We start from the raw sequence: 57,671 nt of genomic DNA, 5'->3' as shown, positions 1-57,671 counted from the left end.
CACGGATATTTTTTTGCTGATCTGATGAGTTTTTATTTTTTTGGATAATATTTATATACAGGGAGGAGGGAAAGGAGTATCTATTGAAGTGGATAAAAACTAACAAAGCGATTGCAGCTGTATTCCTGTCTGCTTTGATTATGCTGCTGGTCGTAGTGTTTGTCAGGGCAAAGGAAAATGTCTCTGTCGAGATTGAAAAAGAGTGGACGCTAGAACAACTGCTTGAAGAAACTGCTGAAGAAGAAAGTGTGACAGGTGGAAGCGGGGTTGCATCAGAAGGGCGTCCTTTTGAAGAAACTGTATTTGTAGACATCAAAGGAGCCGTCAGTTTTCCAGGAGTATATCAGATGCAACAGGGTCAGCGGGTTATCGATGTACTTCAGAAAGCAGGTGGCCTGCTCGAAGAAGCAGACAGTGTCACAGTCAACTTTGCTGAAACGCTTCGTGACGAAATGCTTATTTATATACCTTTTGAAGGTGAAGAACTGCTGATCTATACTCTCGAAGAAAGCGGGTCAAGCGCCGTTGCCTTAATTGATCTGAATTCAGCTACGATGGATGAACTGACTCAGCTCAGCGGAATCGGACCGGCAAAAGCTCAGGCAATCATCGCTTACCGGGAGGAAAATGGACAGTTTATGACAACTGAGGAAATCAAGCAAGTGTCAGGGATTGGGGACAAAACTTTTGAAAACATTCAGGAACAGATAACGGTTTATTGAGAAGCACGATATTGATTCGGCATTCAGGCTCTTGTATACTAAGGAAATAAGCATCACGTGTAGAAGACTGCGATTGGAGTGAATAGAATGAATGAAAGAATACCGTGGAACCAGTATTTCATGTCACAGAGTATGCTACTGTCCATGCGGAGCACTTGCTCGCGTCTGGCTGTCGGGGCAACAATCGTTCGTGACAAGCGAGTCATTTCCGGAGGATATAATGGCTCTGTGAGTGGAGATGTCCACTGCATAGATGAAGGCTGCTATCTAGTGGACGGACACTGTGTTCGAACGGTTCATGCAGAAGCGAACGCCCTGCTTCAGTGTGCTAAATTTGGTGTCAATACTGAAGGGGCCGATGTATATGTAACCCATTTCCCTTGCCTCCAGTGCACAAAACAACTCATTCAAAGTGGTATAAATAAAATCTACTATCTCAATGATTACCGCAATCATAATTATGCCGTAGAACTGCTGGATCGTGCCGGTGTTCAGACGGAAAAAATCACTGTTCCTACTGAGTTTTTCAAAAGTATCGAAGTGCTCTACGATCAGCCACTCTAATGCCAGCTGATTGTTGAAAGGCCAACTGATGTTTCCCGCCTTGCTGATGTTCTTCTATTGCCTTTTCATCCATACAGGGCAAGTGGTATATCTAATTATCGTTGGCATTGGCCTGCTCCGTCTGGTTCTAACTGGAGCCTACAGTCTGGCAGCTGCTGTAGTCGTTTTGCTGCTGCTTTTATTCACAGTTGATGCGGCTAGCACGAGTGACTATAAAAACACGGATACAACATACCATCTGATTGAAGTAAAGCAGACCAGCTGGACAGTTGACGGCAATCAGCTGAAATTTCACGGGCGTCTCTGGGAAGAGGAAGAATATGTTCAGTTGGCTGTAAGCTACCGGTTTGATACTGAAGCAGAGAAGGCAGCCAGCCTGACCCCGCCGCTTCATCTGATAGCAAAAGGTCAGCTGACTTTTCCTGAAGGCCCAAGAAACATTAATCAGTTTGATTACCCGGCTTATCTGTCTAGGAAAAATATAGTTTGGATTCTCAGAGCTGATCAGCTCAATTTTCTGAAAGATACCAGTCTGCCCCAAAGCTTGTTATACCGGTTAGACAGTAAAAGGCAGCAACTTTTATCTTATTGTGATCAAGCTTTTAAGCCAGTGACTGCCCGGTATGTAAAAGCGCTGCTTTTTGCTGACAGAAGAGAGTTGTCAAAAGACGTGACCGCTTCTTTTCGCCAGCTTGGTCTGCTTCATTTACTTAGTATATCTGGCCTGCATATCTCCTTGTTTCTGGCTGTTGCTGAGCTTGGGATGAAAAAATTACGTATAACAGTAGAGTCGAGTGGATTGGTTCTCTTGCTTTTGCTGCCAGTCATTCTAGCTGCTGCCGGCATGGGGGTCAGTGTGATGAGAGCTGTGACACAAGCGTGGACAAAATACCTGTCAGATGTATGTAAATGGGAACTGACAGCAGGAGATTGCTGGAGCGCTGCTTTAATGCTAACCTTGCTGCTGAATTCTTCAGCTTTTTATTTTGTAGGCTTTCAGCTTAGCTTCTCATTGAGTTTGTTAATTCTGCTGATTTCAGCTCAAACTTTTTACCAGCAGGCTACTCATCTTGTCCGGTTTATAACATTGAATATCCTGCTGTTCATAGCCAGTATTCCTGTGTTGAGCTATCATTTTTATGAGTTTTCCTGGGGGGTGCTGCTGCTCAACAGTCTCTATATCCCTATATTGTCATTTATCATTATGCCGGGTTTGCTGTTCTTTTTCTTTATCTCACCGTTGCTGTTTTATAGCAATGTGTTTATGACTGCCGAGCATCTGTTTGCCGAGCTGCTGATATTGATGGAGAGATTGACGCTTTTCATTGACTCTTCTGTATCGCTGATGTACGTGAGTGGAAGGCTGCTTCCTGTCGTGACACTGTTGTGGATAAGTCTGATGATTTCTGGGCTTGTTTATCTTGAAAAAAAAGGATACGGACGGCTGCTCTTAGTTTTCTTAGCTGGATTCTGGATCCTGCTTCAAGTCAATCGCTATTCCCCTCTAGGAAGGATAGTCATGATTGATGTAGGCCAAGGAGATGCTGTTCTGATCAAAGAGCCGTTTAATAGGGGGAATCACCTGATCGATACTGGAGGCATTATGATTTGGCAGACAGAAGAAGACTGGCAAGAAAGAGCTGACCCCTTTACACTGGGAGGAAACGTTCTGGTTCCTGTCATAAAAAGTATGGGAGTACCGGAGCTTGATCATGTGATTATTACGCATCCCCATTGGGACCATTATGGTGCTCTTAAAGAGCTGACTGAAGGAATCAAAGTAAAAAAGGTTCTAACTAATCATTACACTTTGAAACATCCGGATTTTATCAAGATGCTGACTGGACTCAAAGATCAGTCCATCAAGATTGAAAGTACCGACGAGGCAGGCAATGGCCTTGTACCAGCACCAGCGGGAATGAAGGTTCTGACAGATGATTTGCCAGCAAGTGCTGGTAGCAATGATCGGTCTCTGGTTTTAGCGGGTAGCTTCGGCAGGAATCGTTGGCTGTTTACAGGCGATATTGAGTCGGACAGGGAAGATGCCTTAATGCGTCTCTATCCAGACTTGAGGGCGGATGTTCTTAAAGTTGCCCACCATGGCTCTCACACTTCCAGTAAGGACAGCTTTATCAGACAAGTGCAGCCCACTTATTCGCTGATCTCAGTGGGAGCAAACAACCGCTATGCACACCCCCAGCAAGAGGTACTGGAACGGCTGAATCATTACGGCAGTGTAATTTACCGTACAGACAACCAAGGTGGTGTGATATATACTTATGCTGATCACCCGCTTTTCGACTGGTGGATCAGGCAAAGAGAACCATTTCAAACGATTATTCAATAATAGGAGATATCTAAATGAAAAAAGCAGCAGCACAAATCAAGTCTATCACCAGTCAAGAGCTTAAAACCTGTTATTTAGTTTGGGGCACAGAAGACCTGCTGATTACGCAGACGATTCAGGCGTTTGAGCAGCGAATGAAAGCAGACAAGGAAGACGCTCTTAACACCTACCATTTTAATCTGAAAGAGGCATCGATAGAAGATATTGTTCATGAAGCAAAAAGCCTGCCCTTTTTTGGTGAAAAAAAACTGATCATCGTTCATGACAGCTATATTTTGACAGGAAAGAAAATCACAGGGAGCCTTTCACATAATCTTGAGCAGCTGGAAGATTATTTGTCTGACCCGTCAGATTTTACTGTGATCGTCTTTGTAGCTCCTTATGACAAACTTGACAAGAGAAAAAAAATAACCAAGCATCTGCTTAAGCAAGCAGAGGTCATTGAAGCTGAAGCATCTAAGCAGGGAGAAGTGGAAGCATTCCTGACAGAATTTTTTCAGAGCCGAGATTTACGAATAGAGAGAGAAACTCTACAGCATCTGTTGCAGCTGACAGACTGGAATTTGACCAGAGCAGCAGGCGAAGCCGAGAAGCTTGCACTGTATCACGGAAATCAGGCTGACATCACAGTGGACGCGGTAGACCGCCTCGTATCCAAATCTCTCGAGCAAAATATTTTTGAGTTGAATGACCGAGTATTGAATCGGCAGGTAAGAGCATCAATCGAACTATATCAGGACTTGCTGACGCAAAAGGAAGATCCAATCAAAATATTAGCCCTTATGATAAGCCAGTTCCGCTTGCTTCTTCAGGTCAAAATTCTTAAGAGCAAAGGATATCAGCAGTCGGATATTGCCGCTATCCTTAAGGTGCACCCTTACAGGGTAAAGCTGGCCCTTCAGAAAGAACAGAAATTTGCGCAAAGTATTTTGTCCGAGGCCCATCATATGCTGATAACGGCTGATTATGAAGTGAAAACGGGGCGCTCCAATCCGGAAATGGCTGTTGAGCTGTTTATCATGCAGTTTGCAGGCTTAAATCCCACACCAACAAACAGGCACCTCTAATGGGGACCCTGAATGGATTAAAGAAAAGTTTTCATTGAAATAAACGCCTGTGTGTTGTAAAATGGGGAATGTTGAATAAATCAACTTATATGGTCGATAAATATTGTGTACAAGTAAGCGTGCAATAGACTTGGACCCATACATTACAGATAAAAAATAAGGAGTGTTTTACCCATGCCAAACATGATCCAGACGATCAAGAGACAAAGACAAGACGTTAAAAAAAGAGCGAACAACATGAGCCAGAGAACATCTATGCGTTCAGCTAAAAAGAAATTTCTTTTAGCTGTAGAAAAAAATGAAGGCAATGCACAGGACCTGTATGTTCAGGCAGTTAGAGCTATCGATAAGGCTGCAGGCAAAGGTCTGATTCACCCGAACAAAGCTGCTAGAGACAAATCTCGTCTAAGCAAAAAGTTAGCATAATGACTAAAAAGTATTCTCACAGGACTTGGAGTCCTTGAGAATACTTTTTTTATGATAAAATAGACAGGAAACGTCAAGAAAGGGGCATATGCATGGCCGAGCAATCATTTACACTCAAATCACTCTATCAGCCGAGCGGAGACCAACCGGAGGCAATCAAGAAGCTGGTTAAAGGAATCAACAGCGGTCAGAAAGAACAGGTGCTGCTGGGAGCTACGGGCACGGGTAAAACCTTCACGATGTCCAATGTCATTCAGCAGGTAAATAAGCCGACACTGGTTATGGCACACAATAAAACACTGGCTGGACAACTGTACACTGAATTGAAGGAGTTTTTCCCTGACAATGCCGTTGAATATTTTGTCAGCTACTATGATTACTATCAGCCGGAAGCTTACGTTCCATCCACCGATACGTTTATCGAAAAAGATGCCAGTATCAATGATGAAATAGACAAGCTGAGGCACTCAGCTACTAGTGCATTACTGGAACGTCGAGATGTCATTGTGGTTGCCTCGGTTTCCTGCATTTATGGACTGGTCAATCCGAAAGATTACGAAGAGCATGTTCTATCACTGCGTTCAGGCATGGAAATCAGCCGGGATGCTCTGCTTAGAAGGCTGGTCGAGATGCAGTTTGAACGAAACGATATTGACTTTCAGCGTGGCCGTTTTCGGGTCCGGGGAGATATCGTGGAAATTTTTCTGGCTTCGAAAGAAAGTGAAGCAGTCCGAATTGAAATGTTTGGTGACGAAATAGACCGGATAAGAGAAGTAGATGTACTGACAGGAGAAGTGAAAGCTGACTTGTCACACGTCGCTGTCTTTCCAGCGACTCACTTTGTATCCAATGACGAGCAGACCCGCTCGGCAATCGAATCGATTCAGGTAGAACTTAAAAACAGGCTGGAAGAACTGAATCGAGACAATAAGTTACTTGAAGCGCAAAGACTGGAACAGCGAACAAATTACGATATTGAAATGCTGATGGAAATGGGCTATTGTTCCGGTATAGAAAACTACTCCAGACATATGGATGGCAGACAACCGGGCGAAGCACCATACACATTGTTAGACTTTTTTCCAAAAGACTCGCTCTTCATCATCGACGAATCGCATATCACCATGCCCCAGATTAGAGGTATGTACAATGGGGACCGGGCTAGAAAGCAGCAGCTGATTGATCACGGTTTCCGGTTGCCCAGTGCCCTAGATAACCGTCCACTGCGGCTTGAAGAATTTGAAGCTCGTGTACCTCAGATTAACTATATTTCGGCTACACCTGCTGATTATGAGATGGACCGTTCAAGTCAAATTGTTGAGCAAATTATCCGACCGACCGGCTTACTCGATCCAATCATTGAAGTACGCCCGATAAAAGGTCAGATTGATGATCTCATTGATGAAATTAATGACCGAATCGAAAAAGAGGAAAGAGTCTTTATTACGACGCTCACCAAAAAAATGGCTGAGGATCTGACTGACTACTTGAAGGAAGTCGGGATAAAAGTTGAATACTTGCACTCCGACGTCAAGACCCTCGAACGGACTCAGATTATAAGGGACTTACGTATAGGGAAATTTGATGTGCTGATTGGAATCAACCTCTTACGTGAAGGTCTGGACGTTCCCGAAGTGTCAATGGTCGCTATTTTGGATGCAGACAAGGAAGGTTTCCTCAGAAGTACGCGTTCGCTGATTCAGACCATTGGTCGGGCTGCCCGTAATGAAAATGGACGGGTCATCATGTATGCTGACCGGATTACGGATTCAATGAAACAGGCTATGGAAGAAACAGAAAGACGCCGGCAGATTCAGGAAGAATACAATACAGAGCATGGAATCACGCCGAGAACAATTAAAAAAGAAGTCAAAGATCTTATCCGAATCTCCACCGTTGTTGACGATGAAGAAAAAGATTTGTCAGAAGAGATGGTCAAACAGTTGTCACGTGAAGAAAGACGTCAGCTGATCGAAACAATGGAACTGGAAATGAAAGAGGCAGCCAAGGAGCTCGACTTTGAAAAGGCGGCCGAGCTGAGAGACGTTGTTATGGAACTAAAAACTAAGTATGCATAAACATTCAAGGAACAGGTTGACATTTAAGACATAAAGCTTTAGAGTTAATTTAAATTAAATAAAAGTCCTTTAAAAGATAGTCCAGAGAGGCTAAGAAGGAGCAGCAGTTTACCGGAACTTACCAGAGAGTAACAGACCGGTAACATATGAACAGTACCGATGGTTATGACCAGCAGGCCTGTTTGTATCCTATTTGACCTGGTTGAAGCGGAAGCACTCTTATTCTTTTAAGGATAAGAGTGCTTTTTTCATGCAACGGGAACAATGCCGTTCTTTGGATACTTTTGTTTGATTGAACTGACTGCTAGCTATGCTGACAGTCAGTAACCATTTCACGGTGAGGAGAGAGTTCATGCAAAACAAGCAGTCAATAGAGGTAGTCAACGAGGATGCAATCCGCCGGACGCTGACACGGATGACTTATGAAATCATTGAGCGCAATAAGGGGATAGAAAAACTGGTCCTTGCCGGGATCCAGACCAGGGGGGCAGTCCTTGCCCGCCGAATCGCCCGTCGAATCACTGAGCTGGAGGGAGTCAGCGTTGAGGTGGTAGATCTCGATACCCGCCCTTACAGAGACGATAGTGATGGAGAATTTACACTGGAGCCGGCTGAAGCAGCAAAGATCAATACGGTTGATCAAAAAAGGGTCGTGATTGTGGACGATGTTCTCTACACAGGCCGTACGATTCGGGCGGCACTAGATGCGCTGACGGATCAGGGACGTCCCGAAAAAATAATTCTGGCTGTCCTCATTGACCGGGGAAATCGGGAGTTGCCCATTCGTGCAGATGTCGTTGGAAAGAATCTTCCCACTTCACAGGAAGAGCGAATCCAGGTCTGCCTGAGTGAAACCGATGGCAAAGAATGTGTAAACATAGTCAAATAGTAATGAATGCAAGTAAGTGAACTTTAACTGAAGTCCCGAGAGGCGCAGAAGGTCACAGGAAAAGGAATACAGATTATGTCAGGGAACAGAAGAATCAGCTGCCGTTATAGGTAGATTTCTTTCTGAGCCGGCAGTTTTTACTGGTATCCGCTAATTTCCCAAAGACCCGACGCCCATACTAGGCGCCGGGTTTTTCTATACTGTTGATCTTTCAGGAATGATTCGATAAACCAGGAGGGCTTAAATGAAGATGTTGAAAAACAAAACAGACCGCCACTTTGTATCATTAAGTAATTTTAGTGAAGGGGAAATCATGCAGCTGATTGAAACAGCGTTGCGCTACAAGAACCAGTCGGAGAGAGAGCCCTTTTCTGACCGATACGCTGTGAACTGTTTTTTTGAAGATAGCACTCGAACGCATAAAAGTTTTGAAATGGCTCAGAGAAAGCTGGGGATGCAGGTGATTGACTTTCAACCATCGACTTCTAGTGTGAAAAAGGGAGAAAGTCTCTATGATACCGTTCTGACACTTCAGGCTATCGGAATCGATGTGGTCGTGATCCGGCACAGTGAAGAAGCTTATTATGAAAAGCTGATTAGCAGTCCTTCGATACACTGCTCTATCATCAACGGAGGAGACGGTGCCGGCCAACACCCCAGCCAGTCTCTCCTTGATTTGATGACAATCTATGAAGAATTCGGAACATTCAGAGATCTTGAGATTGCTATATCAGGTGATATCAAACATTCAAGAGTAGCACGCAGCAACATGCAGATTTTAAATACGCTTGGCGCCAAGGTTTTCTTTACTGGACCGAAAAAGTGGATGGCGGACGACTGCGACACATTTGGAAGCTATCTATCCATCGATGAGCTGATTCCGAGAGCAGATGTCATGATGTTTTTAAGAGTTCAAAAGGAACGGCATTTGCCGGACATTTCCCAGACAGATGCAAAAACGTATCTCCAGACATACGGCCTCACTCCACAGCGTGAAAAGCAGATGAAAAAGCAAGCGATTGTGATGCATCCGGCTCCGGTCAACCGGGGTGTTGAAATTGCTGATGAGCTGGTTGAATGCAGCCGGTCCAGAATCATCAGACAAATGGAGAATGGTGTATTTGCAAGAATGGCCATTATTGAGTCAGTTCTAAAAAAATAGAGAAGAGGAGTGGACAGGTGTGTCGATTTTAATTAAAAACGCAAAAGTAATCAAATCAGATGGAGAATTGATCATGACCGATATTTTTATAAAAGAAGGAATTATTCAGTCAATTGGTCATTCATCTGACGCTTCAGTTCAAAAAGTGGTAGATGCTAAAGGTAGACTGGTTACCCCCGGACTCATTGATGTTCATGTCCATCTGAGAGAGCCAGGATATGAGTACAAGGAAACGATTACCAGTGGATCCCACGCGGCGGCTCGAGGCGGTTTTACGACCATCTGTGCGATGCCTAATGTCGACCCTGTTCCCGATACTGCAGAACATATGAAAGCTATACTGGATAAAATAAAGCAGGATGCTTGTGTCAAAGTCAGGCAGTATGCACCCATTACCAGCAGACTAACCTCAGATGAGCAAACCGATATGGCTGAGCTTCAGAAGGCTGGAGCCTTTGCTTATACAAATGACGGTGTGGGTGTTCAGTCGGCCCAGACAATGTACTTGGCGATGCAGGAAGCAGCCAGGTTGAATGCATCGATTGTAGCTCATACAGAAGATAACAGTCTTTTATTTGAAGGCGTCATGCATGAAGGCAAGAAAAATAAAGAACTCGGTCTACCAGGTATGTCTCAGTTGACTGAATCCACTCAGATTGCAAGGGATGTTCTGCTGGCAGAGGCAACCGGTGTCCACTATCATGTCTGTCATGTCTCTGCCAAAGAGAGTGTCAGAGTAATCCGTGAGGCAAAAAAAGTCGGTATCAGAGTGACAGCTGAAGTCACTCCACACCATTTGCTGCTGTGTGAAGAAGACATCCCTTTTGACACGAGTCTGTATAAAATGAATCCGCCACTGCGTGGACGAGAGGATCAGGCTGCTCTGCTTGAGGCCCTGAAGGATGGGACCATTGATCTGATTGCCACTGACCATGCACCGCATAGCGACGAAGAAAAATCCGGTTCTATGATTGGCTCACCTTTCGGCATCGTCGGCAGTGAAACAGCCTTTTCTCTGCTGTATACGTATCTGGTTCAGCCAGGTCACTTAAGCCTTCAGGAGCTGATTGAAAAACTGACAACAGAACCGGCCCGAGTATTCCAGTTGACGGGGGGGCATTTAAGTGTTGGAGAACCAGCCGACTTGGCTTGTTTTGATCTGGAAGAAGAGACAGTAATAAAAAAAGACGGTCTGCTGTCAAAATCATCCAATACTCCTTTCCTAAACTGGAGAGTCAAGGGCCGCACTGTGTTTACAATGGTCGAGGGTGAGATTGTATATGAGGAGGACAAGCATGAATAAACGAATACTTGTGTTGGAAAACGGAGAGGTTTTTAAAGGCAGAGGTTTTGGATCTACAAAGGAAACGATAGGTGAGGTAGTCTTCAATACTGGCATGACAGGGTATCAGGAGTCGATCACAGATCAGTCTTACAATGGCCAGTTGCTCACCTTTACTTATCCGCTTATAGGCAATGCAGGTATCAACCGCGATGATCACGAATCTATTTTTCCGACAACAAGAGCAGTGATTGTAAAAGAGTATGCCCGACGGCCTTCCAACTGGAGAAGTCAGATGAACCTGGATGAATTTTTAAAAGAAAAAGATATACCCGGACTGGCAGGCGTTGACACAAGAAAATTGACACGAATCATCCGTGAATATGGGGCGATGAAAGCGATATTGACAGATGCGCATAAGAATATCCCCGATCTCCTCAAACAGCTCAAAGAGGTCAGACTGCCCTCTAATCAGGTAGCTCAAGTGTCGACGACAACGCCCTATGTCAGTCCGCAGAAAGGACGACGTGTCATTGTGGTCGATTACGGACTCAAACACAGTATTTTGCATGAACTCAATAAACGTGACTGCCACGTCACCGTCTTGCCTCATGACACTCAAGCAGAAACGATTCTTAACCTGAAGCCGGATGGAGTAATGCTGACGAACGGCCCAGGGGATCCCAAAGACTTGCCTGAAGCACATGACATGATCCGCCAAATTCAACCTCATATTCCGATATTTGGTATCTGCCTTGGCCATCAGCTGATAGCGCTGGCTAATGGAGCAGATACATTCAAAATGGCTTTCGGCCACCGTGGATTCAACCATCCGGTCAGGGAAATTGCAACCGGACGGATTGACTTTACTTCTCAAAATCACGGTTACGCAGTGGACGAGCTGTCTTTGAACAAGGAAAATCTGAGAGTAACCCACGTAGAAATCAATGACGGAACAGTAGAAGGACTGAGACACCGGCGTTATCCGGTATTCAGCGTGCAGTATCACCCGGATGCTGCACCGGGACCACATGACGGTGCAGAGCTCTTTGATCAGTTTGTTGAATCAATGGATGCGTGGAAGGAGAATAGAAACAATGCCTAAAAGAGAAGACATCAAAAAAATCGCTGTGATCGGATCGGGACCAATTATTATCGGGCAGGCTGCAGAATTTGACTATGCCGGGACACAGGCATGTGTGGCTTTGAAAGAGGAAGGATATGAGGTGATCCTCATCAACTCAAATCCAGCTACAATCATGACAGATAAGGAAGTGGCGGACAAAGTGTATATTGAACCACTGACCCTGGACTTTGTTTCGCGCATCCTCAGAAAGGAACGTCCTGACGCCTTACTTCCTACGCTTGGGGGACAAATGGGGCTGAATATGGCAATACAACTGGACAAGAGCGGATTACTGGAAGAACTTTCTGTAGAGCTGCTAGGAACCAGACTGGAAGCTATTCATCAGGCAGAAGACCGTGATCTTTTCCGTGAACTGATGCGGGAGTTGAATGAACCGGTGCCAGAAAGCGATATTGTGCATACTACTGAACAGGCTTTGAACTTTGCCGAAGAGATCGGTTATCCTGTTATAGTCCGGCCGGCCTTTACGATGGGAGGGACCGGTGGAGGCCTGTGTGACCATGCTGACGAGCTTAGAGAAATCGTATCAAATGGACTGAAGCTCTCGCCTGTCGGCCAGTGTCTGATAGAAAGAAGCATTGCTGGTTACAAAGAAATCGAATACGAAGTGATGCGGGATGCAGCAGATAATGCAATGGTCGTCTGCAATATGGAGAACTTTGACCCGGTAGGGATTCATACAGGAGATTCAATCGTTTTTGCACCGAGTCAGACACTGACCGATAAAGAGTACCAGCTGCTGAGAGACGCTTCGCTTAAGATCATACGGGCGCTAGGCATCGAAGGCGGCTGCAATGTCCAGCTGGCTCTTGACCCTGAGAGTTTTAATTACTTTATTATTGAAGTCAATCCGAGAGTGAGCCGTTCGTCAGCTTTGGCCAGTAAAGCTACAGGTTATCCGATTGCAAAGCTGGCCGCAAAAATTGCTATCGGTCTGACACTAGATGAAATAAAAAATCCGGTCACTGAAACCACGTATGCCCAGTTCGAACCCGCTCTTGACTACGTGGTTGCTAAAATCCCCCGCTGGCCTTTCGACAAGTTTGAAGCCGGGGACCGGACGCTTACCACACAGATGAAAGCAACAGGTGAAGTCATGGCCATTGGACGCACCCTTGAGGAAAGTCTGCTCAAGGCTGTAAGATCTCTGGAAATTGGAGTCCACCATGTCGAGCTTCTGGGGCTAGAAAAGCTTTCTGATGACAAGCTGATCAAAAAAACTGTCAAAGCTCAGGACGACCGGCTATTTTATCTAGCTGAAGCCATTAGACGGGGGTATCCCATCGAAGAACTGTCGGCACTGACCGGCATTGACCTGTATTTTCTGGATAAACTGCTGCACATCGTGGAAATTGAAAAAGAACTGTTAAAACATCCGTGGGATACAGATATGCTTTCCCAGGCCAAACGTTACGGCTTTTGTGATATCAAAATTGCTGAAGCCTGGAAGAGTAAGGAACAGGCGGTTCGTACCTACAGGAAGGATAAGAAAATAGGACCTGTGTACAAGACAGTCGACACGTGTGCAGCGGAATTCGAGTCATCGACTCCATACTTTTACAGCACGTATGAGGAGGAACAGGAAAGTCAGGTAAGTGATACCGACTCAATCTTGGTCGTTGGATCGGGACCAATCCGTATCGGTCAGGGGGTCGAATTTGACTATGCGACCGTGCATTCAGTTAAGGCTATTCAGGAAGCGGGCTACGAGGCTATCATAATGAACAACAATCCCGAGACGGTGTCAACGGACTTTTCGATATCCGACAAGCTTTACTTTGAACCTTTGACTGTTGAAGACGTCATGAACGTTATCGAACTGGAAAAGCCAGTCGGGGTTATTGTACAGTTTGGTGGGCAGACAGCTATTAACTTGGCAGAACCACTAAGTAGACGAGGAGTAAATATTTTAGGCACTACAGTGGAGGATTTGGACCGGGCGGAGAACAGGGATAAATTTGAAAAAACTCTAAAGGAACTGAAAGTCAGACAACCTGAGGGCGGAACAGCCTTTACTGAAAAAGAAGCCTTGGCTGTAGCCGAATCAATCGGTTATCCGGTCCTAATCCGGCCCAGCTATGTTCTCGGTGGTAGAGGGATGCAGATTGTGGATAATGCCGTTGACCTGTCCGCTTACATGAATGAGGCGGTCAAGCTGTCTGCTGAGCATCCTGTTCTGATTGACCGCTATCTTATCGGCGAGGAAGTGGAAGTAGACGCCATCTGTGACGGAGAACAGGTTCTGATCCCAGGTATCATGGAACATATCGAGCGGTCAGGTGTCCATTCTGGAGACTCAATGGCCGTCTATCCGCCTCAGCACCTGTCAAAGGAAGTGACTGAAACAATCATCGACTATACACAGAAGTTGAGTCTGGGTCTCAATTGTCTGGGGTTGATGAATATTCAATTCGTTGTGTGTGAAGGAATGGTCTATGTCATAGAGGTCAATCCGAGAGCCAGTCGTACGCTTCCTTTTTTAAGTAAAGTAACCGGCATACCGATGGCTCAAGTAGCAACACAGGCCATTTTAGGCCGAACAATTAAAGAACAGGGATATGAGCCGGGGCTGTTTACACCTTCGGACATGGTTCATGTCAAGGCGCCTGTCTTTAGTTTCTCTAAGCTGCACAAAGTCGATGCATCCCTTGGGCCAGAAATGAAGTCGACGGGCGAAGTTATGGGCAGTGATGCAAACTTGGAAAAAGCACTTTACAAAGCATTTGAAGCTAGTGATATGCGCTTGCCAGATCATGGCAACGTTCTGTTCACTGTTTCGGATGAGGATAAGCAGGAAGCAGCAGCGCTGGCCTGTCGTTTAACAGAAATCGGGTATTCAATTACAGCGACAAGCGGGACTGCCGCCGCCTTCAAAAAAGCTGGAGTTTTCTGTCAGGTGATTCAAAAAGTAGAAGAAGACAAGGACAAAGAAGACAACATTGTGGATCTGATTATGGCCGGGGGAGCTGATCTGGTCGTCAACACGATGGGACGAAACGTCAATGCTATGCAAAACGGTTTTGCTATTAGAAAGTCAGCGATTGAACGCGGGGTTCCACTGATGACCTCGCTGGATACTGTTTCAGCCATTATCAGTGTACTGGAGTCTCAGACATTCATGACAGCAGCACTATAATACGACTTGGAGGACAATCAATATGACGACACGATTATCTGTAACACTGCCCGGACTAAAAATGAAAAATCCGGTTATGCCTGCTAGCGGGACCTTTGGATTTGGAGACATGTACCATGACCTTTATGACTACAATCATCTAGGTGCCATCGTCGTAAAGTCGACCACCCTTGAGGCAAGAAAAGGAAATGAAGACCCTAAATATCACCCGCTACCCAGTGGGGCGCTGAATGCTGTGGGTCTTAAAAACCCTGGAGTTGATGCTGTGGTCAAAGATAAACTTCCTCGCCTGCAAACTTTTGATACACCAGTTATCGGCAGTGCGGCAGGTTCATCGGAAGATGAGTATGTACAAGTAGCAGTTCGGCTTGCAGAGTCCGGTCTGATCAATGCACTGGAATTGAATTTATCCTGTCCGAATGTTAAGGAAGGTGGCTTGACGTTTGGAGCAGATCCGCAAGTTGTCCAGAAGATAATCAGACAAGTTAAACAGGCTGTGAATCTGCCTGTTTATGTCAAGCTGACCCCTAACGTGACGGATGTTACTGCTATTGCTCTAGCGGCAGAAGCAGGTGGGGCAGATGGGATTAGCCTGATCAATACAGTCCTGGGAATGAATTTTGACGTCAAGACCAGGCGCCCGGTCCTGGGCAATGTTATGGGCGGTTTATCAGGGGAGAGTGTCTTCCCCATTGCGATTAGAATGGTTTATCAAGTTTCTCGAGCAGTATCGATTCCAGTTATCGGCATGGGCGGAATACAATCTGTTGATGATGCTATACAGATGTTTCTGGCAGGGGCTTCGGCAGTTGCCATCGGGACAGCTACCTATAAAAATCCGGTTGTTATGAACGAAATTATTAGGGAGCTTCCAGGTCGGTTGTCAGAACTGGGGATTGATTCCTTAGAAGAGCTGATCAGAGAAGTGAAGGAAGGGGAGATTTATGGACAATAAGCCAATCATAGCTCTCGATTTTTCGGATATATCTGAACTTGAAGATTTCCTGAGCCATTTTTCTCACGAGCAGTTAAGTGTTAAAGTAGGAATGGAGCTGTTTTACAGTCAAGGTCCACAAATCATTCAGACCATCAAGGAAAAAGAGCACGCTATTTTTCTTGATCTGAAGCTGCACGATATTCCAAATACAGTAAAAAGAGCAATGGCCAGTCTGAGCAGGATGGGCGTGGATATGGTCAATATCCACGCTGCCGGTGGACAGGCGATGATGGAAGCTGCCAGAGAAGGGGTGAAGCAGGGAACCCCTGCCGGTCAAAAAGAACCTATCCTGCTTGCAGTCACTCAGCTAACTTCGACGTCACAAGAACAGATGCGGAGGGAACAGGCGACAGCCTTGTCTGTTCGAGAAAGTGTCTTGCATTATGCCAGACTTGCATATAATGCAGGTGTAGATGGTGTAGTCTGTTCTGCGCTGGAAGCAGCAAGCGTCTGCTCAATAACAGATCAGTCTTTTCTCAGGGTCACACCGGGAATCAGGCCTGAAGGCAGCGAGAAGGATGATCAGTCGAGGGTTCTCACACCTTTTGAGGCCAAACAAGCGGGAGCCACACATATTGTAGTCGGCCGGCCAGTTATCCAGGCTCAGCATCCGTTTTTGGCATACGAAAGTGTATTCAAAGAATGGAAAGGAGAAATTTCTGATGATAACTGAACCAAGAAATATTCCGGAGGAACTGCTTCGGATAGGAGCAGTAACGGTATCGCCTAATAAACCCTTTACATGGTCGAGTGGGCTGAAAAGTCCAATATACTGTGACAACCGTCTGACCATGAGTTTTCCCGAAGTTAGAAGCCAGATTATCGATGGCTTTGTAGATCTTATACACACTCATTATCCCTCAGTGGAAGTGATCGCTGGAACTTCAACTGCCGGCATTCCTCATGCCGCCTGGATAGCTGAACGCATGGGTCTTCCCATGATTTACATCCGAAGTGAAGCGAAAGCTCACGGAAAAGGCAGACGGATTGAAGGACGGTTCGACAAGGGAGCTAAAATGGTTGTCATAGAAGACTTGATTTCAACAGGCCAGAGTGTGATCGATGCGGTTAATGCCGTTACAGCAGAGGGGGCAGACGTTTTGGGCGTGGCCGCTATTTTTACTTATGAACTGGAACTGGGAGAGCAAGCCTTCCGAGATTTGGCTATTCGATTTCAGACAATTACAGACTATTCCAGTCTGATAGAAGCGGCTGTAGAAAATAGGCTGGTGGATGAGACAGACAGGGCCCGCCTAGAAGCCTGGAAAAAGAGTCCGTCAAATTGGTCCTGACGCTTGATTTTTAATCGGATATACTGTACCATTCTTGTAGTGCTGAACTTCTCAGCACGACGACCTTTACTTGGTTTGCCGCATCACCAGCGCTTACTCAGTAACAGGATTCAAAATAGGGAAAGAGGTGGAAAACATGGCAGTATCAAAAGAAATGAAACAACAAATCATTACAGATTATGCCCGTCACGAAGGTGATACTGGATCTCCAGAGGTACAGATCGCTGTATTGACTGCTGAAATCAACGAATTGAATGAACATGCCAAGACACACAAGAAAGATTTTCATTCAATGCGCGGTCTTATGAAAAAAATCGGTCACCGTCGTAACCTTCTTGCATACTTGCGTAACAAGGACATCACTCGTTACCGTGAGCTGATCAAGAGACTTGGTCTACGTCGTTAATCCTTTTAGGAGACAGCTAGTCTGCGTTACTGCAGGTTAAGGCCCTCCGGGATAGACAAACCTATTAAAAGCGGGATTCCTAGGAATCTCGCTTATTTTATAGAAACTATTCAGCAGCTTGACAGTCTACTATGCAAAAGTGAGCCGGCATCATCCACCGCCTGCTGACTTTTGTTTAGTAGGTTAGGCTGACTGAAAAAAGGAGTTCATTATGTCAAACAAACAAGTATTCAGTACAATGGTCGGAAATAGAGAGCTGACGGTAGAAATCGGTCAGTTGGCGAAGCAGGCTAACGGAGCAGCACTTATACGCTATGAAGACACGGTCGTGCTTTCTACAGCTGTTGGAAGCAAGACACCAAGCAGTATGCCGTTTTTCCCATTAATGGTCGTTTATGAGGAGAAAATGTATTCAGTTGGGAAAATACCAGGTGGATTCATCAAGAGAGAAGGGCGTCCGTCTGAAAACGCAACACTGACTGCCCGTTTAATCGACCGTCCATTGCGTCCAATGTTTGCTGACGGTTTCAGAAACGATATTCAGATTTTCAATACAGTTATGTCTGTCAATCCGGATAATTCTCCTGAAATGTCTGCCATGTTTGGCTCTTCATTGGCCTTGTGTATTTCTGACATTCCGTTTAACGGACCTATTGCGGGTGTGACCGTCGGACGTGTAGATGGGGAGCTGATCATCAATCCGACTGAAGAAGAAACAGAAAAGTCTGACATCGAGCTGATCGTTGCCGGGACTAAAGAAGCCATCAATATGGTCGAGAGTGGAGCTGACCAAGTATCAGAAGAAGACATGCTTGAAGCCTTGCTGTTCGGTCACGAAGCAATCAAGAAGCTGGTTGCTTTCCAGGAGGAAATCGTAGAAGCTGTCGGTCAGGAAAAAATGGAAGTAACGTTGCTTTTACCTGATGCAGAACTGAAAAACGAAGTCGTCTCTAAATACAAAGACCAGATGAAAGAAGCTATTCAGATTTTCGACAAGCAGGAAAGAGCAGAAAAAACTAGCGAGCTTAAAGAAGCCATTGTTGCAGCCTATCAGGAAGAGTACAGTGACTCGACCGATCTGGATTCTGTCGTCAAAGATGTCAAGACTATCGTCGACGGCATGGAAAAAGATGAAGTCCGCCGACTGATTACAGAAGAAAATGTCAGACCGGATGGACGTAAAGTGGACGAAATTCGCGCACTGGAGTCCGAAGTATCAATTCTGCCACGGGTGCACGGATCAGGTCTGTTTACCAGAGGACAGACACAAGCCCTTTCAGTAGCGACTCTCGGTCCATTAAATGAACATCAAATTATTGATGGGTTAAGCAGTGAAGAGAGCAAACGATTTATTCATCATTATAATTTTCCGCCTTATTCAGTAGGTGAAACCAGACCGGTCAGAGGCCCTGGACGTCGGGAAATTGGACACGGTGCACTGGGGGAACGGGCTCTGTCCTATGTTATTCCTAATGAAGAAAACTTCCCTTACATGATCCGTCTAGTATCAGAAGTTCTGGAATCCAATGGTTCATCTTCTCAAGCTAGTATTTCAGCAGGGACACTGGCTTTAATGGATGCTGGGGTACCTATTAAGGCTCCAGTCGGCGGAATTGCTATGGGATTGGTGATGGACGGCGACAATTATACTGTTCTGACCGATATCCAGGGTCTAGAAGATCATTTGGGAGATATGGACTTTAAAGTAGCGGGTACGGAAAACGGTATTACAGCTCTGCAAATGGATATCAAAATTGAAGGAATCACAAAAGAAATACTGGAAGAAGCATTGGTACAGGCAAAACAGGCCCGTTTGGAGATTCTGGATAATTTGCAAGAAGCAATTTCAGAGCCGCGTAAAGAGCTGAGTAAGTATGCACCAAAAATTGAATCGATCAAAATCAAGCCGGCTCAGATTAAAGTGGTCATCGGTAAGGGTGGAGAAACGATCAACAGTATCATTGATGAAACGAATGTCAAAATCGATATCGACGATGAAGGGAATGTATCGATTTACGGTCAGGATCCGGAAGGCATCAAACGTGCCATCGAGATCATTGAAGAACTGACTGAAGAAGTAGAGGTTGGTAAAGTCTATACGGGTACAATTAAACGTATTGAAAAATTCGGAGCTTTTGTGGAAATCATCAAAGGAACCGATGGACTGGTCCATGTATCCGAACTGTCTGATAAATACATCAAAGATGTCTCCCAGGAATTCTCAGTGGGCGATGTGCTGGATGTCAAAGTAACAGAAATCGATGACCGTGGGCGTGTAAACTTGTCCCGCAAAGCGGTTCTTAACGCAGACAACGAATAATATACTGTAAAGCAGTAACAATAAGGCACCCGTCCGTTCAATCAGAACGGACGGGTGCCTTTGTTTCTACAGGTAACTGTTTTTAGCTCTCACTGAAAAATTAAGTGATGTCAGTGAGTCGGTCTCACCGTCGGCATACTTGACCAGTAGCTCTCCTCCAGAACCGATGCCTGTGACTGTTGCTGCTCGTTCCAGTCCATTGGAATGAACGGTGAGGCGTCTGTTCAGTAGAGCAGAGCGCTCCTGGCATAGACGGATAAACGAAGAAGCGTCCTGTGTGCGGATCCAGTCTGTATAAAAACGGTCAAACTGATTAAGGACAGCAGCAATCAACGGATTCGGGTCAACAGGCTTATCCCGTTCGATGAAAAGCGAAGTGGCTTTGCTGCTCAGTTCTTCACTGAAGTCAGTTGGACTAAGATTGGTATTGATGCCAATACCGACAACCAGACCTTCCAGCTTCCCCCCAGTGAATTGTGATTCTGTCAGTATACCAGCCACCTTTTTACTGCCAATAACCAGATCGTTAGGCCACTTGATTTGGCTGCCAGTTAGTTTATCGAGACCTACTGACAAGGCGGCAGCCGCTAGCTGAGTGAGAAGAACAGGCTGAACCTGGTGAATATCTGGTTTTAAAACAATCGAAAAAGCGATAGATTTTCCTGGAGCAGCCTGCCAGTTTCTACCTAGCCTGCCGCGTCCCTTATACTGATAATCAGTCAGTACAACGTCACCATGTTCATATATTGACAGATCAGAGAGTACTTGCGCATTCGTGGAAGCTGTCCGGTCGAATATATGAAGGCTACGTCCAATCTGCTCTGTGTTCAGGTGAGCCTTTAAACTGAATTCTTCAATTAAAGGGAGTGTTAGACAGCAGTTATGACTATTGATGGCAAGCGGATAGCCTTCTGTAATCAGCTCATGTAGCTGTTGGGTCACGACCGAAGAGGAAAGACCGGTTTGCTGTGCAAGCAACTGGATAGGCAGTGCATGGGGATAAGAAAGCTTTAACGCGTTTAGAACAGCTAGGGTGGTTTTCATTTCTCAGACTCCTTTTTAATGCATCAAGACGTGGTGCATCCAGTATAACGGATAAGTAGGCATTTGCCTATATCTGTGCTATACTGAATATGTTAAGCACTATTACGGCTAGGTACATAGGTGAAACAAACTATAATAAAAAATGCTTTAAAAGGCGTATCAGAGGTGGAGAAGAATGAGTAATATAAAGATTATTCCTCTTGGAGGAGTAAGAGAAAATGGTAAAAATCTGTATGTCATTGAATCAGAAGAAGACATTTTTGTTCTGGACTGCGGACTGATGTATCCCGAGGACGAACTGTTCGGAATCGATGCAATCATTCCAGATTTCAGTTATCTGGAGGAAAACAAAGATAAAATCACAGGCGTATTTCTGACTCACGGACATGAGGATGCAATCGGGGCCTTGCCGTACTTTCTGGATACGTTTAACGTGCCCGTGTTCGGTTCTGAACTGACCATTGCATTGGCGAAGTTGTTTGTTGAACAGTCTAATTTCAATTCAAACTTTGATGACTTCCATGTAATCGATGAGCATACTGAGATCGACTTCAATGGAACAACAGTCAAGTTTTTCCGCACCACGCATACGATTCCGGATTCGATGGGGATCGCTGTTCATACAGAAGAAGGAAACATCGTTTATACCGGAAACTTTAAATTCGACCAGAGTTCCCAAAACCTATATAAAACGGACCTTTCTCAGATTTCAGATCTTGGCAAGGAAGGCGTATTGGCTTTGCTCAGTGATTCTGGAGATGCAGAAAGCCCTGTAGAAAACGTATCTGAAAAGAAAGTCCAGGAAGAAGTGTTGGATACGTTTCAAAATACCAGCAATCGTATTATCGTAGCGGCTGTTGCTAGCAATATCCTCAGAATTCAGCAAGTATTAAATGCAGCCCATCAGTCGAACCGTAAAGTTTTTATCAGCGGACGCAATTTGGAAGCAATCTTGCGTAAGGCCATGGAGCTTGATAAGCTTACCCTTCCTGACGATCATCTGATTGTACCGATTGAAGAAATCGAAAAATACGGGGATGACCAAATTTTAGTTTTGGAAACCGGATCTGCCGGCGAACCCATCAAGACACTGAACCGTATGGCGACAAACAACCATGATCAGGTCAACATCAAAGAAGGGGACCTGATATTTATTGCGACAAGCCCGTCCACGGCTATGGAAGTAACGGTAGCAGAGACAGAAAACCTGATCTATCGTGCCGGTGGAACAGTTGTTAAATTGTCTAGCTTACTGAAAGCTTCTGGACATGCAACACCAAATGATCTGCAGTTGATGATCAACTTGCTGCACCCGACCTATTTTATCCCGATTCAAGGGGAATACCGCATGCTTGCGGCCCATGCTGAGCTGGCTAATGAAACAGGGATTCCGTTTAAAAATATTTTCATTTTGAGTAATGGTGATGTCGTCAGCTATGTTAAAGGAAAAATGAAACAGAGTGGACAAGTGTCTGCAGACAACACGCTCATTGACGGTATAGGTATCGGAGACATCGGAAATATTGTATTGAGAGACAGACGACTGCTGTCTGAGGACGGTATATTTGTTGCTGTCGTGACAATTGACCGCAAGAAAAAACGTATTGTATCGGATCCGCATATTGTTACGCGAGGCTTTGTTTTTGTTAAGGAAAACCAGGCGCTGATAAATGAGTCTACTGATATCGTGAAGAGTATCGTGAAGAAAAACCTCAAGCATAATGATTTTGACTGGGGTTCAATCAAGCAGGATATTAGAGAAGGTCTCAACAATCATCTTTTCAAAAAAACCAAGAGAAGACCGATTATTCTGCCTGTCATTATGGAAGTCAACCAGAATCGCCGTTTCAATCGTTAAAGCAAAAAATACAGATACTGTACTAGGGGAGTCGATTGATCGGCTGAGAGTGGACTGAAAGTCCAGACCCTTTGAACCTGTACGTTCATGCGTGCGAAGGAAGAGTACTGAAGCCAAAGATTACAGCCAGATTTCTGTCTTGAGCTGAAATCCTGACTGGTTAAGATTTCATCCTCCTCTCTAGTCCAGTAAGCTGACTATGGAGGAGTTTTTTTTATGAGAAATAAGACATTGACGATTTATATCGAAGGGACACTGTTTGCAGCTCTTGCTATGGTGATGTCTTTGATTCCCTCAGGAATCGGTTCGTCCTATAGTGTTTCACTCGGCATGATCCCCTTGACCTTCTACGCGGTCCGAAGAGGATTCGGACCGGGAGTGTTTGCCGGTTTTTTATGGGGAGCACTGCATTTTGTGACGGGTTCAGTTTACATGCTGAATGTCTATCAGGTCATCATTGAATATACGATTACGTATGCCAGCATCGGTCTTGCAGGAGCCTGGTCTTCAGTCATATTGGAACGTATGCAAAAGGGCAGGGACTGGAAGGTCTATACAGGACTAGCAGCAGCCGTATTTTTTGGTGCGCTTGGGCGCTACTTCTGGCATTTCATTGCCGGCTGGATTTTCTGGGGAGATTATGCCATGTGGGACATGGGTGCTTTCACTTTTTCACTGCTGATGAACGGCCTGAGTATGGTATCTACCGCACTTGTGACGATGCTGGCTCTTATTCTGATATACAGCCGTTCACCGAAACTTTTCATGCCTAGAACCAAATAAACAGACTTAAAAGGTGAAGGATAGTAGACAGGAGATCTGTTGCTAGGTTAAACTAGGATAAATAAGCTTAAAGGAGACAAACATGACTATATTAACCAGCATTTTCTGGGGGGTTATTTTTCTTAATTCGGCACTGGCAATCTGGACTGTTTTCAGGGAAAAAGAACGTGATATTGCCGCAATCTGGGCTTGGCTGTTGGTTATTACGATGCTTCCGGGCATAGGCATCATAGTCTACCTGTTTCTTGGCAGGAAAATATCCAAGGAGTCCATCTTTGACCTCCAGAGTCAGGAGCAGATTGGCATGCCGCAACTGGTGGAAGCTCAGAAAAAGCTGATCGAGTCAGAGAATCTTAATGTACCTGAGGCACACTATGATGGAAAAACGTATGAACTGGTTCGACTGTTTCTGGAAAGTAACCAGGCCGTTCTGACCAAGGGAAACAAGGTGTCGCTCATCAGTGACGGCGAAGATAAATTTGACCAGCTGATTGAAGATATCAAGCAGGCAAAACATCACGTCCACGTGACCTACTATATATTTCGAAGAGACAATATTGGCAGAAGACTGCTCCATGCGCTAGAAGAGCGGGCCCAGGAGGGTGTTGAGATAAAAGTGCTGTATGACCCAGTAGGAGCCAGAGTTTTGGGCAAACATTTTTTTGACCGTCTGCAGTCTCTGGGAGGAGAGGCGGAACCCTTCTTCGGTTCAAAGTTCTTTCTAATTAACTTGAGGCTAAACTATAGAAATCACCGGAAAATCGTCGTGATTGATGGGCAAGTGGGCTATACGGGTGGCTTCAATGTGGGGGACGACTATTTAGGTCTATATGAAAAAATGGGTTACTGGAGAGACACACACCTTAGGATAGAAGGAAATGGAGTACTGACCCTCCAGACCCGTTTTCTGATGGACTGGAATGCTTCAGCTAAAGAGCGTGCTGTAAAATATACAGAAGCGTATTTTCCGCTGTCTTCCCTGAAAGGAAATACGGATATGCAGATTGTATCAAGCGGACCAGATGATGAAATTCATGCTATCAAAAAGGGGTTCACTAAAATGATCAGCATGGCCAGAGAGTCTGTCTATATTCAGACCCCCTACTTTATTCCTGATGAAGCACTGATGGAAACTATAAAAATCGCCCTTTTTTCAGGCATAAATGTCAAAATCATGATTCCCAACAAGCCTGATCATCCTTTTATATACCGTGCAACGTTGAGTTATGCTGAAGAACTGGTTGAAAGTGGAGCAGAAGTTTACATATACGATAATGGGTTCTTGCATTCCAAAACGATTGTGATTGACGGGGAAATTTTGTCTGTCGGGACGGCTAATTTTGATATCAGGAGTTTTCGGCTTAATTTTGAGGTCAATGCTTTTATCTATGACCAGGAGCAGGCTCAGCAGCAGGTCGATTTGTTTAATGCTGATATAAAAAAATCTTACCTGCTAACTTCTGAAATGATCAGCAACTTTGGTAAATGGGAAATATTTAAGCAGCAGTTCAGCCGATTGTTTTCACCGATTCTGTAAAGTAAAGCTGTCATTTGTAAGCAGACATGCAATGTGTAATCATGTTTGCTTATCCTCTTTACGTTCAAACATTATGAGTCGGTTCTACAAGGGAAACAGTCTGCGATTTAACCTCTTCAGCAAAATGACAATAAAGGTTTAGCCGCCACATAAGCAAGGAGCACGCCATGAGAATACTGACGATTATTTTTGCATCCGTGATAATATTGAATGCAGCTATAGCTTGCTACACTGTTTTTAGTTCCAGAAAAAGAGAAGTAGCCTCCACATGGGCGTGGCTCTTTGCCATGACAATGTTTCCAGGGCTCGGATTGATTGCTTATTTCTTCTTGGGAAGGAAGCTAACAGAAGTGCCGATTTTCAGCAACCATATTCTTAATGAGTCCGGGCTGACAGATGCCGTCTCTCATCAGAAGAATACCCCAGAAGCGCTGTGGCTATTGGAACACAAAGGGTTTCAGATTCGGGCGCATGAGCTTGTCAGCCTACTTCTGAAAAGTAATGATGCCTTAATGACTGAAGGCAATACGGTCACCATTATCGAAGACGGTGAAAAAAAATTTAAGCAGCTGATAGCAGATATCAGGCAAGCTAAGCATCACATTCACCTCATCTACTTTATTTTTCGCATGGATGAAATCGGAATTGAGATACTGGAGGCACTGGAAGACCGGGCAAAAGAAGGAGTAAAGGTACGCCTTCTTTATGAACCGGCTGGTGCAAAGGCCTTGAATAAAGGGTTTTTTGATCGACTGCGGTCCTATGGTGGAGAAGCAGAAACATTTTTCGGTCCCAGACTATTACCAGTTAATTTTCGGACCAATTTTCGCATGCACCGAAAAATTGCAGTTATTGATGGAAAAACAGGCTATACGGGCGGTTTCAATGTCGGAAATGATTATCTTGGTCTTTACGAAAAAATGGGCTATTGGAGAGATACCCACCTTAGGATTGTAGGCCCTGCCGTCCAGTCATTGCAGGCTCGTTTTTTTATGGACTGGAATGCTGCAGTCAGTAAACGACCAGTAGACTTTAGCTGCCGATATTTCCCTATTACTGAAACCAAAGGCACAGAGCTGGTACAGATTGTTACTAGCGGACCTGACAATGAAGTGGAAGCTATAAAAAAAGGCTTTATTAAAATGATTAGCTTAGCGAGAAAGACGATTCATATCCAGACGCCCTACTTCATTCCGGACGAAGCTATGATGGAATCAATCAAAGTAGCTTTGCTTTCCGGTGTTAGTGTAAGCGTTATGATACCTAATAAGCCAGATCATCCTCTAATCTATCGAGCCACGCTAAGTTATATAGAAGAAATAGTTTGCTTGGGGGCATCGGTTTATGTATACGAGAAAGGCTTTTTGCATTCCAAGTCAGTGGTCATAGACAGTGAAATTGTGTCGATTGGGACGGCTAATTTTGATATTAGAAGTTTCAGACTGAATTTTGAAGTCACTGCTTTTATTTATGATGCACAGAAAGCAAGAGAACAGCTTCGTCTATTTGAAGCAGATAGCAAAGTGTCTAGCCTGCTGTCAGAAAACACATTCAGCGGTCTGGATAAAAAAGAGCGCATCAGGAGGCAAATTAGTCGACTGTTTTCACCGATTTTGTAGTCTGAATATATATCGTAGTGTCAAATAAAACGGAAGCTCTCAAAATACATGGAGAGCTTCCGTTTTTGATTTAGCATAATCATGAAATAAAGCTGTTGGAGTATGCAAAGCAGTCGGATACTGCTGTAATCGTAAAGTCTTTAGAAGCAGACACAGAGGTGTGATTTGCAATCCTGTTACTTTTCTGTAATAATTATATAGGTGAACTATTGCATTATTATGAATGAAAAAATGCATATAGTTGCTTTGTGAAACTTGATATGACTTATTAAAAAGCGTTGTGTAATCGATAGTACATGTGTATTTGGTATATACAATTACAAAGAAGCCATCTGTGTGAAAGTTAAGGAATGATTTTCTTATCGATTTCAGGCAGTTTTTTATGGCTTAAACAGCTGCAGTCATTAAATAATAACATTAAGGAAAAGGGGAAGTATCATGATTGAATTCAAACATGTATCCAAAATTTACAATGACGAAACTACCGCAGTAGACGACATTTCGTTTACGGTTAATAAAGGAGAATTTGTTGTTCTGATCGGAACATCAGGAAGTGGTAAAACCACTACTATGCGTATGGTCAACCGAATGGTCGAATCTACCAAAGGTGAAATTATTATTGACGGTAAAGATATCAAAGACGAAGACCCGGTTAAACTAAGAAGAAAAATAGGCTATGTCATTCAGCAGACAGGGCTCATGCCTCACATGACCGTATATGAGAATATTGTCATGGTACCGAAGCTGCTGAAATGGGAAAAAGAAAAAATGCGAGAAACAGCTGAGCGCCTGCTGGATAAGGTAGATATGGGTCCTGAGTTTCTAGACCGTTATCCTCAGGAACTGTCAGGTGGGCAACAGCAGCGTATCGGGGTCATTCGGGCACTGGCAGCCAATCAGGATATTATTCTGATGGATGAGCCATTTGGTGCTTTGGATCCAATTACACGTGATGCTCTTCAGGAGCTCGTTAAGCATCTTCAGGAAGAAATGGGGCGAACGGTGATTTTTGTTACCCATGACATGGATGAAGCGCTCAAGCTTGCCGATAAAATCGCTATTATGTCTGAGGGCAAAATTATTCAGTATGATACGCCTGAAAATATCTTGGCAAAGCCGGCCAACTCATTTGTGGAGAGCTTCTTGGGAGAAGACCGTCTCCAGCAGCGTTCGTCCATGCAGAGTGTTGATCAAGTTATGGTCAGAAAACCAATTTCGGTGACTAACGATATCACTTTGGCAGATGCCATCCGTGTTATGCGTGACCAGCGGGTCGATTCACTGTTTGTTACAGACCATGAGAATATTCTACAGGGAATTGTCGATTTTGAAGGAATTAACCGCAACCGTGAAAAAGTCAGAACGGTTCAGGATATTCTATCGCCGGTCTTTTATGTTAATTCAGGCACGCCTCTCAGCAGTGTGGCAGATAAAATGCTAAAACGTGGATACAAAAATATCCCTGTCGTAGATGAAGCAGGAAGACTTGAAGGTCTGGTCACACGGGCGTCATTAGTTGATATTGTGTTTGACACAATCTGGGGCGATGACGAGGACGTCGAAAGCTTGCCTTTAGGAAAAACTGAATGTGCAGAATCGGAATAGGAGGAATTTGGAATGATTGACTTTTTTAACAATTACGGCTCCGACCTGATCAGACTGACTTGGGAACATCTATTTATATCAGCAGTATCTTTGGGATTGGGTGTATTGGTAGCAGTCCCTCTGGGAGTAGCGCTGACTCGAACAGAAAAACTGGCAACCTGGTTTATTGGTTTGACTTCTATTCTCCAGACAATTCCTTCACTGGCTTTACTGGCTTTTATGATCCCCTTTCTTGGTGTAGGGACCGTGCCGGCCATTGTGGCATTGTTCATTTATTCGCTTCTGCCGATTTTAAGAAATACTTTTACAGGCATGCAGCGGGTCGACAGTGATCTGGTTGATGCAGCTAAAGGTATGGGCATGACTCAAATGCAGCTAATCAAAAAAGTTGAGCTGCCCCAGGCTGCGCCGGTCATTATGGCTGGTATTCGTTTGTCTGGAACCTATGTCATTGCCTGGGCCGCTCTGGCTTCCTATATAGGAGCTGGGGGACTAGGAGATTTTATCTTTAATGGCTTAAACTTGTTTATCCCTGAACTGATTATTGGCGGAACGATACCTGTCACTATTCTGGCACTGGTGGTCGATTTTGGCCTCGGTAAGGTGGAAAAAATCGTGACACCCAGAAATCAACTGGCAGAATAAAGAAAGGCTGATCATAATGAAATGGACTAAAAAAATAAAACTGGCTGCCTTATCCTCAACTGCAGTCTTCACGACAGCATGTTCTTTGCCTGGGCTGGGAGCAGGATTGACTGAGGATGTTAATATTCGTATTGCTACTCAATCGTCGACTGAAATGGCTATTCTTGGCTATGTTATTCAGGGAATGGTCAACCATTACTCAGAAGTCAATGCAGAAGTGATTCAGAATCTAGGGTCGTCAACAATGGTTGCTCAAGCTTTGATTCAAGGTGATGCTGAAGTCGCCGCAGCTAGCTATACAGGTACGGCGCTTACTGGTGAGCTGGGAATGGACCCAATAACGGACGCGGAAGAAGCCAGACGGGTCGTGACTGAAGGCTTTGAAGAGCAGTTCGGAATCAAGTACTTCCCGTCTTATGGTTTTGAAAATACCTATTCCTTTTTGATCACTACAGATTTGGCAGAAGAGCATGGAATAGAAAGCATCAGTGACCTAGAACCGATTGCGGCAGACCTGACTGCTGGAGTCGATACCTCCTGGATGGAACGGGAAGGGGACGGTTACCGTGCGTTTTTGGAAACCTATAATTTCGAGTTCGATACAGTTTATCCAATGCAGGTCGGTCTTGTTTACGACGCTGTTCGATCAGGTAACATGGATGTCGTCCTTGGATACTCCACAGACGGCAGAATCGCCAGCTATGATCTGGTCCTGCTGGAAGACGATTTGAGCTTCTTCCCCCCATACGACGCCAGTCCTTCAGTACTCTTTGACACACTGGAAGAATTTCCTGAGCTGGAAGACATTCTGCTAAAGCTGGAAGGAACAATTGATACAGGGCTGATGCAGGAAATGAATTTTATCGCTGATGAGTACCTGATTGAACCGGCTACTGTGGCACAGCAGTTCCTGGAAGCGAATAATTTCTTCGAGGATGCCGAACCGTATCTTGAGCCAGTAGGAGGAGAATAAAATGTTTGATTTAGAAGGATTCGAAGAGCTGACGCAGATGAATATGCTCCAGCAGCTCATTTATTACACACAACAGAACAGTGCATATTTGTGGGAACAGTTTACGCGACATTTTCTAATCTCAATTTACGGTGTCCTGTTTGCCGCTGTCGTTGCTATCCCGATAGGCTTTTACATTGCCAGGCATAGTAGGCTAGCTGACTGGGTCGTAGGGGCGGCTAATGTGATTCAGACAATCCCCTCTCTGGCGATGCTGTCGATTCTGATGCTGGGGTTTGGTATCGGGCACAATACAGTAATCATAACAGTTTTTCTGTATTCTCTGCTGCCGATAGTGAAAAATACCTATGCTGGGGTCAAAAACGTTGACCATGCTCTGCTGGATGCCGGCAAGGGTATGGGAATGACCCGATGGCAGATGACATATAAAATCGAAATGCCCATGGCGCTGTCGGTCATTATGGCTGGCTTGCGAAATGCATTAGTTGTTGCCATTGGCGTAACAGCAATCGGTACTTTTATTGGAGCCGGTGGATTGGGTGATGTCATTCAAAGAGGCGTCAATGCTTCCAATGGAGGGGCAATTATCCTGGCAGGTGCTATACCGACTGCTTTAATGGCAGTTATTTCAGATTTAGTACTGGGCTGGCTTGAGCGCAGGCTGAATCCAGCCAGTCGGGTCAGTCGTTGAGGCTAAGTGAGACATACCTTTGATTAAGATAAAACACGTGTCTACTTCTTTATGCAGTTCGCATGAAGAAGTAGACACGTGTTTTTTTGACCGGAAGTCTACCGGTCATGGTGCAATAAGAACAGAAAATATTACAGCTTATTTGATGAGACGAACATGCCTGATATCTTTGGCATTCAGTAGATATACCGTATTCGCTGAAGCTGGCTTAATAATAATTTGAGTTGACTTGGCTGAAAAAAAGGGTACACCGGTGTATTCGATGAGGTGATCGGTATGAGCAGTCGGATTGACTTGAACAATGATACGCTGCTGCTTTAAGACTGCCTGCTTCAGGAACAGGCTTAACTGATTTTTTGGCATCTGCGGCTGCACTTTGGATAAACTTGAAAACAAAGCTCCGTATCCTCTCTTGAAAACCTCGACAATATGCTGTTTTTCAATACTTATTTTACTCATGATCGTCCTCCCCGAACATATGTTACCTTTAGTATAGCTTGCGAACATACATTCGTCAACTGGAAAATCAGAGACATTTTATCGAGGGGGCTGATCGACTGAAAGCAACGCCTGTATACCAGCGTTATGGCTCAGATCATTTTACTTGAAACCTGGTCCTTACCTTCCGTTTATAAACAGAAAAGGAAATAATGTGTACGAGCCGTTTCTATTTATAGACAAAAAAAGTATAATAGAAGAGTATTAAACTAAAGGAGTGGATAAGATTATGGACTATCAACTGATCACAGATTCCTGTAGTGATCTGCCGCTTGATATTGTCGACCGGTTCAATCTGGATATCGTCAATTTCACCATCAATATGGGCGGAGATGAGCTTCAAGATGATATGGGAAAGACCTTTGACAAACATGCCTTTTTCAATCGACTCAAGGAAGGGGAAACTGCATCAACCTCACAAGTCAACGTGCATACATATCTTGAAACGTTCAAGCAGTATGCGGAGAAAAAGGTACCGCTCATTTATCTATCTTTTTCATCAGGTTTGTCAGGGTCATACAACAGTGCCTTGCAGGCGAAAGACATGCTGATGGAAGAATATGGAGAAGTGGATCTAACCATCATCGATACTATGGCGGCCAGTCTGGGCCAAGGTCTGCTAGTATATGAAGCAGCTATTTTAAAAGAGCAAGGTCTGAATAAGGATGAGCTTGTGCAGTGGATCGAGGATCATAAATTGAACTACCATTCCTGGGTCACTGTTGATGATATCAAGCACCTTCAGCGTGGAGGGCGTATTTCAGCCACAGCGGCTACTGTTGGGTCACTGTTGAATGTTAAACCGATTATTGTGATGAATGATCAAGGTAAACTCATTCCTGTAGCAAAAATTAGAGGCAGAAAAAAATCGATTCACCATTTAGTTGAGCAGACCATCAATGGAGTGAAAGATGTAGAGGATCACCCTATTTTCATTGGACATGTCGGGGTTCCAGAAGAAGCGGAGTACATAAAAGCCAAGCTTCTGGAACGGATTAAGCCCAGGGAAATTGTGATTTCCAGCTACGGTCCTACAGTTGCTGCCCATACAGGGTTTGGATCTCTGGCTGTATTCAGTTATGGAAACAAACGCTGATAGAAAATTCTCTTTATGCCCTGCTCTCTGCTCTAGTGTAAAAGTTAGTTGCAGTTGACACTATTTTTAAGTATGTGCTATTATAAAATTTGTTAGCATCAATAATAGAAATGCGGTTGGGCGTAAGCTTTCAAGGACTATTTCTTCTAGGGCGAGAAGAAGGCTTGTTAGCTGCGCCCTTTTTTTGAAGGGGGGAGAACAGGATGAATCGTGAGGCTATAAACTATGTCATCGAAGCGGAAGCCCGCGTGGAAGAACTGCGGGAGCGAGCGGACAATGAAATAAAGACGCTGAAAGAAAGCACAAAACAGCAGATTGAAAAAATTGATGAGCAAACCAGTCATGAACTGGAAGCTTACAAAAAAGAGCAGGCTGCTGAGATGGAAGCGAAGCTCAAGCAAGACAGGGCAGCATTTAAAGACCAGGTCCAAGCTGAAGCAGAAAGATTTACCGAAAACTACGAAACAAAAAAAGATACATTAGCCAGTCGAATAGCCGAGGAGGTGTTGCGTCGATATGGCCATAGCTAAAATGAAAAAACTCACACTGCTAGCGGAACATGCGCACAAGGATGTGCTGCTCAAGAGTGTGCAGGAAATGCAGAGTCTTGAAATTATTTCACTCGAAGACAAGCTTGAAGAACAGCTACTGGATCACTTTGACGCTCGGGTGTCAGAGGAAAGTAAAAGTGACTTGCAAGCGAAGCTTCAAGATATAGAATATGCTTTGAATTATTTAAAGGAATTTGTCAGCCAACCTAAGCTGATTGAACGTCTGAAGTCCAAGAGGGAAGTCTTTACCCTGGATGAGATTGAGGACCATGTTGGACGTTCAGACATATCAGGCATGCTTGACACGGTCGAGGCGAAAGAAAAGACCATCAGCCAACTGGATGAACAGTTAAAGGAATTGAAAGAAGACGAAAGCTATCTGAGAAAGTGGCGCGCACTTAATTTCATGCCAAGTGAAGTCAAGCATCTTAAGCTTATGGATGTGATTGTCGGTTCAGTGGATAAAGAACATGATGCGGAACTGATGGAACATTTCAAAGAAAATGGAAGAATCTTTACCAGTGAACTTTATCGGAGAAGTGACGAAGTTGCGTATCTGATTATTGTACCTAGAGCTGATAGAGAGGACTTTGACCGTATAGTCAGTCAGTTCAGTTTTAGAGAGCTGAAGTATCAGCACGACCAACTGCCTGAAGATGCGCTTTACAACAATTTAGTGTCTCAAAAGCAATTAAGAGAACAGAAACAAGAAGCTGTGCGTGAGATGTCGGACTGGCGAAGCCTCTATAGAGATTTGGAACTCGCCGAGGAATATTACTATAATCTGATTGAAAGAGAAAAAGCACAATCGCTCTTGATCAGCAGCCACCACATGTTTTTGCTGTCAGGCTGGATTGAAGAAGAAAAGGTTGAGCACCTGAAGCGAAACATTGAGAAAGAGACGGGAGAAGGTGAAGTGGCTATTCTTTCGGATGATATTATAATGAAAGAATACGAAGAGGTCCCTGTTGTTTTGAAAAACAATAAACTTGTTCAGCCATTTGAAATGATAACTGAAATGTTCAGTTATCCCAAGTACAATGAAGTTGATCCGACACCTTTGATGATGCCGTTTTTCATGATTTTCTTCGGCATGATGAGTGCTGATCTGGGTTACGGCCTTCTTCTGTTTGGGGTCACCCTGTTTGCGCTCAAGGCATTCAATATTGAGGGAGGCGTAGGGAACTTTATCAAGTTTTTGTATACTCTCTCTTATCCAACGATGGCATTCGGTATATTTTTCGGAAGTTTCTTCGGCATAGAGCTTCCAGTGCAAGTGTTCTCACTACAAAATGATGTTCTGGAAATTATGGTGTTTTCGGTTGTTCTTGGCCTGATTCAGCTTCTTTATGGCTTGATCCTGAACGGGAAAATCAAGACGAACCAGGGACAGCGGGCTTCATCGTATATTGATGGGTACGCTTGGTTTCTCATGCTAGTCGGATTCATACTGTGGGTATTGGGAGCACTAGTAGTAGACATTCCGTTTATGACTCAAGCTGGTATCGGGCTGGTTGCCTTGAATGCTCTGGGTATACTGGTCGTATCTGCAATATCCAGTTCAAATAAAGCACTAGGACTGGGACTAGGGGCCTACAACCTCTACGGTATTTCCGGTTATGTAGGAGACATTGTCAGTTACACTCGTCTGATGGCCTTAGGCGTTGCTAGTGCCAACATTGCCATGGCATTCAATATGATCGTCGGCTTTCTACCGCCTGTCGCCCGCTTCAGTGTGGGAATCGTCATAATCGTAGCGCTGCATTCTTTAAACATTGCACTGACTTTCCTGAGTGCCTACGTGCATACTTCAAGACTGCAGTATGTAGAGTTCTTCGGCAAGTTCTTCGAAGGAGGCGGCAGACCGCTGGCTCCACTGAAGACACTGGAAAAACACATATGGTTGGAAGATAACAATAAATAAAAAACAAACAATTAATGGAGGAATTTTAAAATGAGTAACTTTGAACTGTTTTTTGGAAATAATTTAGGTTTTGTATTTGGAGCAATCGGGGTCGCCCTAGCTGTTATCCTTTCGGGGATTGGTTCGTCAAGAGGGGTAGGTTCTGCCGGTGAAGCAGCAGCTGCTTTGACAAAAGAACAGCCTGAAAAATTTGGTCGTGCACTTGTCTTGCAGATGCTTCCAGCTACCCAGGGACTTTATGGATTTGTTATCGGTCTGTTAATCATCATCAACTTAACAACTGATCTGGATGTTTCAACAGGTTGGTACTACCTGATGGTTGGTCTGCCTGTAGGATTTACCGGGCTGACTTCTGGTACGCTGCAGGGGCGTGTTTCCGTTGCTGCGATGCAGATTTTAGCGCAAAAGCCAGAGCACACAACTAAAGGGATTATTTACTCAGCGATGGTTGAGACGTACGCAATTCTTGGTTTTGTTATTTCCCTGATGATGATCATCTTCATGTAATTAATGACTACAAGGAATTTGGCATCCAGGCAAAGACCTGTGTTTTTTGCCAGCAAGACCGAATTCCTTTATTTCATTTTTTATCTTTGTTCTGAACAGGAGGGAAACCATGGCTGATTTAAAACTACTAACTGAAAGAATTGTTGAAAAAGAAAAAGCTGCCATACGCGATGGCATCGAAAAAGCTAAAAAAGAGGCAGAAGATGACGTGCAGGCTGCGGAAGCGGAAGCTGTTCAGAAGCGGGCTCAAGAAAAAGAAGCCATAAAAGCTGAGTATGAACAGGAGTATACCATCAAAAAAAACACCCTGGAAATCAAACGTAGAAATGACGTGCTAGCAATCAAGCAGGATCTGCTGCATAAGGTTTTTCAGGAGGCTAAACGAGAGTTGGATCAGATGGATCCATCAGTGTTTAAAACGTTTGTAGCCGGCGTTATTTTACGCTTTAAATCGGACGAAATGATTTCAGTCAGGCTGGGAGAAAAATCTGCAGATGCCATAAGTCAGGATTGGCTGGATGCCAACAGCCCATCTACAATGGATGTTCGATTGCTGGATGAAACGGTACCTAAACGGGCAGGACTGCTGATTGAAAAAGACGGTATCGAGTATAATTTTCTTTTCGAAGCACTAGTCGAAGATGCGAAAATGAGCATATTACCTGATATTTCAGAAGAACTATTCTAAGAGAGGAGCATGTTTATGAAAGATACCGTATACGGATCAAGTAATGTCCTCATTCGTGTTTATGAGAATGATCTCCTCAACCGTTCTCACTATGAGCGCATGCTGCAGGCCAATTCTCTGGAAGAGGCAATCAATGTACTACGGGAAACACCTTACCGTAATGATGTTGAACGTATCAAAGAGGATAATGATTACGATTCTATGTTTATGAACGAATTGCATCAGACATTTGACGAGCTGCTTAAAATTGTTCCCAACAAGGAACTCATCGAACTTGCAGGCCTGAGGTATGCTTATCACAATTTGAAGGTCCTTTTTAAAGAAGAACTGACGAATCAGGATCTCGATCATCTGCTTATCCCTATTGGACGCTATGAGACTTCAGAACTTAGACAGGCTGTACGTATGAAAGATACCGAAGTACTGCCTGCTGCATATTTGGAAAGTATCAAGGAAGTTCAGGATGATTATGATGAGTACCATAATGTGCAAGCGGTCGACATTATTCTGGACAGGCGCTACTTTACCCATTTGCGACTGTTGGCTGACGAGACAAAAGAAGACGAACTGCCAAAACTGGTTGAAACATATATAGACTACCAGAACATGTCCACCTTGATTCGGGGAATGAGACAGGGGAAGAAACGCAATTTTCTTCTGACGGTGTTGTCCAGTTCGGGATCGATTCCTAAGAGCGATCTCTTGGATATAGCAGAAAATGGCTATCAGTATGCTTTACAGTATTTTAGAAGCACGGACTACAGAAAAATCATGGAACAGTCCATTGACAATGAAACAAACGACGTATCCACAGTCAAACTGGATCAGCAGACTGACAATGCCTATATGGAACTGATGCAGGGAGCACGACTGCAGTCCTTTGGGCCAATGCCTGTTCTGGCCTACCTCTACGCTAAAGAAATTGAAGTGAAAAACCTTCGACTTATTCTTTCCGGCAAGGAGAATGGCATATCAGCTGATGCGATCAGAGAAAGGATGCGGTTGAATTATGCGCAATAAAATTGGTGTAGTAGGAGACAAAGACTCTGTACTAGCATTTAAAATGCTCGGGTTTTCAGTATTCTTTGCATCAGAGGCGAAAGAAACAAGACGTCTCATCGACAGTCTGGCAGACAAGGACTATGGAGTGATTTATCTGACAGAACAATTGGCAGAGCTGGTTCCTGAAACAATCAGACGTTATGACGCTAGAATGAAACCTGCCATCATTTTGATCCCCAATCATGCTGGCTCACGCGGCATAGGTAAAAAGCGTGTGCAAGAAAATGTCGAGAAAGCTGTGGGTCAAAATATCTTATAGGAGGCTATGAATTTGAGTAAAGGTACAATTGTAAGTGTATCCGGTCCTTTGGTCACAGCCAAAGGAATGGAAACAGCTAATATACAAGATATTTGCCGGGTCGGAGAATTGGGCCTTATCGGTGAAATTATTGAAATGCGAGGCGATGTTGCCTCCATTCAGGTTTATGAAGAAACATCTATGGTCGGACCTGGAGAAACTGTTGAAACAACAGGAGAAGCTTTATCTGTTGAACTGGCTCCCGGAATGATTTCACAAATGTTTGACGGTATTCAGCGTCCGCTGGATGAGTTCATGGAAAAGACGCAAAGTAATTTTCTGGAACGGGGGATGACAATCGAACCGCTCAACCGTGAGCGCAAATGGGAATTCAAGCCGTCAGTAGAAGCTGGTGCAGAAGTTGAGGCAGGAGATATTGTAGGTGTCGTTCCGGAAACAAAAGTAATTGAGCACCGCATCATGGTCCCATACGGAGTGAAAGGACGCATCAAGTCCATTTCAGCGGGTTCCTTTACTGTCTCTGAAGCACTTTATGTGCTCGAAACAGATGAAGGGGACAAAGAATTCACTATGATGCAGAAGTGGCCTGTGCGTCGCGGACGTCCTATCAAGACCAAGCTGAATCCCGAAGAGCCCCTGATTACTGGTCAGAGGGTCATTGATACCTTGTTCCCGGTTGCTAAGGGCGGGGCAGCTGCTGTACCTGGACCTTTTGGTGCCGGTAAGACAGTCGTGCAGCACCAAATCGCTAAGTGGGCGGACGTGGATATGGTTGTATACGTCGGCTGCGGTGAGCGTGGAAATGAAATGACTGACGTTATCAATGAATTTCCTGAACTAATCGACCCGAATACAGGGGAGTCAATCATGGAGCGAACCGTTCTAATTGCGAACACCTCCAACATGCCGGTAGCGGCTCGTGAAGCTTCCATTTATACAGGAATTACGATTGCAGAATATTTCCGTGATATGGGATATTCGGTTGCCATTATGGCTGACTCGACTTCTCGATGGGCGGAAGCTTTGCGTGAAATGTCCGGTCGACTTGAGGAAATGCCGGGGGATGAAGGATACCCTGCGTATTTGGGTTCCCGTCTTGCTGAGTACTATGAGCGTGCGGGTAAAGTAATCACACTCGGATCTGACGAGCGCCTGGGAAGTATCACAGCGATCGGAGCCGTTTCACCTCCGGGAGGAGATACATCTGAGCCGGTCACACAGAATACTCTGCGTGTCGCTAAAGTATTCTGGGGGCTAGACAGTTCTCTGGCTCAGCGCCGTCACTTCCCTTCTATCAACTGGCTGAATTCTTACTCGCTTTACAGCAATGAGATGAATGAATTTGTTGGTAAAAAACTGGATGTAGACTGGAACGGTATGGTTACCCGTGCTAAAGCACTCCTACAGGATGAATCAGAACTTCAGGAAATTGTCCGCCTGGTTGGGGTTGAGTCACTCTCCGAGCGTGACCGCTTGAAGCTGGTCGTTGCACGCATGATCCGTGAAGACTTCCTTCAGCAGAATGCCTTTGATGATGTAGATACCTACACATCGAGAAACAAGCAGTATGAAATGCTTTACACCATTCTTGACTTTGAAGATCAGGCTGTCCGTGCCATGGATCTGGGAGCCTACTATGATGAAATCATAAAAGGGACAGATGCTGTCCGAGAGAGAGTCGGACGCATGAAGTACATCAAAGAAGCAGAACTGGACAAAATCAAAGAAATCCGTGATCAGTCCAAGCAGGACATGCAAGTAGTATTAGAGAAAGGTGGTGTTGAATCAGATGCTTAAGGAGTATAAGACAGTATCAGAGATTGTCGGTCCGCTGATGACTGTTCAAGGCGTTGAAGGAGTCAAGTTTGATGAGCTCGTAGATATCGAACTTCAGACAGGAGAGCGCAGAAGAGGACAGGTACTTGAAATTAACGGAGACAAAGCAGTGGTTCAGCTGTTTGAAGGGTCTACAGGAATCAATCTGAAAGATACAAAAGTTCGCTTCTTGGCTAAGCCATTGTCTTTGGATGTTTCAGAGGACATGATCGGCCGGACATTTGACGGTATGGGACGTGTCAGCGATGGAGGTCCGGCGCTGATTCCTGAAAAAAGCCTAGATATCAATGGTCAGGCAATCAATCCGATAGCCAGAGATTATCCTGATGAATTTATTCAAACGGGCATCTCGACTATTGACCATCTGAATACCCTGGTCCGTGGTCAAAAGCTGCCAGTGTTTTCTGGTTCAGGGCTCCCTCACAAAGAATTGGCTGCACAGATTGCCAGACAGGCAAGTGTGACTAATGCAGATGAAAAGTTTGCTGTAGTTTTTGCAGCAATCGGTATCACATTCGAAGAAGCCGAGTACTTTATGAACGATTTTAAAAAGACAGGGGCTATCGACCGTTCAGTTCTCTTTGTCAACCTGGCGGATGATCCGGCTATTGAGCGTATTGCTACTCCACGCATGGCTTTAACAGCTGCTGAATATCTGGCTTTTGAAAAAGACATGCATGTACTGGTCATCATGACTGACATGACAAACTATGCAGAAGCGCTACGTGAAGTCTCAGCAGCCAGACGTGAAGTACCTGGACGCCGAGGCTACCCGGGATATCTTTACACCAACTTGGCGACCCTGTACGAACGTGCAGGAAGACTAGAGGGAACTAAAGGATCGGTCACACAGATTCCGATTCTGACGATGCCTGAAGATGACATCACCCATCCTATTCCCGATCTGACCGGGTACATTACCGAAGGACAGATCATTCTGTCAAGGGAACTGTATAATCAAGGCTATCAGCCGCCAATCAATGTCTTGCCGTCTCTGTCGCGCCTGAAAGACAAAGGGACCGGAGAAGGAAAGACGCGCGGGGATCATGCGCCGACGATGAACCAGATCTTTTCGGCTTATGCCCAAGGTAAGGAAGCCAAAGAGCTTTCTGCTGTACTGGGAGAAGCGGCATTGTCAGAAACAGACAGAAGTTATGTGAAATTCACAGACAAATTCGAAAAAGAATATGTCAACCAGGGTAATTATACCAACCGCAATATTCAGGAAACATTGGACCTTGGATGGGACCTCCTGAAAGTTCTGCCACGCGCTGAACTGAAGCGGATCAAAGATGATATGCTGGATAAATACTTGCCCAAAGGAGAGTGAGGTAAATGGCAAAATTAAACGTCAATCCCACTCGCATGGAACTGGCCAACTTGAAGAAACGACTCAAGCTCGCCAGCCGGGGCCATAAGCTGCTGAAGGACAAGCAGGATGAACTGATGCGTCAGTTTATCCAGCTGATCCGAAAAAATAATGATTTAAGAAATCAGGTGGAAGATAAGCTTGAAAAAGCAATGCAGTCCTTTGCTATGGCCAAGTCACTGCTGCACGAGAACTATATAGAAGAACTCATGGCAGTGCCGAGTCAAAGTGTGTCACTGAACATCGACCGTAAAAATATTATGAGCGTCAGAGTGCCTCAGATGAATTTTCATTACGAAGATGATTTGGCAGACCCAAAGGATATCAGCTACGGCTATTTGAATTCCAATGGTGAGCTGGACCTGACTTTTGAATACCTGATTGAAGTCATGCCTAAAATGCTGGAGCTGGCTGAAATCGAAAAAACATGTCAGCTGATGGCCGATGAAATCGAAAAAACTCGCCGCCGGGTTAACGCTCTAGAGTACATGACCATTCCTCAGCTAGAGGAAACGATTTACTTTATTAAGATGAAGCTTGATGAAAGTGAACGGTCAGCGATCACACGTCTGATGAAGGTTAAAGACATGGGTCAATAATCCGTTTGTAAAACGCCTCTTTTCCGTTTTAGCTTCGGCTATACTGAAAGGGGCGTTTTGCATGTACATAAGTGTATAACGCAAGAACAGCTTTGAGCAATTCAGGATGACCTATTGAATAAGTTAAAATGGCCTAACCTCGCTTTGCCTTGTACAGAAGCTTGATAATGCCTTTCACTTTCAGCAATTATTGGCTATAATTTAATAACAGGAAAGTAGGAATTAACAATGACAAGTGAATTCTTCGAAAAAAAACATGCTTCAAGAGCCCTTGTCTTTGGTGGAGGAGGTGCCAAAGGCGCTTATGAAATTGGCGTCTGGAAAGCACTTGAACAGCTGGAGTATGTACCGGACATTCTGACGGGGACTTCAGTCGGGGCTTTGAATGGTGCGTTGTACATATTAGGAAATGTCAAGGATGCAGAAAATATGTGGAAACAGATTGAGACGGGCTCTATTCTTGATGTTCACATGCCTTTAAGCATTGAAAGTTTCGCAGACTACCGTCAGACCCTTACCGGCTTTCTTATCAAAATTATCCGCGAGCAGGGGCTAAGTTCCAAACCGCTTGAGAAGCTTATCCATACGTACATTGACAATGAAAGCAAGATTCGCAACAGCGGCATGACTTTTGGGCTGTCTACCACTAACCTCAAAACACGTAAAATAGAATATTTTTTTCTTGAAGACATTCCTGAAGGCAAACTCAATGACTATCTTTTGGCGAGCTCTTCCTTATATCCAGCGATACAAAAAAAGGTTATTGACGGGGTTCCCTACATTGATGGCGGTTATCAGAACCGGATGCCGATAGAAATGGCCCTGCAAAAAAAACCTGAGCAGATGATTATTGTGGACATCAAAGGTCCGGGACTGTTCAGCAGTCACTACAGAACAGGGGACTGTGACAGTCTGCTCATCTCTACTAAATGGCCGCTGGGAGACATGCTGCTGTTTGACAAGAGGAGAACGGAAGTTAACATCCAACTAGGCTACTATGATACGCTCAAGTTGGGAGAGCCGGATCAGTATGGCGGCTTATGGTATACTTTTAATCGCGGTAGCTTACGGGAGGAGCAGGAGCAGTTTTATCTGGCGCTTTACGAACTTCTTACCGGCGAACGCAGCCGAGCTTTATACAATTATATCAGCAAAGAAGAGCATCAGCTGCCGATGCTGAAGGATTTGAACCGAAGGTGGAGAGATACGATCACAAAAAGTAATATCGCTCTGGCAGTCATGGAACTGACCGGAAAAACGCTCAATATCCTGCCGGACCAACTGTATACTGTGGCCGATTTTCAGGAAAAAATTCTCCGACGAATAAAAAAAATGCAAGCCGAAAATAAATTGACTTCGATAGAAGAATTTCAACCGAGGTTTGTACTGAGTGGTAAGGAATGGTCAGAAGAGTTTCTGGAAAGTTTGCCTCTGCTCTCTAACCGGGCATTGATGCTGCAACTTCTGGAGAGGCTGGAAAATGATTCGTTTGACTGGGAAGTCAGTTGGCATAGACTGCTAATTCGAACCCGGCCATTTCCTTTTGTGATGGCACTGTATCTGAAATATCTTTTAAGTAAGTGAAAATAGCAAAATACATTTCTTTATTGCCGGTGGTATGGTAGAATTGAGGATAAGTTTTTATTCAGAGAATGTGTTGGGAAGGAAGTACACATGAGAGATAGAGGATTGTTGATTGTCTTGTCCGGACCTTCTGGCGTCGGTAAAGGGACAGTAAGGAAAGCTATTTTTGATAACTATTCAAATGAATTCGATTATTCAATCTCAATGACGACACGTAAAATGCGTGACGGCGAAAGAGAAGGAATTGATTACTTTTTCAGGACCAAAGATGAGTTTGAGCAGCTGATCAAAGAGGATGGCTTGCTGGAGTATGCTGAGTACGTAGGCAACTATTACGGCACCCCACTGGATTATGTGAACAAAACCCTGGATGAAGGGCGCGATGTCTTTTTAGAAATTGAGGTTCAAGGGGCGCTCAAAGTAAGAGAAAAAATGCCGGAAGGAATCTTTATCTTCCTGTCTCCGCCAGATTTGGAAGAACTGAAAGCGCGAATTGTCAATCGCGGTACAGACAGTAACGAAATGATTGAGCGTCGTATGCACAAAGCTGTAGAAGAACTGAAGCTTATTCAGTATTATGATTACGTCGTAGAAAATGATACAGTTGAAAATGCAGCCAGAAAAATTAGAAATATCATTGAAAGCGAACACCTAAAAGTAACGCGAAACCTTAAAGAATATGCTGAAATTATAGAGGAGATGGAATAAATGCTTTTATACCCTTCACAAGATGATTTATTGAACAAAATCGATTCAAAATACTCACTGGTGATTCTAGCTGCCAAACGTGCCAAGCAGCTTCATGACAATGAGTCAGCAACTATGCTGGAGGACTACCAGAGCAAAAAAAATGTAGGTAAAGCACTGGAAGAAATTAAGTCAGGCGATCTGGTCCTGGACCCTGACAGCATCAATTAATCAAATTTTCAAGCCTCTGTTCATCTGTCCGTTGACCTGTCAACGTCAGAACCGTTCAGAGGTTTTTTCTAGTACTGAAAAGACTGGACCAGTACAGACAAGATACACTATAACTGGTAAAATAATAGAAAGACTGATGGGGTGAACTGATGATCAAAGGCAAAAAAATTGCGTTTTATGTTACAGGTGGTATTGCAGTCTACAAAGCTGTGGATCTGATGCGGGAGTTAATCAAAAGAGGGGCAGAGGTCCGAGTCGCCATGACACCCAGTGCAGGCCAGTTTGTTACGCCACTGACTTTTCAAGTATTGAGTCGTCGTTCAGTATCGGTTGATACATTTTCTGAGGAAGATCCTTCTGTGGTGAATCACATCAACATAGCTGACTGGGCAGACTATGCTGTTATTGCGCCGCTTTCAGCCAATACACTGGCTAAGCTGGCTAATGGACTGGCAGATAATTTTGTAACATCCGCCTTGCTAGCAACGGCTAAGCCAATTTTCGCCGTTCCGGCAATGAATGCAAATATGTATCGTAATCCAATCACTCAGGAAAATATAAGGAAACTGGCTGAAAGAAGGGTTACCCTTATGAAGCCTGATATAGGTTTTTTGGCGGAAGGCTATAGTGGAGAAGGAAGGTATCCGGAGAAAGAACGCATTATTAGCGAACTGGAGCTGTTTATCCGGTCAAATCAGACCGAATTGCCTCTTGAAGGGGAAAAAGTTATCGTTACTGCTGGAGGGACGAGAGAACGCATCGATCCCGTCCGCTATATTACCAATGACTCATCAGGAAAGATGGGGCATGCTCTGGCTGTGGAGGCCTGGAAGCAAGGAGCCGAAGTGATTCTGGTTACAGCAAGTCCATTGGCTGTTCCATCCTACATTCATACCATTAGAGTAGAGTCTGCTCAGCAGATGCATGAAGCTGTTCTTGAAGAATTTAACGACGCAGCAGCCGTTATTATGGCCGCCGCGGTTTCCGACTATACCCCTGAGACGAGAGAAACACAGAAAATGAAGAAAAAAGAGGACCTGACCCTGCGTTTTAAAAAAAATCCAGATATTCTTAAGGACTTGGGAACGAAAAAAACTGCAGAACAGTGTCTAATTGGCTTTGCTGCTGAGACAGAAGAACTGGTGTCTTATGCAAAGCAGAAATTGCGAGATAAACATGCTGATTTGATTGTAGCCAATGATGTCAGCCAGTCTGACCGAGGATTCAATTCAGACCAGAATGAAGTGACTTTGCTAACCAAAACAGACAATCCTCGCACACTGACATTAAGAGATAAATCGGAAATCGCTGGAGAAATCATCAGTTGGCTGATTAACTATATTGACTGAAGGGAAAGATAAAATGCCGCTCATTGCTGATATTATTGTAGATGTTCCTGTTCTTCAAACAAATCAGACCTATTCATACAAGGTGCCAGACAGGTTTGCCGACCTTATTCATACGGGTATGCGTGTAGTTGTACCTTTTGGAAAGGGAAGCCGGGCGGTCCAGGGCTTCGTAGTCAATATGACTGAACAGGAACAGCCTGAGCAAGAACTGAAAGCAATCAGCTCTGTAATGGATGAGAAGCCTGTGCTGAACAAAGAGTTGATTGCTTTAGGAAAAGATTTAGCCTATGAGTCTTACAGCTTTCAGATCAAATGCTATCAGACCATGCTGCCCGCTGTTTTAAAAGCAAAGTATACTAAGCAAATTACTGTAACGGATGACATCGACGAGTCTGTTCTTTATGACGTGTTCAAAGGTAAGCATACGCTAAGCTGGGAAGATGCTGAGAGCAGGGGAAAGCTAGATCAAGTCCTGAAGCTGGTCCGTGAGGATAAAGTTAGTATTGACTATGATGTAGCTGACCGAACAACAACAAAGAAAGAAAAATATCTTAAACCTCTTTTAAGTTATGAAGCTTATGAAGACGAAAGAGCGGGACTACAGAAAAATGCCTACAAACAGCTTCTGTTGCTTAACCTGCTTCAGAATCAGGAGGGGAACTTGCTCTCATACGCTGATTTAAAAACTCAGGGACTGACGTCGGCTCATATTCGTTCGGGTACAGATAAAAAGTGGTGTCAAATAGTCGAAAAAGAAGTCCTACGCGATCCGTTTGCTGATGTATCGTTTGAGCAAAGCAGCGATCTGACACTGACACATGACCAGTCTGAAGCCTATAACCAAATCCATGCCGCTGTCAAGGATGATCGGCATGAAGTTTTTCTGCTTAAAGGAGTAACGGGCAGCGGAAAGACGGAAGTATATCTGCAGTCTATTGCTCGAGTGCTGGAGAAAGGTGAGGGAGCTTTAATGCTGGTCCCAGAGATTGCTTTGACTCCCCAGATGGTTGATCGTTTTAAGAGTCGCTTCAAAGAACAGGTAGCAGTGCTGCACAGTGGTTTATCTGACGGAGAGAAGTATGATGAGTGGCGTAAAATTTCCAGAGGAGAGGCAGCCGTAGTAGTGGGTGCCCGGTCAAGTATATTCGCTCCCCTGAATAAGATTGGCCTGATCATTATTGATGAAGAGCACGAAACGACTTATAAACAGGAAGAGTTTCCTAAGTACCATGCCCGAGATGTCGCAATATGGCGTGGACAATACCATGATTGCCCAGTTATACTAGGAAGTGCAACGCCCTCATTGGAATCCAGAGCTAGGGCAACTAAAGGTGTCTACAGCTTGTTGAAACTGAATACAAGAGCTAATCAGCAGACTATGCCTGAAGTCAAGGTTGTCGACATGAGAGAGGAAGCCCGGGCAGGCAACCGGGCTACTTTTTCTGAGCAGCTAAAAGCAGAACTGCTTGACCGGCTTCAAAAAAAAGAACAGTCCGTTTTACTGCTGAACAGGAGGGGCTATTCTTCTTTTGTGCTCTGCCGCGACTGTGGCTATGTGCTGGAATGCCCCAATTGTGATATATCTCAGACGCTACACATGGATACCCGTACGATGAAGTGTCATTATTGTGGACACGAAGAGGGAATCCCTAGCAGCTGTCCGAAATGTCAAAGCAGTTCGATTCGCTACTATGGAACGGGTACACAGAAAGTGGAGGAAGAACTTCAGGCGCTTATACCTAAGGCACGAATTATTCGAATGGATGTTGATACAACTCGGAAAAAAGGTGCGCACCAGAAGCTGTTCAAACGCTTTGAAAAGCAGGATGCAGACATCCTGCTGGGAACACAAATGATTGCCAAAGGACTGGATTTCCCCAATGTTACACTTGTTGGTGTAATTAATGCAGACACGTCTCTGGGCCTTCCGGACTTCCGGTCAGCTGAGAAGACCTTCCAGCTGCTGACTCAGGTAAGTGGACGGTCGGGCAGGGGGGAAAAGAAAGGTGAAGTCATTGTTCAGTCATTTAACCCTGACCATTACGCCATCCAGCTTGCCAAAAAGCATGATTACGAGACGTTCTATAAAAGAGAAATGAGCCTGCGGCGAATGAGTCAGTATAGTCCCTACTATTTTCTGACAAAAATTTCAGTCAGTCATGCAAACGAAATGACAGCCGCTAAAAAAATACAGGAGTTCATCAACTTCCTTAAGCCGGCTCTGTCGAACCAGGCTATCATCCTTGGGCCGACACCCAAATCGATTGCCCGGACGCACAATCGCTATCACTTTCAGGTCCTTATAAAGTATAAAAAAGAAGCCCAGTTAAAAGAAAAGTGTCATGAACTACTGATGAATACGCAGAAAGAACAGGCAAAAGGACTGTATATCTCCATTGATTATCAGCCGATCGATTTTGTCTAAAGAAACGGAGCAGTTTAGAATGAAAAAAATTGTATTTATGGGAACACCCCAATTTGCCGTACCAATACTAGAGGGCCTAATCAATGATGGAGCATACGAGGTGATTGCTGCAGTAACTCAGCCTGACCGGAAGGTAGGCAGAAAAAAGACACTGACTCCTCCACCTGTCAAGCAAGCGGCTATGGCACAGGGGATTCAGGTTTTGCAGCCGGAAAAACTTTCCAGCTCAAAAGAGCAGCAGCAGATTCTGGACCTGAAACCAGATCTCATCGTCACAGCTGCCTACGGACAGTATGTACCGACAGTCCTGCTCAATGCGCCTGAATATCGGGCAGTCAATGTACATGCTTCACTTTTGCCAAAATACCGGGGAGCTGCACCCATTCATTATGCCCTGATCAACGGAGACGAGAAGACAGGTGTAACCATCATGTATATGGAAAAGGAAATGGATGCCGGGGATATCTTGAGTCAGGCTAGCCTGAAGATCACATCAGAAGACACAGTCGGCAGTTTGTTCGATAAGTTGAGTCTTTTGGGTAGAGATCTTCTGCTTGATACGCTTCCGGCTCTCTTTGACGGCAGAATAAAAGCCCAAAAACAAAAAGAAGACGAGGTCACTTATGCCCCAATGATCACTCCAGAACAGGAAAAAATAAACTGGAATGACTCGGCTGAAGCTGTCGCCAATAAAATCAGAGGAATGAACCCGTTTCCTGGAGCCTACAGTCAGCTGGAAGGCCAGCGGTTCAAAATCTGGTTTGCCGAGCCGCTTGCCCTTACTACCGAAGTAGAGCCTGGTACGATAATCAAATTGAACAGGCGGGAGATGTGGGTCCAGTGTGGTATGAACACGGCAGTGTCTTTAATGGAAGTTCAGCCATCCGGCAAGCCTCGCATGCAGATCAATCATTATCTGCAAGGAGCAGTCAATCATCTGGAAGAAGGAGCACATTTTGAAGAAATCTAAAATGAATCAAAATAGCCGCTATTTGGCTATGACTGTATTGGAAAAAGTAGAAAAACAGCAGGCCTTCAGTAACCTGTTGTTGAATGATGTACTAAATTCAAAGGAACTGACGGCTACAGACCGCGCTTTCCTGACAGAACTGGTCTACGGGGTCATTCAAAACAAAATCAAGCTGGATTACATGCTAGAACCTTTTATCGGCCGGCAGAAAAAGATAGACAGTTGGGTTAGGCAGCTTTTGCGACTGTCACTCTATCAGATGATTATTTTGGACAGGATCCCTACACATGCTGCTGTAGATGAAGCCGTTCAGATTGCCAAATTCAAAGGACATAAAGGGATATCTGGTTTCATTAATGGAGTGCTGAGAGCAATCGATCGGAAAGGAGTCCGCGATCCGCAAGCTATTAGGGAGTGGGGTCTTCGCATGTCAGTCACTTACAGCTATCCAGAATGGATTGTCAGCCTTCTGGAGGAAGAAGTGGGCCGAGAACAGACCGAAGAATTGTTGCAGTCACTGTCTAGTCGGGCCAAAGTCAGCGTAAGAGTAAACACAAACAGGCAGTCAGTAGAAGACGTGGCCCGTCAATTGGCTGAAGAAGGATTTGAGACCGTTAGAAGTAAAGTCTCTGACCAGGTATTGATCTGCCAGAATGGCTTGCCGGTAAACTCCGCACTCTTTATTGAAGGAGTGATTACAGTTCAAGATGAAAGCTCGGCCTTGGTAGCTGAAGCGATGCAGCTGACTCCGGCTGATCAGGTGCTAGATGCCTGTGCGGCCCCGGGAGGAAAGACCGCTCACATCGCTTCCTATCTGAGTGCAGAAGCTGGAGGAAAAGTGACAGCACTTGATCTGCATGAAAAAAAAGTAAACAAAATCATTGAAAATGCAGCTCGTCTGCGTGTGTTAGATGTGGTCGATACACGTGCGATGGATGCACGGCAGGCAGGTAATGTCTTTGAGCCCCAAAGCTTTGAGCGGGTTCTTGTAGATGCACCATGTTCCGGGCTTGGACTGATGAGACGCAAGCCGGACATACGCTACCAGAAAAAACTGGAAGACATAGTTTCTCTTCAGAAAGTGCAGCTGGATATACTGGATGCGGTGGCGCCTTTGGTCAAAAAAGACGGGCTACTGGTCTACAGTACGTGTACCATTACCCGTAAAGAAAACGATGAAGTTATCGAGCAGTTTTTACACACGCATCCTGACTATGAAAAACAGGAAGTGCATACAAGCCAAGCGCTTTCTAAAGCTGAATCTGATGGTATGCTGCATTTGTATCCGCACTATTATCAGACAGATGGATTTTTTATTGCAGCATTGAAAAGAAAAGAAGACTAGAACACTTGCGGAAACTGGCTGAAAAGGCAGTCCGCTACATAGTGAGGGCTGGAGTGATAATGAGTGAATACATGTAAAAAAACGCATATAGGCAGGCGCTCTTCTAATCAGGATTACCTTGAACTCTTTTATAATCAAAATGGCCAGCTCCTAGCTATCCTGTGTGACGGGATGGGTGGACATAAGGCGGGGGATATTGCGAGCGAGATGGCCGTTATACAGCTTGGTCACCAGTGGGAAGAGACAGCTTTTACTGCTGAAGACAAAGTCAAAACATGGCTGGATCATCACATCAATTTAGAGAATCAGCGCATTTATCGGGTGGCAAAAAGTTATGATGATCTTGAAGGCATGGGTACTACACTGGTGACAGCTGCCTTTATAGGAGATAAAATCCTGATAGGAAACATTGGAGACAGTCGAGCTTATCAGCTTAACAGCCAAACGGGTCATCTTGACCTGATCACAATCGACCACTCTTTTGCCAACGAACTTCAGATGAGTGGAGAGATAACCGCTGAAGAAGCAAAAACCCACCGCCAGAGACATACACTGACACGGTCTTTGGGTGTATACGACAAAGTGAATGTCGACTTTTTCCTTCTGGAACGTGAGGAAACAGATTTGCTGTTGCTCTGTTCTGACGGCCTGTCCAATGGGCTGGACATTCAGTCAATGCAAGCTGTTTTAAGTAAAGAAACCCATTTAGACCGTATAGGCGAATCACTGGTGCTCAAAGCCCTTGAGAATGGATCGACAGACAACATCAGTCTTTGTCTGATTCAAGAGGACCGACATAGGAAGGGAGGGGAATGATATGATACCAGGAGAGAGAATAAGCAACAGGTATAAAATTATAAAAGAAATCGGATCCGGCGGGATGGCCAAGGTATATTTAGCGACAGACCTCATACTGGAAAGGCAAGTCGCTGTCAAGCTGATGGCCTACAACTTTCATAATGACGAAGCAAGTATTCGGCGATTTAAGCGCGAAGCTCTTTCAACAACTGAACTGACTCATCCAAATATTGTCAATGTTGTGGACGTCGGGGAAGACGACACTCCTTATATTGTCATGGAATATGTTGAAGGGTATGACCTGAAAGATTTTATCAAGCATCATCACCCACTTCCTTACCGAAAAACGATTGGCATTATGACTCAGATATTGGATGCTGTAGAATATGCCCACAATCACAATATTATTCATAGAGATCTCAAGCCTCAGAATATCTTAATTGATCATGATGAGAAGGTGAAAATTACGGATTTTGGTATCGCTGTAGCCTTATCTGAGAACTCAATTACTCAGACCAACTCCTTGCTTGGATCAGTGCACTACATTTCACCTGAACAGGCAAGGGGCAGCATGGCAACTAAGCAGTCGGATATTTATTCACTGGGTATCTTGCTCTATGAAATGCTCTCAGGAAAAGTACCTTTTGACGGAGAATCAGCAGTGTCAATTGCGCTGAAACATTTTCAAAATGATATGCCTTCCCTGAAAGAGAATGATTCTTCTCTGCCTCAGGCGCTCGAAAACGTTGTTCTGAGAGCGACTGCAAAAGAAGCCTCTAATCGTTATGGATCCATAGTCGAAATGAAGGAAGATCTGGAATCGGCATTATCCGCTTCCCGTTCTGATGAGGCACGTTTTGAGCCAACTTCTTTCTCAGATGATGAGACCAAAATGATTCAGCCTATTCCTGTACCGGCTCAAGCCGAATTCACAGCAAAAACGGACAACAGCCGGACAGCCACATTAGAGCTGGCGAATGCTTCGGATAAAGCAAGTCCACAGGATGAGCAGTCGAGCTGGAAGAAAAGGCGCAACCTGCTGCTGATTATTATTCTGCTGCTGGTGATGATTGGTTCACTACTAGTGTTCAGCATGACTCGGCCTCAAGAGGTGCAGGTACCGGATTTTTCAGGTGTCAGCCTTGAAGAGGTAGAAAATAGTCTGAGCGAACTCAACCTTGAGCTTGGTGAATTGACCGAGCAGTATCACGCAGAGATTGAAGCGGATCATGTTATTCGTTCCCGTCCTTCCGAGGGTGCTGTATTGAGGGAAGGAGCCGCGATTAATCTCTATGTTAGTATGGGGGAAGAACGTGTCGCAATGGAGAATTATGAGGGTCAGGCTTTCGAAGATGCCCGTGCTGAGTTAACGGATTTAGGTTTCACAGTCGAAAGGGAGGAAGCCTTTAGCGCTGAGGTACAGGAAGGACGTGTCATCTCTCAGAGTTTAGAAGCTGGTGAAGAGGCAGTTCCAGGAGATACGATTGTTACTCTGGTAGTCAGCACCGGACCTGAAGGTTTTGCGTTAAGACGGCTGATTGGGTATTCATCTGTCGGGGTCGAAGATTATGCCAATGATTTGAATCTGTCGGTGACGATAACGAACGAGCCGCACGACACGATTCCGGAAGGTCAGGTAGCTAGACAATCTCCTGAACCGGGCACAACAATTTATCCTGGTTCCCGTATTTCAGTTGTCTTTTCAAGTGGACCTGAAGAACCCGAAACTATATCTTTCGACAGAGGAATCATCGTCGATTATGAGTCACCGAACAATCGAGATGATGAGAACGAAACAGAAGAATCTGAAGAGAATGACGAAAACGATGAACAAGATGTAGAAGAGCAGAGTCTCGAGGCTAATCAGATTGAGATATACGTAGAAGATGCTGAAAATTCTTTTGATGAGGTATATAGAGCGTTTGACATTTTTGAGGATACGCCGGTTATACTGAATTTGACGGTTGAAGAGGGTCAGACAGCAGCATTTAGGGTTTACAGAGATGGTGAGCTAATTAAAGAGGAACTCGAAATCAGTCCGGATGACTGAGTTTAAACAGAAAGGACGCGACAGCTTGAAAAATGGACGTATCATCAAAGCTTTAAGTGGATTTTACTATATTCAGTCAGAAGATGGAAAAATCTATCAGACTAAGCCCAGAGGGATTTTTAGAAAAAGAAACGAGAGTCCTCTTGTTGGTGATGAGGTCAAGTTCTCAGCTTCTGCTATCACAGAAGGAACTCTGGAGGAAATCAGTCAGCGCAGTAATCAGCTGACTCGACCGACGGTGGCCAATGTGGATATTGGGGTGATCATCATGTCACTCAAAGATCCTGATTTTTCTACCTCACTTCTAGACCGGTATTTAGTGTCTCTTGAACAACACCATATTCAGCCGGTCATCTGGATCACAAAAACAGACCTGGCAGACGAAAAAGAATATGAAAAAGTTAAAGTACATGCCGATTATTATCGTAAGATAGGCTATGAGGTCATTTTGCCTGAAAGAGACAAGGTCTTGGAACAAGTCGAAGTGGAAGATTTGTTTGGAAGCATGATTACTAAGCGTCTGGCAGTATTTCTTGGGCAATCGGGTGCTGGAAAATCGACTCTATTGAATAGACTGGATGCGAATCTGCAGCTTAAAATTGGAGAAACTTCCAAATCTCTTGGCAGAGGCCGGCATACGACCAGACATGTTGAACTGGTTCCTTTGCTGGGTGGACTGATTGCTGATACACCGGGATTTAGTGCTATTGAGTTTGATGATATCGCTGCTGCAGATCTGGCAGTCTGTTTTCCTGAGATATGGGAAACAGGCCGAGAATGCCGGTTTAAAGGGTGTGTTCATCAAAATGAACCGAACTGTGCGGTCAAGACAGCAGTAAATAAGGGAACTATTGCCCAGCACAGGTACGATCACTATCTTTCGATACTTGAAGAAATACAGAATAGAAAACCACGTTATGGAAAGAAGAGAGGAAGTTGATGATGAAAATTGCTCCTTCGATATTGAGTGCAGATTTTGCAGAACTGAAAAAAGAAGTTAAAAAAGTTGAGCAAGGAGGGGCAAAATGGATCCATGTCGACACAATGGATGGCCATTTTGTACCCAATTTGACGTTTGGGGCTAATGTGGTCAAGGCGCTGAGACCCCATACTGATTTGTTGATGGACTGCCACCTGATGGTAGAGAAGCCGGAAGAGTATATAGATTCTTTTTATGAAGCTGGAGCAGATCTGGTCACAATCCATGCTGAAAGCACTGTGCATGTCCATCGGGCGCTTCAGATGATCAAGAACAAAGGAATCAAGGCAGGTATTGCTTTAAATCCGGCAACCCCAGTATCTCAAGTCCAGGCAGTTCTGCCGATGGTCGATCTCGTTCTGGTCATGACGGTCAATCCGGGTTTTGGTGGGCAGGCGTTTATACCAGAAACCCTTGATAAAATCAGGCAGCTGGATATGCTGAAAAAAAATGAAAAACTAGATTACGAAATAGAAGTGGATGGAGGCATCAATCCTGAAACAGCTGCAGCATGTGCAGAAGCAGGTGCGACAGTAATGGTTGCAGGATCTTATATTTATAATGCTGAAAATGCGGCCAGCCAGATTGATAGTCTTCAAAAGGCGGTCAACAAAGGATGATAAGCCGGGTGCATATCATGCTGGGGTCTCCCGAAATGGACAAGTTAAGGCTTGATTTGAGACCGGGAGACAAAGTAGTGGGAGTAGACAAAGGGGCCCTGATGTTGCTAGATGAGGGAGTTTCAGTTGATCTGGCGATTGGAGACTTTGACTCGGTATCCGAAGCAGAGTATGAAAAGATTACCAGAGAAGCCAGGGAGTATCGCCGGTTTGAAGCTGAAAAAGATGATACGGATGCTGAGCTGGCCATCGAGTGGGCTGAGAAGCGCTATAAGCCAGACAAACTATTTGTTTATAACTGGTCTGGAGGTCGAATGGACCATTTGCTTAACCTACTTTTTTTAGTACATCAGCCAAGGTTCGAAGATATTATTCAAAAAATTGAGTTTAAGCATTCACAAAACAATGTGACCTTTTATAAAGCAGGCAGTTATCATTTAGACAGGCAAAAGAATATGAAATACTTGGCCTTTGTAGGGATGACAGCTCTTAAAGGTTTGAGTACAACTGGGGTGAAGTATCCAGTCGATAGATTGGATACAGCATATCCAGTTACTCTAATCAGTAATGAATTTACACAAGAATATAGTCGTTTTTCATTTTCAGAGGGCGTTTTGGCTGTTATACAAAGCAGCGGATAAATTAAAAAAGAACGGAAAACCAGGATCACAGGGATCTGAGTTTTTCCGTTCTTTTATTTGTGGTTGTGATTAAACGCGTTCAACTTTACCTGATTTTAAAGCGCGAGCAGAGACCCAAACTTTTTTAGGTTTGCCGTCAACCATGATGCGAACTTTCTGCAGGTTCGCAGCGAAACGACGTTTTGATTTGTTGTTAGCGTGTGAGCGGTTGTTTCCGCTTCTAGCTTTACGTCCAGTTACAAAACATTCTTTAGCCATTTTTTCTCCTCCTTCGTGCTTAGCCTTATCAATCAAAGCTAAATCATACTTATACAAGTTACCATAGATGAGAGAAGGAGGCAAGTGTTTTTTGATCTCCTTAAAGGTTTTTTACTTTACAGACTATAGAGAAAGGATACCTGATGTCTATTTCATATAATGCATAGAAATTTATTGTCAAATAACAGGTTTATCTACAAATAGAGGCTATAACAGTGTATACTGGATTGTATGAACAAATCTAGTGTACAGGTCAGAGAGAGGCAAGGGAGGATACATCTTGTCTTTTTTTAGCGGGCTCAATATGCTAAAATATGTTTGAATGTCAAAGAAACCTTTAGATGCAGGTATGCATGTCAAACGAAAGGGGAAAAAGGATGAGTATTCAATTGAACAATGAATTTGGAACGATAGAAATGTCCAGCGACGTTATTTCCACCGTTGTCGGTGGAGCAGCTACTGAAATTTATGGTATCGTCGGGATGGCCAGCCGCAAGCATGTTAGAGACGGAATCAACGAGATACTGAACCGGGACAATTATTCACGTGGAGTAGTCGTTCGCCAGGAAAATGATCAGATTGCTGTTGACGTCTATATCATCGTCAGCTACGGCACTAAGATTACAGAAGTGTCCAAAAACGTTCAGGAACGAGTAAGGTATCAGCTTGAGCACGATCTGGGCATCGTGACTGACTCAGTGAATGTCTTTGTCCAGGGAGTCAGAGTACTCAACGAGTTATAAGCCAACGTCACATGTTTGATTGTGGCAAAGGAGGAAATAGTAAAAGTGGATATAAAGAAGTTAGATGCAAAGAAATTTAAGACGATGGTGGCTCTTGGTAGAGAACGTCTAGATGAACATACAGAGTACGTTAACTCTCTTAACGTTTTCCCAGTACCTGATGGAGACACGGGAACCAATATGAACTTGTCCTTTACAAGTGGAGCTAATGCTGTAAAAGACTCCGCAAGCGATGAAATGGAAGTCGTGTCCCAGGCACTGGCCAAGGGGCTGTTAATGGGCGCACGAGGAAATTCTGGTGTTATCCTGTCGCAGCTGTTTCGCGGGTTCGCTAAAGCCCTTGAAGGTAAAAAAGAAATTGATGCAGCAGATCTGGCCAGAGCCTTTCAGGCTGGTGTCGATACAGCCTATAATGCTGTGATGAAACCCGTTGAAGGAACTATTCTTACGGTAGCGAGACAGTCTGCTAAACAAGGCAGCAAAGTGGCAGCAGAAACAGACAGTGTGATCGAGGTCATGGAAACGGTCTTGAATGCAGCAAAAAAATCGTTGAAAAAAACGCCTGATTTGCTGCCTGTTCTTAAGGAAGTCGGCGTTGTTGACAGTGGAGGACAAGGCCTGGTCTACATTTATGAAGGTTTTCTGTCAGCTATGACTGGGGAAGAGCCTCAGGAAGAAGAAGTACAGCTAGAAGAGCTAGTACGGGCTGAGCACCACCGTAGCGGTGTGCATGAACACGTCTCTACGGAAGATATCACCTACGGTTATTGCACAGAAATTATGGTTCGTATTGGTGAGGGAGATACGGTCGAGCAGGCGTTCGATTATGAGGAATTCCGTAATTACTTAGATAAAATTGGAGATTCTCTACTTGTTGTGGCGGATGAGGAAATCATTAAGGTTCACGTTCATACAGAGAAGCCCGGCGATGTAATGAATTATGGACAAAAGTTCGGTTCTCTGATGAAAATCAAGGTAGACAACATGCGTGAACAGCACTCAGAACTCTCCAGCAGCCCTGAAAATCCTAAAACAGTTAAAGACTTTGCGGTTGTTGCGATTGCTCCAGGAGAAGGACTGAAAGTTCTATTTGAAAGTTTGGGCGTCGACTGCGTACTGCAGGGGGGACAGACAATGAATCCAAGTACAGAGGACATCGTTAAAGCGATGGAGAGTGTGCCTGCCAAGCAGTACATCATCCTGCCGAATAACAAGAATATTTTCATGGCGGCTGAACAGGCAGCTGATGTCGTCGATGCAGCAGCAGCTGTTGTGGGAACAAAGACAATCCAGCAGGGGTTGACGGCTATGCTTGGATATAATCCGGCAGAAGATCTGGATACAAACACAGCAGCCATGACTGACGAATTGGAATTGGTGACCTCAGGCCAGGTGACCTTTGCTGTGCGAGACACTGAGATCAATGGACTTGCCATCAAAAAAGATGACTATATGGGACTGATTGATGGAGCAATCAAAGTGACAGCTTCTGATTTGCTTGAAACGACGACAGAGACCATCAAGCTGATGGTTGACAATGACAGTGAAATCGTGACCTTGCTCATAGGAGAAGACGGGTCTAAAGAAGAAGCTCAAAAAATTGCTGATTTTGTTGAAGAAAACTATCCTGATATGGAAGTTGAAATTCATGCAGGCGATCAGCCAGTTTATCCATACTTGATTTCTGTAGAATAACACGAACGATAGGAATAGAAGAAACGACTTGAATTTCTGTTGTTTCCTCTATTCCTATTTTTGTAGAAAGGGGAGAGCACATGAGTAAGAGTATGCATGATCCGGTTTCTGTTCTCTCCGGTGTCGGAGACAAACGGATCCAAGCTCTGAAAGAACTGAATATCCACACTGTCCTAGATTTGCTGACCCACTTTCCTTTTCGTTATGAAGACCTGACAGTTAGAGGAATCGAGGATATAGAGGACAATGAAAAAGTGGTACTGGAGGGACAGGCAGTTTCTGACGGTGTCCTTACACATTTTGGCAGACGTAAAAAC

52 protein-coding genes, 1 riboswitch and 1 other annotated feature (1 of these 54 only partly in view) are annotated in these 57,671 nt (G+C 44.5%); of the genes, 49 read left to right on the top strand and 3 right to left on the bottom strand.

Features of this window, described 5'->3' with window-relative positions:
• Positions 1-83 precede the first annotated feature (83 nt).
• The 16 genes from ADIAL_RS01975 to pnp all read left to right on the top strand — a co-directional run bounded on the left by ADIAL_RS01975 (position 84) and on the right by pnp (position 19,835).
• Entirely contained in the window at positions 84-722 is a 639-nt protein-coding gene (locus ADIAL_RS01975) for a helix-hairpin-helix domain-containing protein (RefSeq protein WP_034299370.1), read from the top strand.
• 87 nt (positions 723-809) lie between these two features.
• Complete coding sequence (locus ADIAL_RS01970; protein ID WP_034299368.1) at positions 810-1,286, top strand: ComE operon protein 2; 477 nt, start codon at positions 810-812, stop codon at positions 1,284-1,286.
• A gap of 28 nt (positions 1,287-1,314) precedes the next feature.
• The gene (locus tag ADIAL_RS01965) at positions 1,315-3,633 is read left to right on the top strand and encodes a DNA internalization-related competence protein ComEC/Rec2 (RefSeq protein ID WP_034299365.1); all 2,319 of its coding nucleotides are present in this window, start codon (positions 1,315-1,317) and stop codon (positions 3,631-3,633) included.
• A gap of 14 nt (positions 3,634-3,647) precedes the next feature.
• Positions 3,648-4,700: a DNA polymerase III subunit delta gene (holA, locus tag ADIAL_RS01960; protein WP_034299362.1), complete on the top strand. Its 1,053-nt coding sequence runs from the start codon at positions 3,648-3,650 to the stop codon at positions 4,698-4,700.
• A 174-nt stretch (positions 4,701-4,874) separates the two neighbouring features.
• On the top strand, positions 4,875-5,126 hold the full coding sequence (rpsT, locus tag ADIAL_RS01955; RefSeq protein WP_034299360.1) for a 30S ribosomal protein S20: 252 nt from the start codon (positions 4,875-4,877) through the stop codon (positions 5,124-5,126).
• 92 nt (positions 5,127-5,218) lie between these two features.
• On the top strand, positions 5,219-7,204 hold the full coding sequence (uvrB, locus tag ADIAL_RS01950; RefSeq protein ID WP_034299357.1) for an excinuclease ABC subunit UvrB: 1,986 nt from the start codon (positions 5,219-5,221) through the stop codon (positions 7,202-7,204).
• Between the two features lie 352 nt (positions 7,205-7,556).
• Positions 7,557-8,093, top strand: coding sequence for a bifunctional pyr operon transcriptional regulator/uracil phosphoribosyltransferase PyrR (pyrR, locus tag ADIAL_RS01945; protein ID WP_034299354.1), 537 nt, complete (start codon positions 7,557-7,559; stop codon positions 8,091-8,093).
• Between the two features lie 244 nt (positions 8,094-8,337).
• Positions 8,338-9,255: an aspartate carbamoyltransferase catalytic subunit gene (locus ADIAL_RS01940; RefSeq protein ID WP_034299352.1), complete on the top strand. Its 918-nt coding sequence runs from the start codon at positions 8,338-8,340 to the stop codon at positions 9,253-9,255.
• Positions 9,256-9,274: 19 nt separating this feature from the next.
• The gene (locus ADIAL_RS01935) at positions 9,275-10,558 is read left to right on the top strand and encodes a dihydroorotase (protein WP_081757612.1); all 1,284 of its coding nucleotides are present in this window, start codon (positions 9,275-9,277) and stop codon (positions 10,556-10,558) included.
• Positions 10,551-11,642 (top strand): carbamoyl phosphate synthase small subunit, encoded by a 1,092-nt coding sequence (locus ADIAL_RS01930; RefSeq protein WP_034299349.1) that lies wholly within the window; start codon positions 10,551-10,553, stop codon positions 11,640-11,642. The genes ADIAL_RS01935 and ADIAL_RS01930 overlap by 8 nt, the downstream gene beginning before the upstream one ends.
• A complete protein-coding gene (carB, locus tag ADIAL_RS01925) occupies positions 11,635-14,820 on the top strand; it encodes a carbamoyl-phosphate synthase large subunit (RefSeq protein WP_034299347.1) in 3,186 nt (1,061 codons plus the stop codon). The genes ADIAL_RS01930 and carB overlap by 8 nt, the downstream gene beginning before the upstream one ends.
• 22 nt (positions 14,821-14,842) lie before the next feature.
• Positions 14,843-15,775, top strand: a complete 933-nt coding sequence (locus ADIAL_RS01920) for a dihydroorotate dehydrogenase (RefSeq protein WP_034299344.1) — start codon at positions 14,843-14,845, stop codon at positions 15,773-15,775.
• On the top strand, positions 15,765-16,490 hold the full coding sequence (gene pyrF / locus ADIAL_RS01915; protein ID WP_034299341.1) for an orotidine-5'-phosphate decarboxylase: 726 nt from the start codon (positions 15,765-15,767) through the stop codon (positions 16,488-16,490). Before ADIAL_RS01920 ends, pyrF begins: the two co-directional genes overlap by 11 nt.
• Entirely contained in the window at positions 16,483-17,109 is a 627-nt protein-coding gene (pyrE, locus tag ADIAL_RS01910) for an orotate phosphoribosyltransferase (RefSeq protein WP_269317483.1), read from the top strand. The genes pyrF and pyrE overlap by 8 nt, the downstream gene beginning before the upstream one ends.
• A gap of 136 nt (positions 17,110-17,245) precedes the next feature.
• On the top strand, positions 17,246-17,515 hold the full coding sequence (gene rpsO, locus ADIAL_RS01905) for a 30S ribosomal protein S15 (protein WP_034299335.1): 270 nt from the start codon (positions 17,246-17,248) through the stop codon (positions 17,513-17,515).
• A 211-nt stretch (positions 17,516-17,726) separates the two neighbouring features.
• The gene (gene pnp / locus ADIAL_RS01900; RefSeq protein ID WP_034299332.1) at positions 17,727-19,835 is read left to right on the top strand and encodes a polyribonucleotide nucleotidyltransferase; all 2,109 of its coding nucleotides are present in this window, start codon (positions 17,727-17,729) and stop codon (positions 19,833-19,835) included.
• Positions 19,836-19,901: 66 nt separating this feature from the next.
• Here pnp and ADIAL_RS01895 read toward each other — a convergent pair whose 3' ends face one another.
• Positions 19,902-20,879, bottom strand: a complete 978-nt coding sequence (locus tag ADIAL_RS01895; RefSeq protein WP_034299328.1) for a biotin--[acetyl-CoA-carboxylase] ligase — start codon at positions 20,877-20,879, stop codon at positions 19,902-19,904.
• A 175-nt stretch (positions 20,880-21,054) separates the two neighbouring features.
• Here ADIAL_RS01895 and ADIAL_RS01890 point away from each other — a divergent pair, with 175 nt between their 5' ends.
• The 8 genes from ADIAL_RS01890 to ADIAL_RS01855 all read left to right on the top strand — a co-directional run bounded on the left by ADIAL_RS01890 (position 21,055) and on the right by ADIAL_RS01855 (position 30,590).
• Positions 21,055-22,737 carry a ribonuclease J gene (locus tag ADIAL_RS01890; RefSeq protein ID WP_034299325.1) on the top strand — a complete coding sequence of 561 codons (1,683 nt, stop codon included), beginning with the start codon at positions 21,055-21,057 and terminating at the stop codon, positions 22,735-22,737.
• Between the two features lie 14 nt (positions 22,738-22,751).
• A riboswitch (TPP riboswitch) is annotated at positions 22,752-22,857 on the top strand.
• Positions 22,858-22,953: 96 nt separating this feature from the next.
• Entirely contained in the window at positions 22,954-23,520 is a 567-nt protein-coding gene (thiT, locus tag ADIAL_RS01885; protein ID WP_034299322.1) for an energy-coupled thiamine transporter ThiT, read from the top strand.
• An 82-nt stretch (positions 23,521-23,602) separates the two neighbouring features.
• Positions 23,603-25,057, top strand: coding sequence for a cardiolipin synthase (gene cls / locus ADIAL_RS01880; protein ID WP_034299319.1), 1,455 nt, complete (start codon positions 23,603-23,605; stop codon positions 25,055-25,057).
• Between the two features lie 167 nt (positions 25,058-25,224).
• Positions 25,225-26,676 (top strand): cardiolipin synthase, encoded by a 1,452-nt coding sequence (gene cls / locus ADIAL_RS01875; protein ID WP_034299316.1) that lies wholly within the window; start codon positions 25,225-25,227, stop codon positions 26,674-26,676.
• A gap of 438 nt (positions 26,677-27,114) precedes the next feature.
• On the top strand, positions 27,115-28,281 hold the full coding sequence (locus ADIAL_RS01870; protein ID WP_034299313.1) for a betaine/proline/choline family ABC transporter ATP-binding protein: 1,167 nt from the start codon (positions 27,115-27,117) through the stop codon (positions 28,279-28,281).
• 12 nt (positions 28,282-28,293) lie between these two features.
• On the top strand, positions 28,294-28,926 hold the full coding sequence (locus tag ADIAL_RS01865; RefSeq protein ID WP_034299310.1) for an ABC transporter permease: 633 nt from the start codon (positions 28,294-28,296) through the stop codon (positions 28,924-28,926).
• Positions 28,927-28,942: 16 nt separating this feature from the next.
• Complete coding sequence (locus ADIAL_RS01860; protein ID WP_034299307.1) at positions 28,943-29,899, top strand: osmoprotectant ABC transporter substrate-binding protein; 957 nt, start codon at positions 28,943-28,945, stop codon at positions 29,897-29,899.
• 28 nt (positions 29,900-29,927) lie between these two features.
• Positions 29,928-30,590 carry an ABC transporter permease gene (locus ADIAL_RS01855; RefSeq protein WP_034299409.1) on the top strand — a complete coding sequence of 221 codons (663 nt, stop codon included), beginning with the start codon at positions 29,928-29,930 and terminating at the stop codon, positions 30,588-30,590.
• 138 nt (positions 30,591-30,728) lie between these two features.
• Here the strand turns inward: ADIAL_RS01855 and ADIAL_RS01850 are convergent, their stop codons facing one another.
• Positions 30,729-31,049 (bottom strand): hypothetical protein, encoded by a 321-nt coding sequence (locus tag ADIAL_RS01850; RefSeq protein WP_034299304.1) that lies wholly within the window; start codon positions 31,047-31,049, stop codon positions 30,729-30,731.
• A gap of 268 nt (positions 31,050-31,317) precedes the next feature.
• Between ADIAL_RS01850 and ADIAL_RS01845 the strand changes: the two genes are divergently transcribed.
• The 22 genes from ADIAL_RS01845 (at position 31,318) to ADIAL_RS01740 (ending at position 54,658) form a co-directional block, all read left to right on the top strand.
• Entirely contained in the window at positions 31,318-32,184 is an 867-nt protein-coding gene (locus tag ADIAL_RS01845) for a DegV family protein (protein WP_034299301.1), read from the top strand.
• Between the two features lie 114 nt (positions 32,185-32,298).
• Positions 32,299-32,345: a sequence feature (sodium ion sensor (DUF1646 type); this cis-regulatory element may regulate processes involved in with the transportation of sodium ions), on the top strand.
• A 42-nt stretch (positions 32,346-32,387) separates the two neighbouring features.
• Complete coding sequence (locus ADIAL_RS01840) at positions 32,388-32,714, top strand: hypothetical protein (RefSeq protein ID WP_034299297.1); 327 nt, start codon at positions 32,388-32,390, stop codon at positions 32,712-32,714.
• Positions 32,701-34,659, top strand: a complete 1,959-nt coding sequence (locus tag ADIAL_RS01835) for a V-type ATP synthase subunit I (RefSeq protein ID WP_034299294.1) — start codon at positions 32,701-32,703, stop codon at positions 34,657-34,659. Before ADIAL_RS01840 ends, ADIAL_RS01835 begins: the two co-directional genes overlap by 14 nt.
• 30 nt (positions 34,660-34,689) lie before the next feature.
• Positions 34,690-35,166, top strand: a complete 477-nt coding sequence (locus tag ADIAL_RS01830) for a V-type ATP synthase subunit K (RefSeq protein ID WP_034299292.1) — start codon at positions 34,690-34,692, stop codon at positions 35,164-35,166.
• Between the two features lie 109 nt (positions 35,167-35,275).
• Entirely contained in the window at positions 35,276-35,854 is a 579-nt protein-coding gene (locus tag ADIAL_RS10995) for a V-type ATP synthase subunit E (protein ID WP_051503642.1), read from the top strand.
• A gap of 15 nt (positions 35,855-35,869) precedes the next feature.
• Positions 35,870-36,874: a V-type ATP synthase subunit C gene (locus tag ADIAL_RS01820; RefSeq protein WP_034299289.1), complete on the top strand. Its 1,005-nt coding sequence runs from the start codon at positions 35,870-35,872 to the stop codon at positions 36,872-36,874.
• Positions 36,864-37,175: a V-type ATP synthase subunit F gene (locus ADIAL_RS01815; RefSeq protein ID WP_034299287.1), complete on the top strand. Its 312-nt coding sequence runs from the start codon at positions 36,864-36,866 to the stop codon at positions 37,173-37,175. The genes ADIAL_RS01820 and ADIAL_RS01815 overlap by 11 nt, the downstream gene beginning before the upstream one ends.
• A gap of 12 nt (positions 37,176-37,187) precedes the next feature.
• Positions 37,188-38,972 carry a V-type ATP synthase subunit A gene (locus tag ADIAL_RS01810; protein WP_155849149.1) on the top strand — a complete coding sequence of 595 codons (1,785 nt, stop codon included), beginning with the start codon at positions 37,188-37,190 and terminating at the stop codon, positions 38,970-38,972.
• Positions 38,965-40,341 (top strand): V-type ATP synthase subunit B, encoded by a 1,377-nt coding sequence (locus tag ADIAL_RS01805; protein WP_034299279.1) that lies wholly within the window; start codon positions 38,965-38,967, stop codon positions 40,339-40,341. Before ADIAL_RS01810 ends, ADIAL_RS01805 begins: the two co-directional genes overlap by 8 nt.
• A gap of 5 nt (positions 40,342-40,346) precedes the next feature.
• Positions 40,347-40,979 (top strand): V-type ATP synthase subunit D, encoded by a 633-nt coding sequence (locus tag ADIAL_RS01800; RefSeq protein WP_034299277.1) that lies wholly within the window; start codon positions 40,347-40,349, stop codon positions 40,977-40,979.
• Between the two features lie 228 nt (positions 40,980-41,207).
• Positions 41,208-42,563, top strand: a complete 1,356-nt coding sequence (locus ADIAL_RS01795; RefSeq protein WP_034299274.1) for a patatin-like phospholipase family protein — start codon at positions 41,208-41,210, stop codon at positions 42,561-42,563.
• Positions 42,564-42,653: 90 nt separating this feature from the next.
• On the top strand, positions 42,654-43,271 hold the full coding sequence (gmk, locus tag ADIAL_RS01790) for a guanylate kinase (RefSeq protein ID WP_034299271.1): 618 nt from the start codon (positions 42,654-42,656) through the stop codon (positions 43,269-43,271).
• Positions 43,272-43,481 (top strand): DNA-directed RNA polymerase subunit omega, encoded by a 210-nt coding sequence (gene rpoZ / locus ADIAL_RS01785; RefSeq protein ID WP_034299268.1) that lies wholly within the window; start codon positions 43,272-43,274, stop codon positions 43,479-43,481. It abuts the gene before it with no gap.
• Between the two features lie 149 nt (positions 43,482-43,630).
• Positions 43,631-44,830, top strand: coding sequence for a bifunctional phosphopantothenoylcysteine decarboxylase/phosphopantothenate--cysteine ligase CoaBC (gene coaBC / locus ADIAL_RS01780; RefSeq protein ID WP_034299265.1), 1,200 nt, complete (start codon positions 43,631-43,633; stop codon positions 44,828-44,830).
• A gap of 13 nt (positions 44,831-44,843) precedes the next feature.
• Positions 44,844-47,255, top strand: a complete 2,412-nt coding sequence (gene priA / locus ADIAL_RS01775; protein ID WP_034299404.1) for a primosomal protein N' — start codon at positions 44,844-44,846, stop codon at positions 47,253-47,255.
• A gap of 19 nt (positions 47,256-47,274) precedes the next feature.
• Positions 47,275-48,225 (top strand): methionyl-tRNA formyltransferase, encoded by a 951-nt coding sequence (gene fmt, locus ADIAL_RS01770; RefSeq protein WP_034299262.1) that lies wholly within the window; start codon positions 47,275-47,277, stop codon positions 48,223-48,225.
• On the top strand, positions 48,212-49,570 hold the full coding sequence (gene rsmB / locus ADIAL_RS01765) for a 16S rRNA (cytosine(967)-C(5))-methyltransferase RsmB (RefSeq protein WP_231492043.1): 1,359 nt from the start codon (positions 48,212-48,214) through the stop codon (positions 49,568-49,570). Before fmt ends, rsmB begins: the two co-directional genes overlap by 14 nt.
• A gap of 63 nt (positions 49,571-49,633) precedes the next feature.
• A complete protein-coding gene (locus ADIAL_RS01760; protein ID WP_034299256.1) occupies positions 49,634-50,386 on the top strand; it encodes a Stp1/IreP family PP2C-type Ser/Thr phosphatase in 753 nt (250 codons plus the stop codon).
• A gap of 1 nt (position 50,387) precedes the next feature.
• The gene (pknB, locus tag ADIAL_RS01755) at positions 50,388-52,418 is read left to right on the top strand and encodes a Stk1 family PASTA domain-containing Ser/Thr kinase (protein ID WP_034299253.1); all 2,031 of its coding nucleotides are present in this window, start codon (positions 50,388-50,390) and stop codon (positions 52,416-52,418) included.
• Positions 52,411-53,358, top strand: a complete 948-nt coding sequence (rsgA, locus tag ADIAL_RS01750) for a ribosome small subunit-dependent GTPase A (protein WP_051503641.1) — start codon at positions 52,411-52,413, stop codon at positions 53,356-53,358. Before pknB ends, rsgA begins: the two co-directional genes overlap by 8 nt.
• A 2-nt stretch (positions 53,359-53,360) precedes the next feature.
• Positions 53,361-54,017, top strand: coding sequence for a ribulose-phosphate 3-epimerase (gene rpe, locus ADIAL_RS01745; RefSeq protein WP_034299250.1), 657 nt, complete (start codon positions 53,361-53,363; stop codon positions 54,015-54,017).
• A complete protein-coding gene (locus ADIAL_RS01740; protein ID WP_034299247.1) occupies positions 54,014-54,658 on the top strand; it encodes a thiamine diphosphokinase in 645 nt (214 codons plus the stop codon). The genes rpe and ADIAL_RS01740 overlap by 4 nt, the downstream gene beginning before the upstream one ends.
• 69 nt (positions 54,659-54,727) lie before the next feature.
• On the opposite strand, the gene rpmB is transcribed toward ADIAL_RS01740, so the two are convergent.
• Positions 54,728-54,916 (bottom strand): 50S ribosomal protein L28, encoded by a 189-nt coding sequence (rpmB, locus tag ADIAL_RS01735; RefSeq protein ID WP_034299399.1) that lies wholly within the window; start codon positions 54,914-54,916, stop codon positions 54,728-54,730.
• Positions 54,917-55,293: 377 nt separating this feature from the next.
• On the opposite strand from rpmB, the gene ADIAL_RS01730 reads away from it, so the two are divergent.
• The 3 genes from ADIAL_RS01730 to recG form a co-directional block, all read left to right on the top strand.
• Positions 55,294-55,659: an Asp23/Gls24 family envelope stress response protein gene (locus tag ADIAL_RS01730; protein ID WP_034299244.1), complete on the top strand. Its 366-nt coding sequence runs from the start codon at positions 55,294-55,296 to the stop codon at positions 55,657-55,659.
• A 45-nt stretch (positions 55,660-55,704) separates the two neighbouring features.
• Positions 55,705-57,354 carry a DAK2 domain-containing protein gene (locus ADIAL_RS01725; protein WP_034299241.1) on the top strand — a complete coding sequence of 550 codons (1,650 nt, stop codon included), beginning with the start codon at positions 55,705-55,707 and terminating at the stop codon, positions 57,352-57,354.
• An 80-nt stretch (positions 57,355-57,434) separates the two neighbouring features.
• On the top strand, positions 57,435-57,671 hold the start of the coding sequence (recG, locus tag ADIAL_RS01720; RefSeq protein ID WP_034299238.1) for an ATP-dependent DNA helicase RecG. Its footprint extends 1,806 nt past the window's final position; the window shows 237 of its 2,043 coding nt (coding positions 1-237); it begins with the start codon at positions 57,435-57,437; its stop codon lies beyond the right edge, outside the window.

Source organism: Alkalibacterium sp. AK22 (assembly GCF_000585255.1).
Lineage (GTDB): Bacteria > Bacillota > Bacilli > Lactobacillales > Carnobacteriaceae_A > Alkalibacterium.
The sequence above is the reverse complement of the archived record's forward strand: the minus strand, read 5'-3'. Positions and strand labels throughout refer to the sequence as shown.

Excerpts from the sequence above, each read along its gene's own strand:
- ADIAL_RS01970 (WP_034299368.1), top strand. The coding sequence starts at position 810 with ATGAATGAAAGAATACCGTGGAACCAGTATTTCATGTCACAGAGTATG.
- ADIAL_RS01965 (WP_034299365.1), top strand. The coding sequence starts at position 1,315 with ATGTTTCCCGCCTTGCTGATGTTCTTCTATTGCCTTTTCATCCATACA.
- holA (WP_034299362.1), top strand. The coding sequence starts at position 3,648 with ATGAAAAAAGCAGCAGCACAAATCAAGTCTATCACCAGTCAAGAGCTT.
- rpsT (WP_034299360.1), top strand. The coding sequence starts at position 4,875 with ATGCCAAACATGATCCAGACGATCAAGAGACAAAGACAAGACGTTAAA.
- uvrB (WP_034299357.1), top strand. The coding sequence starts at position 5,219 with ATGGCCGAGCAATCATTTACACTCAAATCACTCTATCAGCCGAGCGGA.
- pyrR (WP_034299354.1), top strand. The coding sequence starts at position 7,557 with ATGCAAAACAAGCAGTCAATAGAGGTAGTCAACGAGGATGCAATCCGC.
- ADIAL_RS01940 (WP_034299352.1), top strand. The coding sequence starts at position 8,338 with ATGAAGATGTTGAAAAACAAAACAGACCGCCACTTTGTATCATTAAGT.
- ADIAL_RS01930 (WP_034299349.1), top strand. The coding sequence starts at position 10,551 with ATGAATAAACGAATACTTGTGTTGGAAAACGGAGAGGTTTTTAAAGGC.
- carB (WP_034299347.1), top strand. The coding sequence starts at position 11,635 with ATGCCTAAAAGAGAAGACATCAAAAAAATCGCTGTGATCGGATCGGGA.
- ADIAL_RS01920 (WP_034299344.1), top strand. The coding sequence starts at position 14,843 with ATGACGACACGATTATCTGTAACACTGCCCGGACTAAAAATGAAAAAT.
- pyrF (WP_034299341.1), top strand. The coding sequence starts at position 15,765 with ATGGACAATAAGCCAATCATAGCTCTCGATTTTTCGGATATATCTGAA.
- rpsO (WP_034299335.1), top strand. The coding sequence starts at position 17,246 with ATGGCAGTATCAAAAGAAATGAAACAACAAATCATTACAGATTATGCC.
- pnp (WP_034299332.1), top strand. The coding sequence starts at position 17,727 with ATGTCAAACAAACAAGTATTCAGTACAATGGTCGGAAATAGAGAGCTG.
- ADIAL_RS01895 (WP_034299328.1), bottom strand. The coding sequence starts at position 20,879 with ATGAAAACCACCCTAGCTGTTCTAAACGCGTTAAAGCTTTCTTATCCC.
- ADIAL_RS01890 (WP_034299325.1), top strand. The coding sequence starts at position 21,055 with ATGAGTAATATAAAGATTATTCCTCTTGGAGGAGTAAGAGAAAATGGT.
- thiT (WP_034299322.1), top strand. The coding sequence starts at position 22,954 with ATGAGAAATAAGACATTGACGATTTATATCGAAGGGACACTGTTTGCA.
- cls (WP_034299319.1), top strand. The coding sequence starts at position 23,603 with ATGACTATATTAACCAGCATTTTCTGGGGGGTTATTTTTCTTAATTCG.
- cls (WP_034299316.1), top strand. The coding sequence starts at position 25,225 with ATGAGAATACTGACGATTATTTTTGCATCCGTGATAATATTGAATGCA.
- ADIAL_RS01870 (WP_034299313.1), top strand. The coding sequence starts at position 27,115 with ATGATTGAATTCAAACATGTATCCAAAATTTACAATGACGAAACTACC.
- ADIAL_RS01865 (WP_034299310.1), top strand. The coding sequence starts at position 28,294 with ATGATTGACTTTTTTAACAATTACGGCTCCGACCTGATCAGACTGACT.
- ADIAL_RS01860 (WP_034299307.1), top strand. The coding sequence starts at position 28,943 with ATGAAATGGACTAAAAAAATAAAACTGGCTGCCTTATCCTCAACTGCA.
- ADIAL_RS01850 (WP_034299304.1), bottom strand. The coding sequence starts at position 31,049 with ATGAGTAAAATAAGTATTGAAAAACAGCATATTGTCGAGGTTTTCAAG.
- ADIAL_RS01845 (WP_034299301.1), top strand. The coding sequence starts at position 31,318 with ATGGACTATCAACTGATCACAGATTCCTGTAGTGATCTGCCGCTTGAT.
- ADIAL_RS01840 (WP_034299297.1), top strand. The coding sequence starts at position 32,388 with ATGAATCGTGAGGCTATAAACTATGTCATCGAAGCGGAAGCCCGCGTG.
- ADIAL_RS01835 (WP_034299294.1), top strand. The coding sequence starts at position 32,701 with ATGGCCATAGCTAAAATGAAAAAACTCACACTGCTAGCGGAACATGCG.
- ADIAL_RS01830 (WP_034299292.1), top strand. The coding sequence starts at position 34,690 with ATGAGTAACTTTGAACTGTTTTTTGGAAATAATTTAGGTTTTGTATTT.
- ADIAL_RS10995 (WP_051503642.1), top strand. The coding sequence starts at position 35,276 with ATGGCTGATTTAAAACTACTAACTGAAAGAATTGTTGAAAAAGAAAAA.
- ADIAL_RS01820 (WP_034299289.1), top strand. The coding sequence starts at position 35,870 with ATGAAAGATACCGTATACGGATCAAGTAATGTCCTCATTCGTGTTTAT.
- ADIAL_RS01815 (WP_034299287.1), top strand. The coding sequence starts at position 36,864 with ATGCGCAATAAAATTGGTGTAGTAGGAGACAAAGACTCTGTACTAGCA.
- ADIAL_RS01805 (WP_034299279.1), top strand. The coding sequence starts at position 38,965 with ATGCTTAAGGAGTATAAGACAGTATCAGAGATTGTCGGTCCGCTGATG.
- ADIAL_RS01800 (WP_034299277.1), top strand. The coding sequence starts at position 40,347 with ATGGCAAAATTAAACGTCAATCCCACTCGCATGGAACTGGCCAACTTG.
- ADIAL_RS01795 (WP_034299274.1), top strand. The coding sequence starts at position 41,208 with ATGACAAGTGAATTCTTCGAAAAAAAACATGCTTCAAGAGCCCTTGTC.
- gmk (WP_034299271.1), top strand. The coding sequence starts at position 42,654 with ATGAGAGATAGAGGATTGTTGATTGTCTTGTCCGGACCTTCTGGCGTC.
- rpoZ (WP_034299268.1), top strand. The coding sequence starts at position 43,272 with ATGCTTTTATACCCTTCACAAGATGATTTATTGAACAAAATCGATTCA.
- coaBC (WP_034299265.1), top strand. The coding sequence starts at position 43,631 with ATGATCAAAGGCAAAAAAATTGCGTTTTATGTTACAGGTGGTATTGCA.
- priA (WP_034299404.1), top strand. The coding sequence starts at position 44,844 with ATGCCGCTCATTGCTGATATTATTGTAGATGTTCCTGTTCTTCAAACA.
- fmt (WP_034299262.1), top strand. The coding sequence starts at position 47,275 with ATGAAAAAAATTGTATTTATGGGAACACCCCAATTTGCCGTACCAATA.
- pknB (WP_034299253.1), top strand. The coding sequence starts at position 50,388 with ATGATACCAGGAGAGAGAATAAGCAACAGGTATAAAATTATAAAAGAA.
- rsgA (WP_051503641.1), top strand. The coding sequence starts at position 52,411 with ATGACTGAGTTTAAACAGAAAGGACGCGACAGCTTGAAAAATGGACGT.
- rpe (WP_034299250.1), top strand. The coding sequence starts at position 53,361 with ATGAAAATTGCTCCTTCGATATTGAGTGCAGATTTTGCAGAACTGAAA.
- ADIAL_RS01740 (WP_034299247.1), top strand. The coding sequence starts at position 54,014 with ATGATAAGCCGGGTGCATATCATGCTGGGGTCTCCCGAAATGGACAAG.
- rpmB (WP_034299399.1), bottom strand. The coding sequence starts at position 54,916 with ATGGCTAAAGAATGTTTTGTAACTGGACGTAAAGCTAGAAGCGGAAAC.
- ADIAL_RS01730 (WP_034299244.1), top strand. The coding sequence starts at position 55,294 with ATGAGTATTCAATTGAACAATGAATTTGGAACGATAGAAATGTCCAGC.